This window comes from Streptomyces sp. HUAS TT11 (assembly GCF_051553595.1).
Lineage (GTDB): Bacteria > Actinomycetota > Actinomycetes > Streptomycetales > Streptomycetaceae > Streptomyces.
Window position 1 is genome coordinate 3,480,235 of sequence record NZ_CP196184.1, and the last position, 56,239, is coordinate 3,536,473.

The 56,239-nt window shown below is 70.6% G+C and carries 51 protein-coding genes (2 of these 51 running past the window's edge); 19 read left to right on the forward strand and 32 right to left on the reverse strand.

The features are described from left to right. Positions 1-1,004, forward strand: the 3' portion of a protein-coding gene (locus tag ACSHXN_RS15520) for an Mrp/NBP35 family ATP-binding protein (protein WP_355134316.1). It extends 130 nt beyond the left edge of the window; the window shows 1,004 of its 1,134 coding nt (coding positions 131-1,134); its start codon lies off the left edge, out of view; the stop codon is at positions 1,002-1,004. Between the two features lie 90 nt (positions 1,005-1,094). Here ACSHXN_RS15520 and ACSHXN_RS15525 read toward each other — a convergent pair whose 3' ends face one another. From ACSHXN_RS15525 to sigE, 5 genes are all read right to left on the reverse strand, one after another. Continuing rightward, positions 1,095-1,751: a hypothetical protein gene (locus ACSHXN_RS15525; protein WP_355134318.1), complete on the reverse strand. Its 657-nt coding sequence runs from the start codon at positions 1,749-1,751 to the stop codon at positions 1,095-1,097. Between the two features lie 242 nt (positions 1,752-1,993). Next, a complete protein-coding gene (locus ACSHXN_RS15530; RefSeq protein ID WP_355134320.1) occupies positions 1,994-2,443 on the reverse strand; it encodes a sec-independent translocase in 450 nt (149 codons plus the stop codon). Between the two features lie 199 nt (positions 2,444-2,642). Beyond that, on the reverse strand, positions 2,643-4,454 hold the full coding sequence (locus ACSHXN_RS15535; protein WP_438303257.1) for a trypsin-like peptidase domain-containing protein: 1,812 nt from the start codon (positions 4,452-4,454) through the stop codon (positions 2,643-2,645). Between the two features lie 139 nt (positions 4,455-4,593). Beyond that, positions 4,594-5,586: a zf-HC2 domain-containing protein gene (locus ACSHXN_RS15540; RefSeq protein ID WP_355134324.1), complete on the reverse strand. Its 993-nt coding sequence runs from the start codon at positions 5,584-5,586 to the stop codon at positions 4,594-4,596. Next, on the reverse strand, positions 5,583-6,281 hold the full coding sequence (gene sigE, locus ACSHXN_RS15545; protein WP_059128364.1) for an RNA polymerase sigma factor SigE: 699 nt from the start codon (positions 6,279-6,281) through the stop codon (positions 5,583-5,585). The genes ACSHXN_RS15540 and sigE overlap by 4 nt, the downstream gene beginning before the upstream one ends. A 240-nt stretch (positions 6,282-6,521) precedes the next feature. On the opposite strand from sigE, the gene ACSHXN_RS15550 reads away from it, so the two are divergent. Continuing rightward, the gene (locus ACSHXN_RS15550) at positions 6,522-7,205 is read left to right on the forward strand and encodes an O-methyltransferase (protein WP_079050381.1); all 684 of its coding nucleotides are present in this window, start codon (positions 6,522-6,524) and stop codon (positions 7,203-7,205) included. A gap of 153 nt (positions 7,206-7,358) precedes the next feature. Here the strand turns inward: ACSHXN_RS15550 and ACSHXN_RS15555 are convergent, their stop codons facing one another. Next, the gene (locus tag ACSHXN_RS15555) at positions 7,359-7,526 is read right to left on the reverse strand and encodes a DUF3117 domain-containing protein (protein ID WP_003966491.1); all 168 of its coding nucleotides are present in this window, start codon (positions 7,524-7,526) and stop codon (positions 7,359-7,361) included. 372 nt (positions 7,527-7,898) lie between these two features. Here ACSHXN_RS15555 and ACSHXN_RS15560 point away from each other — a divergent pair, with 372 nt between their 5' ends. Then, complete coding sequence (locus tag ACSHXN_RS15560) at positions 7,899-8,702, forward strand: enoyl-CoA hydratase/isomerase family protein (RefSeq protein WP_438306467.1); 804 nt, start codon at positions 7,899-7,901, stop codon at positions 8,700-8,702. 23 nt (positions 8,703-8,725) lie between these two features. Here ACSHXN_RS15560 and ACSHXN_RS15565 read toward each other — a convergent pair whose 3' ends face one another. Together ACSHXN_RS15565 and ACSHXN_RS15570 are read right to left on the reverse strand one after the other, a co-directional pair. Beyond that, positions 8,726-9,307 carry a DNA-3-methyladenine glycosylase I gene (locus tag ACSHXN_RS15565; protein WP_355134326.1) on the reverse strand — a complete coding sequence of 194 codons (582 nt, stop codon included), beginning with the start codon at positions 9,305-9,307 and terminating at the stop codon, positions 8,726-8,728. Further along, the gene (locus ACSHXN_RS15570; protein WP_355134328.1) at positions 9,304-9,651 is read right to left on the reverse strand and encodes a DivIVA domain-containing protein; all 348 of its coding nucleotides are present in this window, start codon (positions 9,649-9,651) and stop codon (positions 9,304-9,306) included. Before ACSHXN_RS15570 ends, ACSHXN_RS15565 begins: the two co-directional genes overlap by 4 nt. Before the next feature lie 151 nt (positions 9,652-9,802). On the opposite strand from ACSHXN_RS15570, the gene folP reads away from it, so the two are divergent. Beyond that, on the forward strand, positions 9,803-10,663 hold the full coding sequence (gene folP, locus ACSHXN_RS15575) for a dihydropteroate synthase (protein ID WP_355134330.1): 861 nt from the start codon (positions 9,803-9,805) through the stop codon (positions 10,661-10,663). A gap of 113 nt (positions 10,664-10,776) precedes the next feature. Here the strand turns inward: folP and ACSHXN_RS15580 are convergent, their stop codons facing one another. Together ACSHXN_RS15580 and dapE are read right to left on the reverse strand one after the other, a co-directional pair. After that, a complete protein-coding gene (locus ACSHXN_RS15580; RefSeq protein ID WP_355796603.1) occupies positions 10,777-11,535 on the reverse strand; it encodes a TIGR00730 family Rossman fold protein in 759 nt (252 codons plus the stop codon). Between the two features lie 114 nt (positions 11,536-11,649). Beyond that, positions 11,650-12,729 carry a succinyl-diaminopimelate desuccinylase gene (dapE, locus tag ACSHXN_RS15585; RefSeq protein WP_356106723.1) on the reverse strand — a complete coding sequence of 360 codons (1,080 nt, stop codon included), beginning with the start codon at positions 12,727-12,729 and terminating at the stop codon, positions 11,650-11,652. A 95-nt stretch (positions 12,730-12,824) separates the two neighbouring features. On the opposite strand from dapE, the gene ACSHXN_RS15590 reads away from it, so the two are divergent. Both ACSHXN_RS15590 and ACSHXN_RS15595 read left to right on the forward strand, forming a co-directional pair. Beyond that, the gene (locus ACSHXN_RS15590) at positions 12,825-13,781 is read left to right on the forward strand and encodes a heavy metal transporter (protein WP_438303258.1); all 957 of its coding nucleotides are present in this window, start codon (positions 12,825-12,827) and stop codon (positions 13,779-13,781) included. 324 nt (positions 13,782-14,105) lie between these two features. Next, on the forward strand, positions 14,106-14,555 hold the full coding sequence (locus ACSHXN_RS15595) for an ATP-binding protein (RefSeq protein ID WP_355134338.1): 450 nt from the start codon (positions 14,106-14,108) through the stop codon (positions 14,553-14,555). Between the two features lie 76 nt (positions 14,556-14,631). Here ACSHXN_RS15595 and ACSHXN_RS15600 read toward each other — a convergent pair whose 3' ends face one another. Both ACSHXN_RS15600 and fdxA read right to left on the reverse strand, forming a co-directional pair. Beyond that, a complete protein-coding gene (locus tag ACSHXN_RS15600; protein WP_356106716.1) occupies positions 14,632-15,723 on the reverse strand; it encodes a bifunctional succinyldiaminopimelate transaminase/glutamate-prephenate aminotransferase in 1,092 nt (363 codons plus the stop codon). A gap of 217 nt (positions 15,724-15,940) precedes the next feature. Next, positions 15,941-16,261 (reverse strand): ferredoxin, encoded by a 321-nt coding sequence (gene fdxA / locus ACSHXN_RS15605; protein WP_043443616.1) that lies wholly within the window; start codon positions 16,259-16,261, stop codon positions 15,941-15,943. A 139-nt stretch (positions 16,262-16,400) separates the two neighbouring features. Between fdxA and ACSHXN_RS15610 the strand changes: the two genes are divergently transcribed. Further along, positions 16,401-17,501: a GNAT family N-acetyltransferase gene (locus ACSHXN_RS15610; protein ID WP_356297530.1), complete on the forward strand. Its 1,101-nt coding sequence runs from the start codon at positions 16,401-16,403 to the stop codon at positions 17,499-17,501. 17 nt (positions 17,502-17,518) lie between these two features. Then, positions 17,519-18,370 (forward strand): transglutaminase-like domain-containing protein, encoded by an 852-nt coding sequence (locus ACSHXN_RS15615; RefSeq protein ID WP_355134342.1) that lies wholly within the window; start codon positions 17,519-17,521, stop codon positions 18,368-18,370. Positions 18,371-18,452: 82 nt separating this feature from the next. On the opposite strand, the gene ACSHXN_RS15620 is transcribed toward ACSHXN_RS15615, so the two are convergent. The 8 genes from ACSHXN_RS15620 to ACSHXN_RS15655 all read right to left on the reverse strand — a co-directional run bounded on the left by ACSHXN_RS15620 (position 18,453) and on the right by ACSHXN_RS15655 (position 26,023). Beyond that, a complete protein-coding gene (locus tag ACSHXN_RS15620) occupies positions 18,453-19,067 on the reverse strand; it encodes a response regulator transcription factor (protein ID WP_355134344.1) in 615 nt (204 codons plus the stop codon). Next, the gene (locus ACSHXN_RS15625) at positions 19,064-20,257 is read right to left on the reverse strand and encodes a sensor histidine kinase (RefSeq protein ID WP_355134412.1); all 1,194 of its coding nucleotides are present in this window, start codon (positions 20,255-20,257) and stop codon (positions 19,064-19,066) included. Before ACSHXN_RS15625 ends, ACSHXN_RS15620 begins: the two co-directional genes overlap by 4 nt. Before the next feature lie 5 nt (positions 20,258-20,262). Beyond that, a complete protein-coding gene (locus ACSHXN_RS15630) occupies positions 20,263-21,006 on the reverse strand; it encodes an ABC transporter permease (RefSeq protein WP_355134346.1) in 744 nt (247 codons plus the stop codon). Further along, positions 21,003-21,926, reverse strand: coding sequence for an ABC transporter ATP-binding protein (locus ACSHXN_RS15635; RefSeq protein ID WP_355134348.1), 924 nt, complete (start codon positions 21,924-21,926; stop codon positions 21,003-21,005). Before ACSHXN_RS15635 ends, ACSHXN_RS15630 begins: the two co-directional genes overlap by 4 nt. A 134-nt stretch (positions 21,927-22,060) precedes the next feature. Next, complete coding sequence (locus ACSHXN_RS15640) at positions 22,061-24,199, reverse strand: hypothetical protein (RefSeq protein WP_438303259.1); 2,139 nt, start codon at positions 24,197-24,199, stop codon at positions 22,061-22,063. Positions 24,200-24,424: 225 nt separating this feature from the next. Then, positions 24,425-24,841 (reverse strand): DUF6113 family protein, encoded by a 417-nt coding sequence (locus tag ACSHXN_RS15645; protein ID WP_356107061.1) that lies wholly within the window; start codon positions 24,839-24,841, stop codon positions 24,425-24,427. Continuing rightward, positions 24,841-25,764, reverse strand: a complete 924-nt coding sequence (gene mshB, locus ACSHXN_RS15650) for an N-acetyl-1-D-myo-inositol-2-amino-2-deoxy-alpha-D-glucopyranoside deacetylase (protein WP_355134352.1) — start codon at positions 25,762-25,764, stop codon at positions 24,841-24,843. Before mshB ends, ACSHXN_RS15645 begins: the two co-directional genes overlap by 1 nt. A 64-nt stretch (positions 25,765-25,828) precedes the next feature. After that, positions 25,829-26,023, reverse strand: a complete 195-nt coding sequence (locus ACSHXN_RS15655; RefSeq protein WP_059128380.1) for a hypothetical protein — start codon at positions 26,021-26,023, stop codon at positions 25,829-25,831. Positions 26,024-26,226: 203 nt separating this feature from the next. On the opposite strand from ACSHXN_RS15655, the gene ACSHXN_RS15660 reads away from it, so the two are divergent. Then, a complete protein-coding gene (locus ACSHXN_RS15660) occupies positions 26,227-28,383 on the forward strand; it encodes a prolyl oligopeptidase family serine peptidase (protein ID WP_355134354.1) in 2,157 nt (718 codons plus the stop codon). 217 nt (positions 28,384-28,600) lie between these two features. On the opposite strand, the gene ACSHXN_RS15665 is transcribed toward ACSHXN_RS15660, so the two are convergent. Genes ACSHXN_RS15665 through ACSHXN_RS15685 form a run of 5 tightly spaced genes read right to left on the reverse strand, consistent with a single transcriptional unit; the run spans position 28,601 to position 34,215 of the window. Continuing rightward, positions 28,601-29,677 (reverse strand): ABC transporter ATP-binding protein, encoded by a 1,077-nt coding sequence (locus tag ACSHXN_RS15665; RefSeq protein ID WP_355134356.1) that lies wholly within the window; start codon positions 29,675-29,677, stop codon positions 28,601-28,603. Beyond that, positions 29,664-30,656 carry an ABC transporter ATP-binding protein gene (locus ACSHXN_RS15670; protein ID WP_355134358.1) on the reverse strand — a complete coding sequence of 331 codons (993 nt, stop codon included), beginning with the start codon at positions 30,654-30,656 and terminating at the stop codon, positions 29,664-29,666. The genes ACSHXN_RS15665 and ACSHXN_RS15670 overlap by 14 nt, the downstream gene beginning before the upstream one ends. A gap of 5 nt (positions 30,657-30,661) precedes the next feature. Beyond that, on the reverse strand, positions 30,662-31,642 hold the full coding sequence (locus ACSHXN_RS15675; protein WP_355134360.1) for an ABC transporter permease: 981 nt from the start codon (positions 31,640-31,642) through the stop codon (positions 30,662-30,664). Further along, positions 31,635-32,558 (reverse strand): ABC transporter permease, encoded by a 924-nt coding sequence (locus tag ACSHXN_RS15680; RefSeq protein ID WP_355134362.1) that lies wholly within the window; start codon positions 32,556-32,558, stop codon positions 31,635-31,637. Before ACSHXN_RS15680 ends, ACSHXN_RS15675 begins: the two co-directional genes overlap by 8 nt. Before the next feature lie 34 nt (positions 32,559-32,592). Beyond that, positions 32,593-34,215 (reverse strand): peptide ABC transporter substrate-binding protein, encoded by a 1,623-nt coding sequence (locus ACSHXN_RS15685; protein ID WP_355134364.1) that lies wholly within the window; start codon positions 34,213-34,215, stop codon positions 32,593-32,595. 433 nt (positions 34,216-34,648) lie between these two features. Between ACSHXN_RS15685 and ACSHXN_RS15690 the strand changes: the two genes are divergently transcribed. The 6 genes from ACSHXN_RS15690 (at position 34,649) to ACSHXN_RS15715 (ending at position 41,564) form a co-directional block, all read left to right on the forward strand. Then, positions 34,649-35,392, forward strand: coding sequence for a class I SAM-dependent methyltransferase (locus ACSHXN_RS15690; RefSeq protein WP_355134366.1), 744 nt, complete (start codon positions 34,649-34,651; stop codon positions 35,390-35,392). Between the two features lie 322 nt (positions 35,393-35,714). Next, positions 35,715-37,571: an ABC transporter substrate-binding protein gene (locus ACSHXN_RS15695; protein WP_355134368.1), complete on the forward strand. Its 1,857-nt coding sequence runs from the start codon at positions 35,715-35,717 to the stop codon at positions 37,569-37,571. 30 nt (positions 37,572-37,601) lie between these two features. Then, complete coding sequence (locus tag ACSHXN_RS15700) at positions 37,602-38,675, forward strand: ABC transporter permease (RefSeq protein ID WP_355134370.1); 1,074 nt, start codon at positions 37,602-37,604, stop codon at positions 38,673-38,675. Further along, positions 38,672-39,586 carry an ABC transporter permease gene (locus tag ACSHXN_RS15705; protein WP_356106696.1) on the forward strand — a complete coding sequence of 305 codons (915 nt, stop codon included), beginning with the start codon at positions 38,672-38,674 and terminating at the stop codon, positions 39,584-39,586. The genes ACSHXN_RS15700 and ACSHXN_RS15705 overlap by 4 nt, the downstream gene beginning before the upstream one ends. Beyond that, a complete protein-coding gene (locus ACSHXN_RS15710; protein WP_355134374.1) occupies positions 39,583-40,581 on the forward strand; it encodes an ABC transporter ATP-binding protein in 999 nt (332 codons plus the stop codon). Before ACSHXN_RS15705 ends, ACSHXN_RS15710 begins: the two co-directional genes overlap by 4 nt. Next, on the forward strand, positions 40,578-41,564 hold the full coding sequence (locus ACSHXN_RS15715; RefSeq protein ID WP_356296522.1) for an ABC transporter ATP-binding protein: 987 nt from the start codon (positions 40,578-40,580) through the stop codon (positions 41,562-41,564). The genes ACSHXN_RS15710 and ACSHXN_RS15715 overlap by 4 nt, the downstream gene beginning before the upstream one ends. Positions 41,565-41,675: 111 nt before the next feature. Here the strand turns inward: ACSHXN_RS15715 and ACSHXN_RS15720 are convergent, their stop codons facing one another. The 7 genes from ACSHXN_RS15720 to ACSHXN_RS15750 form a co-directional block, all read right to left on the reverse strand. After that, on the reverse strand, positions 41,676-42,827 hold the full coding sequence (locus tag ACSHXN_RS15720; RefSeq protein ID WP_355134378.1) for an ABC transporter ATP-binding protein: 1,152 nt from the start codon (positions 42,825-42,827) through the stop codon (positions 41,676-41,678). After that, positions 42,820-43,878, reverse strand: a complete 1,059-nt coding sequence (locus tag ACSHXN_RS15725) for an ABC transporter ATP-binding protein (RefSeq protein WP_355134380.1) — start codon at positions 43,876-43,878, stop codon at positions 42,820-42,822. Before ACSHXN_RS15725 ends, ACSHXN_RS15720 begins: the two co-directional genes overlap by 8 nt. A gap of 11 nt (positions 43,879-43,889) precedes the next feature. Beyond that, entirely contained in the window at positions 43,890-44,834 is a 945-nt protein-coding gene (locus tag ACSHXN_RS15730) for an ABC transporter permease (RefSeq protein WP_355134382.1), read from the reverse strand. Further along, positions 44,827-45,759 carry an ABC transporter permease gene (locus ACSHXN_RS15735; protein WP_355134384.1) on the reverse strand — a complete coding sequence of 311 codons (933 nt, stop codon included), beginning with the start codon at positions 45,757-45,759 and terminating at the stop codon, positions 44,827-44,829. The genes ACSHXN_RS15730 and ACSHXN_RS15735 overlap by 8 nt, the downstream gene beginning before the upstream one ends. 144 nt (positions 45,760-45,903) lie before the next feature. Continuing rightward, positions 45,904-47,529, reverse strand: coding sequence for a peptide ABC transporter substrate-binding protein (locus ACSHXN_RS15740; protein WP_355134386.1), 1,626 nt, complete (start codon positions 47,527-47,529; stop codon positions 45,904-45,906). 603 nt (positions 47,530-48,132) lie between these two features. Continuing rightward, positions 48,133-50,040: a translational GTPase TypA gene (gene typA, locus ACSHXN_RS15745; RefSeq protein ID WP_355134388.1), complete on the reverse strand. Its 1,908-nt coding sequence runs from the start codon at positions 50,038-50,040 to the stop codon at positions 48,133-48,135. A gap of 170 nt (positions 50,041-50,210) precedes the next feature. Next, positions 50,211-52,244 (reverse strand): ABC transporter family substrate-binding protein, encoded by a 2,034-nt coding sequence (locus ACSHXN_RS15750; RefSeq protein ID WP_355134390.1) that lies wholly within the window; start codon positions 52,242-52,244, stop codon positions 50,211-50,213. Positions 52,245-52,634: 390 nt separating this feature from the next. Between ACSHXN_RS15750 and ACSHXN_RS15755 the strand changes: the two genes are divergently transcribed. From ACSHXN_RS15755 to ACSHXN_RS15770, 4 genes are all read left to right on the forward strand, one after another. Further along, positions 52,635-52,925, forward strand: a complete 291-nt coding sequence (locus ACSHXN_RS15755; RefSeq protein WP_355134392.1) for a hypothetical protein — start codon at positions 52,635-52,637, stop codon at positions 52,923-52,925. Positions 52,926-52,989: 64 nt separating this feature from the next. Beyond that, positions 52,990-53,823, forward strand: a complete 834-nt coding sequence (locus ACSHXN_RS15760; protein ID WP_355134394.1) for a hypothetical protein — start codon at positions 52,990-52,992, stop codon at positions 53,821-53,823. Continuing rightward, positions 53,823-55,772: a fumarate reductase/succinate dehydrogenase flavoprotein subunit gene (locus ACSHXN_RS15765; RefSeq protein WP_438303260.1), complete on the forward strand. Its 1,950-nt coding sequence runs from the start codon at positions 53,823-53,825 to the stop codon at positions 55,770-55,772. The genes ACSHXN_RS15760 and ACSHXN_RS15765 overlap by 1 nt, the downstream gene beginning before the upstream one ends. Beyond that, on the forward strand, positions 55,769-56,239 hold the 5' portion of the coding sequence (locus ACSHXN_RS15770) for a succinate dehydrogenase/fumarate reductase iron-sulfur subunit (protein ID WP_355134398.1). The gene runs 300 nt beyond the window's last position; the window shows 471 of its 771 coding nt (coding positions 1-471); the start codon lies at positions 55,769-55,771; the stop codon falls past the right edge of the window. The genes ACSHXN_RS15765 and ACSHXN_RS15770 overlap by 4 nt, the downstream gene beginning before the upstream one ends.

The following is a 56,239-nucleotide window of genomic DNA, read 5'->3' on the forward strand; positions in this document are numbered from 1 at the left end:
TCTACCTGACGGTTTCCGGCTGCCCCATGCGCGACACGATCACGCAGCGCGTCACGGACGCGGTCTCCCGTGTGGAGGGCGTCACCCGGGTGGACGTCACGCTCGACGTGATGAGCGACGAGCAGCGCCGCGAATTGGCGACCGCGTTGCGCGGCGGCCAGGCCGAGCGGGAGATCCCCTTCGCCAAGCCGGGCTCGCTCACCCGTGTGTACGCGGTGGCGTCCGGCAAGGGCGGTGTCGGCAAGTCCTCGGTGACGGTGAACCTGGCTGCCGCGATGGCGGCCGACGGCCTGAAGGTCGGCGTTGTGGACGCCGACATCTACGGCCACAGCGTGCCGCGCATGCTGGGCGCCGACGGCCGTCCGACCCAGGTCGAGAACATGATCATGCCGCCGCAGGCGAACGGCGTGAAGGTCATCTCGATCGGGATGTTCACCCCCGGCAACGCGCCGGTCGTCTGGCGCGGCCCCATGCTGCACCGGGCGCTCCAGCAGTTCCTCGCGGACGTCTTCTGGGGTGACCTGGACGTGCTGCTGCTCGACCTCCCGCCGGGCACCGGCGACATCGCGATCTCGGTGGCGCAGCTGGTCCCGAACGCGGAGATCCTGGTGGTCACCACCCCGCAGCAGGCGGCGGCCGAGGTGGCGGAGCGGGCGGGCTCCATCGCCGTCCAAACCCATCAGAAGATCGTCGGTGTGGTCGAGAACATGGCAGGCCTGCCCTGCCCGCACTGCGGCGAGATGGTGGACGTCTTCGGCACGGGCGGCGGCCAGGTGGTCGCCGACGGCCTCACCCGCACCACGGGTGCCACGGTCCCGGTGCTCGGCTCCATCCCCATCGACGTCCGTCTCCGCGAGGGCGGCGACGACGGCAGGCCGGTGGTGCTGACCGATCCGGACTCGCCGGCCGGCTCGGCCCTGCTCGCGATCGCTGGCAAGCTGGGCGGGCGTCAGCGGGGCCTCGCGGGCATGTCGCTGGGGATCACCCCGAGGAACAAGTTCTAGGGCCGATCGGCCGATCGGGTCGTTCCACGCGCCGTACACCGATGGGGGCGCCGTCCGAGCGGGACGGCGCCCCCATCGGCGTCGTCCCGGCTATGCGTAGGCGGCGATGTCCTTGACCACGGAGAAGCCGAGACCGTACGCGCTCATCCCCTTGCCGTAGGCGCCCACGTGCACCCCGGCCTGCGTCGAACCGGCCAGCACCCAGCCGAACTCGGACTCTCGGTAGTGGAAGGACGTCGGGACGCCGTCCACGGGCAGCGACAGGGTGGACCACGCGGGGCCGGACAGGTCGTCGGCGAGGGCCCATGCCGTCTCGGTCTGCTGGTCGAGCCAGTCGTCCCGCAGGCCGTGGTCCATCTGCCCGGGCCAGGTGACCGACAGCAGCCCCACTCCCGCGAGCCAGGCCGCGGAGGAGACCGACGTGGCCTCCAGCAGGCCGGTGCCGTCCGGGCTGTGCCGTACCGGGTTGGCGGCCACGGTGACCACGACCGCGAACCGCTCCTTGTCCTCGGTGGCCTCGTTGCGTACGGAGGGCTCTTCGCCGTGTCCGATCGATCCGTGCTCCACGACGCCGTCGGCCCCGGTGCCCACCTGCATCAGCCAGCGCGGGCCCGTGAACGCCTCGTCGAGGCCGTACCAGGGGAAGGACGCCCGGAGATACCCGTCGACCGCACGCCGGGCGAAGGGAAGCTGATGTCCGCCCTCCGCGGCCGGCGGCTGAGTGCCCACCCGACTCGTCGTCTCCATCTGCCCGGACGCCTCCTCGTTCTCGTCGGACCCGAGCGGCCCGCCCCCCACGGGCGTCCTGGCTCCGAAATCGGTCCGCACAACAACTGGGCAGCATAGCCACACCAGTCCGAACAGCAGGAAAACGCCCGGCACGTACGGCCTTTTGAGCGTCGTGATATCACCGCACGCCCACCGATCGCCGTATGACCTGTGTCACATCACGACGGGTGCCACGCCCCGTCGCGGCGGGCGCGAACGGCTCAGGTGGCGTCCGCGTCGAAGGGCGGGCGCTCGTCGGGGTCGGTCTTCTCCGGCTTCTTCGTCATGTCGACGGAACCCGAAGAGGACGACGAGGACGACGAGGACGACGAGGACGGGGACTCCGACTCCCGGCCGTGGACCGCGTCCGTGACCTCGGCCATCTCCTTCTTGAGGTCGAAGCCGTTGCGGATCTCCTTCAGCCCCAGTTCGTCGTTCTCCAGCTGCTTGCGGATGAACGTCTTGGGGTTGAGGTCCTCGAACTCGAAGTCCTTGAACTCGGGGCCCAGCTCGTTCCGGATATCGTCCTTGGCGTTCTCGGAGAACTCCCGGATCTTGCGAATGGTCCGCGTGACGTCCTGGATCATCTTCGGGAGCTTGTCCGGACCGAAGACGAGCACGGCGAGGACAACGAGCGTCAGCAGCTCGAGCGGTCCTATGTCATTGAACACCTGAAGCTCCTTGCGATGTCCTCGGTCCTCGGCACTCGGTGGTCTGTGCGGGTCTTCCGTGGTCCGGGCCGGATCCACGGTACCCGGCGTTCCCGTCGTACCGGTACCGTCCCGGCACCCGGACCGCGTGTACACGACGGGTTTTCCGGGATGTTTGCCTTAAGGGTCGGGTTTCGGACGCGTCTTCGTGAGGTTCGTGTCAATTGCCGCCCGCGGAGCCGAGGACGAGCGAGATCGTCCGTTTCCTGCCGTCGCGGACGACGGTGAGTGTCAGCCGGTCGCCGGGGCGGTGGGCGCGGGTCTTGACGATGAGTTCCTCGCCGGAGTGGATGCGCACGCCGTCCACCCCGGTGATGACGTCGCCGGGTTCGATACCGGCCTTGTCCCCGGCACCTCCCTTGGTGACGGCGGGGCCGTGGTTCGCGCCCCCACTGCCTACACGCGCGCCGTCCCCCGCGTAGTTCATGTCGAGCGTGACACCGATGACGGGGTGGGTGGCCCGCCCGGTGTTGATCAGCTCCTCGGCGACACGCTTGGCCTGGTTGACCGGGATGGCGAAGCCGAGCCCGATGGAGCCGGCCTGACCGCCGCTCTGTGCGGAGCCGTTGCCCGCCGACTGGATGGCGGAGTTGATGCCGACGACCCGGCCCCTGGTGTCGAGGAGCGGTCCACCGGAGTTGCCGGGGTTGATGGGGGCGTCGGTCTGCAGTGCGTCGACGTACGACACATCGCTCCCGTCGCCCTTCTCGCCGCCGGCGGTGATGGGCCGCTCCTTGGCGCTGATGATCCCGGAGGTGACGGTGCCCGCGAGGTCGAAGGGCGCCCCGATGGCGACGACCGGATCACCGACCTGGACGTTGTCGGAGTTGCCGAGGGGCATGGGCCTCAGTCCGCGCACGCCTTTGACCTCGACGACGGCGAGGTCGTAGCCGGCGTCCCGGCCGACGACGGTCGCTGGGGCCGTCTCGCCCCCGTTGAACGTCACGCTTATCCGGCCGCCCGTGCCGGCGGGTTCGACGACGTGGTTGTTGGTGAGGATGTGTCCGCGCCCGTCGAGGACGAACCCGGTGCCGGTGCCCTCGGCGTCGGTGCCCTTGACGTGCAGGGTCACGACGCCGGGCAGCGCCTGCGCGGCGATCCCGGCGACGCTGTCCGCGGCACGCCCCGTGGGCTCGGGACCGGCCTGCGGCAACCGGATGTCCCCCGCACCGCCGTCACGCTCGAGCGCGGCACCGACAACACCGCCGGCCACGCCGGCCACGAGTGCGATCAGCACGGCGCCGAGCGCCAGCGTGCGCCGGCGCCGCCCGCGCCGCTGCTCGTCGCCGGGGGCCGGGATGCCGTTCAGCTGGAAGGGCGACCGGGACGCCCAGGGGTCGTAGTTCTGCCAGGCCGTTGGGTAGGGGGCAGGGTTCGCCGGGAGGGCGGCGCCGGAGGCGGTCCCGGCCGGGACCGGCGCGGGCGCGTCGGGCATCGGTTCCGCGCCCTGGGGCGCGTCCGCCGGGGGCATCGCCCCCGGCGCCACGGTCTCCGCCGGGCGCGCAGGGTGCTGGACCGGCGGGGCGGGCGCCCAGGGGCCCGGTTCGCCGTAGGGCGGGGTGCCGTAGGGGTCACGGGCGTGCAGGGGCTCGGGGCGGTCGGGGGAGGCCGCTTCGGGAGCGGACCGCCCCGCGGCACCGGCGCTCCCGGCGTCGGCGCTCGTGGAGCCGGGGGACCCGGGCCGCGTCCCGGGGAGAGCGTCCCCGTCCTCGGGCGGTGCGGGGGCGGCGGGGCGTTGCAGCTCGAAGTCCCCGTCGGGGCGGGCGCCGGCACCCACCCGCGCAGCGAGGGGACGGCTCAGTTCGTAGTCACCGTCGTCGCTCTTGTCCGTCGGCCGGTCGGCGCCCGCCGGGGCCGCCGCTTCCGCGGACGGCTCGCGCCCGGCCACGTCTGGGGCCGCCGCGGCGCCGTCGGGCGCCTCGGGCAGCCGTGCCTCGGAATCCCCTGGGGGGACCGGCTTCCCCTCGTCCATGCTCTCCCCACACCCGGGCCGCGGCACTGCGGCACCGGCGGTCGCGGCTCGATCGTCGATTCCGCGCCCGGAAGATCGGCTGAGCGCGGCTCACTCCGGATTCAACCAGGTTCCCGGGCGAGCCGCGCAGATGCCGCGTTCAGCGGGCGATGCGCGAGGTGGGTGTGGGGGACGAGGAGGCGGACGAGGTCGGCACCGGGGTGGACTGCGACCCCGGGGCCATGATCGCGGGGGCGGTCGACCACGAGGTCAGCGTGGCCGGTGCGGTCGCGGTCAGCGGACGTATGAGCGGGGACATCGCGGCGGCCGCGGCGACCACGGGGGCGGTCAGGGCACGGATCTCCGAGGCGTCCTGGATTCCCGGCGTGGAGACTCCGGGCAGCAACGGGGCCGAGGCCTCCGTGGATGCGGGCGTCCGGTCGAGCGTGCGCTGACCGAGCAGCGGGGCACCGGAGCGCCGGCGCTGGGTCTCGGGCGCCGTGGCCCCGCCCGTGCCCGGCGAACGCATCGGGGTCACATTGCTTCCGCTGCCGGAGCCCCCGCGTGCCTCCACGCCCGAGTCGGTCGTGATGCCCGTGGAGACCCCGCCGAGTGCGATGGCGGCCAGCGAGACGGCGCCGGCGGCGACGAACGCGAACCGCAGCCCGCGGGAGGCGGACCGCTCGGCGTCGGGGCGGCCCACCTGATGGATGCGGAAGCCGCCCTCTGCGGACAGGGCGCTGTCGTCGGAGGGGGAGAGCGCCGCGGCGGCGTGCGGTCCGGCGGGGACGTAGGCGAAGGGTTCCGGCGTCACTCCGAAGACGCCCGGGGCCGTGGGCAGCCCGGTGGCGGTCGGGAGCCGTCGTCCGAATCCTCCCCCGCCGAGCGGCGTACCACCGCCGTCGACGTCACCCCCCGCGGGCAGGCCCTGCAGGCGGGCCAGGAAGCTCTCGGACGGAGGCGGGGGCGCCGCTTCGGCGAAGACGTTCTTCAGCCGGCGCTGCGCGTCCGCCTCGGCCTTGCACTTCGCGCAGGTGGCCAGGTGGGCCAGCACACGCTCACGCGTGTCATGACCGAGCTCCCCGTCGATGAGGGCGGAGAGACGGTCCCCCAGGTGCTGTTCTGCCGGTGTCGGGCGTCGGGATCCACTCACGCGCTCGCGCCCCCTCCCCCCAGCGCGGGAACGCGGGGCACGAAGGAACGGCGCTCGGCGCGGGCCTCGGGCGAGCGGTGCGCCAGGGCCTTGCGCAGCTGCGAGCGGCCGCGGTGGATACGGGAGCGGACCGTGCCGAGCTTGACGCCCAGGGTCGCGGCGATCTCCTCGTACGACAGTCCTTCGATGTCGCACAGGACGACGGCCGCGCGGAACTCCGGGGCGAGCGTGTCCAGCGCCTGCTGGACGTCCGCGTCGAAGTGCGCGTCGTGGAAGACCTGCTGCGGGGTGGGCTCACGGCTGGCCAGCCGCTCGGCGGCGTCCTCGCCCAGCGCGTCGAAGCGGATGCGCTGCTTGCGGCGGACCATGTCCAGGAAGAGATTCGTCGTGATGCGGTGCAGCCAGCCCTCGAAGGTGCCGGGCGTATACGTCGACAGGGAGCGGAAGACCCGGACGAAGACCTCCTGCGTGAGGTCCTCGGCGTCGTGCTGGTTTCCGGTCAGGCGGTACGCCAGCCGGTAGACCCGGCCGCTGTGCGTGCTGACGATCTCCTCCCAGGTGGGCGGAGTCCACGCCTGCGAGTCCGCGTCGGTGGCGAAGGTCGCGGTCTGCGCGGTGTCGGAAGCGTGGTCGTTGTCAGCGATGTCGGTCACGGATTTCGGCTCACCCGACGACCTGAGGAGGCGCCGTAGCACCCCTCCCCGATCCACGGGCGCAGCCGCACCTCCCCTGTCGGCTCTGGTGGTGTCCAGTGGAGCCCCTACCATAGCCACCTCGTCCGTTAGCTCCGGATAAGCGGTTTTGCGAGAGATTGATGTGAGCTGATGCGGCTGCGTGATCACTTGCCTGGCGTCCGGTTCCATCCGTTTGCCCCCGTCTTTCCCCCGTCGCTCTTCCCACCCTTGTAAACGCCTGGTCCCATCTGCGGGTTCCCGGTGGCAACGGATACAGTCACGCCCAGGCAATCACGGGGACAGGAGAGGGTCATTACCGGCAACCGGCAGACGAGCTGGGCGTTCGCCGACGCCTATGTCGCCGAGGACGACGCGCTGCACTGGGCCCGCGAGCGGGCCCGTGAAGCGGGGTTGCGCTCGGTGTCGCCCGGCACGGGCGCCGCGCTGCGGGTGCTCGCCGCCACCGTGGACGCGAAGGCGGTGGCGGAGATCGGGACCGGCTGCGGAGTCTCCGGGATCCATCTGCTGCACGGCATGCGGCCGGACGGGGTGCTGACCACGGTGGACCCGGAGCCGGAGCACCAGCAGTTCGCGCGCCAGGCCTTCCGCGCCTGCGGTTTCGCCAGCAACCGCGCCCGGATCATTCCGGGGCGCGCGCTGGACGTGCTGCCCCGGCTCGCGGACGCCGGCTACGACCTCGTCTTCTGCGACGGCGACCGGCTCGAGGTCCTGGACTATCTCGCCGAATCGTTGCGTCTGCTGCGCCCGGGCGGGCTCGTCGTCTTCGAGGGCGTTTTCGCCAACGGGCGCACGGTGGGCTCCGGGCCCCAGCCCACCGAGGTCCTGCGCCTGCGGGAACTGCTGCGTGCGGTGCGCGAGAGTGCGGACCTGGTGCCCTCACTGCTGCCGGTGGGCGACGGGCTGCTCTGCGCGGTCAAGCGCTGAGCGCACGGACCGCGGAAGGCGTCCGGGGCGCCGGCCGGCCCGGCGAACGGGCCCTGTCCCCTGGAAGGACGGGGATACCACCTCTTGAAAACAGCGGCCCCGGCACCGCGTACGGTGCCGGGGCGGCTGAAAACCGGGGTCGCTGGCGCGTCGTCAGCCGACAACCTTCTTGAGGGCGTCGCCGAGCGCGTCGGCCTCGTCGGGGGTCAACTCGACGACGAGCCGACCGCCGCCTTCGAGCGGAACGCGCATGACGATGCCCCGCCCCTCCTTGGTCACCTCGAGCGGGCCGTCGCCCGTCCGCGGCTTCATGGCCGCCATGCTCGTTCCCCTTCCTGAAACCAGCTCATCGTCAGCCGACGGCCCACCGAAGGGCGGGCGGCCCTTCACAGGACACGCGACACCGGCATCGAACACATTGCTTCCAGGCCATTATCCCGCATCGCAGGACCCGATGACCAACATCAGTCGGCATCGCTTGGGCAACACGCGCGAGCAAAACCACTCAATTCGGCGATGTGGCTGTAATACTTCGCTCCCGCACGGACATCTGCGTCCCGGACCCGCACCGGAATTCTTTGACGCAGGTCACACGACCGTTCCATTCCCCGAGCGATGATCTCCGCCATGCTGTCCTTCGACGCAGGGCGTACCGACCGGTACGACGGAGCCGCGACACCGGAGGGGACCACCATGGCCGACACCGTGCTCTACGAGGTGAGCGACGGACTCGCGACGATCACGCTGAACCGCCCCGAGGCGATGAACGCCCTGAACATCGCGACCAAGGTCGCCCTCAGGGACGCGGCGCGGGAGGCGGCGGCCGACGACGCCGTGCGCGCGATCCTGCTCACCGCCGCCGGGGACCGCGCCTTCTGCGTGGGGCAGGACCTGAAGGAGCACATCGGACTGCTCCAGGCCCAGGACTCCGGCTCCGACGGCGGGGTGATGAGCACCGTGCGGGAGCACTACAACCCCATCGTGCGGGCGCTGGCCGGAGCGCCGAAGCCGGTGGTCGCCGCCGTGAACGGGGTGGCGGCCGGGGCCGGCTTCGGATTCGCCCTCGCCGCGGACTACCGGATCGTCGCGGACACGGCGGCCTTCAACACCTCGTTCGCCGGGGTCGCACTCACCGCGGATTCCGGGATCTCGTGGACCCTGCCGCGGGTCGTCGGCCCCTCCCGCGCCGCGGACCTGCTGCTCTTCCCGCGCAGCGTCAGCGCCCAGCAGGCCTACGAGTGGGGCATCGCGAACCGGCTGGTGCCCGCGGCCGAGCTGCGTGCGGAGGCCGAGCAAGTGGCCCGTTCGCTGGCCGAGGGACCGACGCTCGCCTATGCCGCTCTGAAGGAGTCCCTCTCCTTCGGCCTCGCCCACTCCCTCGACGAGACCCTCGAGAAGGAGGACGAGTTGCAGAGCCGCGCGGGAGCCTCGCAGGACCACACCATCGCGGTGCGGGCGTTCGTCGGCAAGGAGAAGCCGAAGTACGTGGGCCGCTGAGGACGTCCGCACGCCGCCCGGGGTCAGCTGCTCCGGGCGGCGCAGTCGGCCAGGTGGTCGTCCACCAGCCCGCAGGCCTGCATCAGCGCGTACGCCGTGGTCGGGCCGACGAAGCGGATGCCGCGCCCCTTCAGCGCCTTGGACAGAGCGGTCGACTCGGCGGTGACCGCCGGTACGTCGGAGAGCGTCTTCGGTGCGGGGCGTGAGGCCCGGTCCGGCGCGAACGACCAGATCAGCTCGTCGAGCTCGCCGGGTGCCCAGCCGGCCAGCACCCGCGCGTTGGCGAGCGTCGCCGAGATCTTGGCGCGATTGCGGATGATGCCCGGGTCGGTCAGCAGGCGCTCCTGGTCGGCCTCCGTGAAGGCGGCCACCTTGGCGATCCGGAAATCCGCGAAGGCGGCGCGGAACCCCTCGCGGCGGCGCAGGATCGTGATCCACGACAGACCGGACTGGAAGGCCTCCAGGCTCAGCCGCTCGTACAGCGCGTCGTCACCGCGGACCGGGCGTCCCCACTCCTCGTCGTGGTACGCCACGTAGTCCTCGGTGGACAGGGCCCAGGGGCAGCGCAGTACACCGTCGGGCCCCGGGACGGCCGCGCCGCTCATCGCTGCTCCCCGTCGGCCGGCTTGTCCATGGTGACGCCGTGCCCGCGGGGACCGGCGAGCGCGGCCTCCAGATCGGCGATGCGGGAGTCCCGCTCGGCGATCTCGGCGCCGAGGCGGCCGAGCGCGTCGTCCACGTCCGCCATGCGGTAGCCGCGGACGGCCAGCGGGAAGCGCAGGGCCTCCACGTCCGCGCGGCCGACCGGGCGGTCGGGCGGCAGCGGGTCGTCGTAGCGCTCGGGCGCCGCCTCCGGCAGGGGTGCGCTCTCGCCGCCGCCCACCACGGCCAGAGTCACCGCGGCGACCACGACGGCGAGCGCGACGACCAGGAACAAGAACATGTACATCGGTGAGGTCCCCACGCTCGGTGCCGGCGCGCTGCGCGCCGACGCGGAATTGCCGACGTCGAATCCGTCTGGGTCAGATCGTGCCATGCGGCACCGACGATTAAGGTCGCAGGCGGCGAAGGAACGGGACGCACGGAAGAGGTCACAGGGGATGCTCAGGCTGGGCAGGCGGGAATTCGGCGAGCACGAGCCGGTGATCATGGCGATCGTGAACCGGACCCCGGACTCCTTCTACGACCAGGGGGCCACGTTCCGCGACGAGCCCGCCCTCGCGCGTGTGGAGCAGGCGGTGGCGGACGGCGCCGCGATCATCGACATCGGCGGGGTCAAGGCGGGACCGGGCGAAGAGGTCACGGCTCAGGAGGAGGCACGGCGGACGGTCGGCTTCGTCGCGGAGGTACGGCGGCGCTTCCCCGACGTCGTGATCAGCGTGGACACCTGGCGGCACGAGGTCGGCGAGGCGGTGTGCGAGGCGGGTGCGGACCTGCTCAACGACGCGTGGGGCGGGGTCGACCCGCGGCTCGCCGAGGTCGCGGCGCGGTACCGGGTGGGGCTGGTGTGCACCCACGCGGGGGGCGCGCAGCCGCGGACCCGTCCGCACCGGGTGGCCTACGACGACGTGATGGCCGACATCCTCCGGGTGACCCTGGGGCTGGCCGAGCGGGCGGTCGCCCTCGGTGTGCCGCGTGAGTCGGTGCTGATCGATCCGGGCCACGACTTCGGGAAGAACACCCGGCACAGCCTGGAGGCGACGCGGCGGCTGGAGGAGATGACCGCCACCGGGTGGCCCGTGCTGGTGTCGCTGTCCAACAAGGACTTCGTGGGCGAGACGCTGGACAGGCCGGTCAAGGAGCGCGTGCTGGGGACCCTGGCGACCACGGCGGTCTCGGCGTGGCTGGGGGCGCAGGTGTACCGGGTGCACGAGGTGGCCGAGACACGGCAGGTCCTGGACATGGTGGCGTCCATCGCGGGCCACCGCCCGCCCGCCGTCGCCCGCCGCGGGCTGGCGTAGCCGGCCGGGCGGGCGCCCGGACCGGGTCCGGACGCGGAAGGCCTCCGGCAGGGCCCGGGGTGCGCGCGGACGCGGCGCACCCCGGGGTGCCGGCCGGACGTCCGGTGGGCCGGCTAGCGCGCGGCCTCCTTGGAGACGAGCGCCACCGCCTCGTCCACGTCGTCCGTCAGGTGGAACAGCAGGAGGTCCTTCTCCGCCGCCTTCCCCTGGGCCACCAGGGTGTGCTTGAGCCAGTCCACCAGGCCGCCCCAGTACGACGTGCCGTACAGCACGATCGGGAAGCGGGTCACCTTCTGGGTCTGGACCAGGGTCAGGGCTTCGAAGAGCTCGTCCAGCGTGCCGAGGCCGCCCGGCAGGACCACGAATCCCTGCGCGTACTTCACGAACATCATCTTGCGCACGAAGAAGTAGCGGAAGTTCAGCCCGATGTCGACGTACGGGTTCAGCCCCTGCTCGAAGGGGAGCTCGATGCCGAGGCCGACAGAGATCCCCTTGGCCTCGCAGGCGCCCCTGTTCGCCGCCTCCATCGCCCCGGGGCCACCGCCGGTGATCACCGCCCAGCCGGCCTCCACGAGGCCGCGCCCGAGTCGCACACCCGCCTCGTACTCGGGCGAGTCCACCGATGTCCGCGCCGAGCCGAACACGCTGATCGCGGGCGGGAGTTCGGCCAGCGTGCCGAATCCCTCGATGAACTCCGACTGGATGCGAAGGACACGCCACGGATCCGTGTGGACCCAGTCCGAGGGTCCCCCCGCGTCCAGCAGCCGCTGGTCGGTGGTGCTCCTCGTCACCTGGCCGCGCCTGCGCAGCACCGGTCCGAGCCGCTGCTCGTCCGGCGGTACCTTCTTGCCCTCGGGGTTGCCGGTAGGCATGTGCGCTCCCTCCGCTCGGGCGTCGTTCCACCCCAGCGTAGATCCACGCGGGTTAAGGACGGGGTACGCCCGCATGACCGCCATGAAGCGACGTTCCCCACAACCGGCGGCAGGTCAGGACGTCAGCCAGGCCCTCAGGCGCTCCTCCCCGGCGAGGATCTCGGCCGTGTCGACGCGCTCGTCCCGCCTGTGCGCCAAATGCGGGTTCCCGGGTCCGTAGTTGACCGCCGGAACGCCGAGCCCGCTGAAGCGCGACACGTCCGTCCACCCGTATTTGGGCTGCGGGGTGCCGCCGACCGCCTCGATGAACGCCGCCGCGGCGGGGTGCGACAGCCCGGGCAGGGCGCCGCCGCTGTGGTCGACGACCGTGAACTCCTCCACCCCGCAGTCCGCGAACACGTCCCGGACGTGCGCGATCGCCTCCTCCTCGGTGCGGTCCGGGGCGTAGCGGAAGTTGACCGTGACCACGCACTCGTCGGGGATCACGTTTCCGGCGACCCCGCCCGAGATACGGACCGCGTTCAGGCCCTCCCGGTACTCCAGGCCGTCGATCACCGGGTGGCGCGGTTCGTAGGCGGCCAGTCGGGCGAGGACGGGGGACGCCGCGTGGATCGCGTTGGAGCCCATCCAGCTGCGCGCCGAGTGGGCCCGCTCGCCCCTGGTCCTCAACTCGACCCGGAGCGTGCCCTGGCAGCCGCCCTCGACCTGGCCGTCAGACGGCTCGAGAAGCACCGCGAAGTCGCCCTCCAGCCAGTCGGGACGGGCGTCCGCCACATGCCCGAGACCGTTCAGGTGCGCCTCGACCTCCTCGTTGTCGTAGAAGACGAAGGTGAGGTCGCGGTTGGGTGCGGGGACGGTCGCGGCGATACGGAGCTGGACCGCGACGCCCGACTTCATGTCGCAGGTGCCGCAGCCCCACAGCACGCCGTCCGCGTCGAGGCGGGAGGGCACGTTGTCGGCGATGGGGACCGTGTCGATGTGGCCCGCCAGAATGACGCGTTCCTGCCGTCCGAGACGGGTCCGGGCCACGACGTTGTTGCCGTGCCGATCGACCGTCAGATGGGGCAGATCGCGCAGGGCGGCCTCGATCGCGTCCGCGAGGGACTTCTCCTTGCCGCTCTCGGAGGGGAAGTCGACGAGCCGCGCGGTCAGCCGCGCCGCGTCCAGCGTGAGGTCAAGAGGGGTGTCCGCCATGCCGTCGACCCTAGCGCGCCCGGCCGCACACACCCGCACCACGAGTTGTCCACAACCCCGGCATACCCATGGGTCTGCTCCAGTACCTTGTACGGGTGCCAGAGCCGTCCCCCAAGCCCAAACGCCGCGGCCGCCTCCTCCGATCCGGGGCGGCCGTCGTGGTCCTGCTCGCCGTGGCGGGCTACCTCACCGTCCAGTACCTCACCGGCTCGGCCGCGCCGAAATGCCGGGTCGTATCGGCCAAGGGCGGCCAGGCGCCGTACGAGTTCACCCCCGAGCAGGCGGTCAACGCGGCGACGATCACCGCCGTGGGCACCACACGGGGGATGTCGGAGCGCGCCGTGACCATCGCCCTGGCGACCGCGATCCAGGAGTCCGGACTGCGCAACATCGAGCACGGCGACCGGGACTCGCTCGGCCTGTTCCAGCAGCGCCCCTCGCAGGGCTGGGGCACCAGCAGGCAGATCATGGACCCCACGTACGCGGCAGGCGTGTTCTACGACCATCTGGCCAAGGTCCCCGACTACTCCCGGCTGCCGCTGACCGTGGCCGCGCAGCGCGTGCAGCGCAGCGGCTATCCGGAGGCGTACGCCAAGCACGAGCCCGACGCCGTACTGCTCGCCGCCGCACTGACCGGGCACGCGGCCGCCACACTGACCTGCCAGGGACGCCCCACGCCGACGCCGGCCGGCGGCCCCGACGCCGTACGGGCCGCGCTCGTCAGGGACTTCGGGCGCGACGTGCTGCAGACGGCCGGCGCGGAGGTGGGCAAGGGGAAGTCGACGTCCTCCCCCATGGCCGCGGTCACGTCCGCCGCCGACGCCGTGACGGTCCCGGTGCCCCGGAAGTCCACGGCCTCGGGCACCGTCCGTGAGCGCGGCTGGGAGCTGGCGCACTGGGCCGTCGCCAACTCCTCGGCACTGCACATCGCGCACGTCTCCTACGCGGGCCGCGAGTGGTCGCGCGGGGGCTTCGCGGAGGAGTGGCGTGCGGTCGGCGGCTCCGGCGCGAAGGCGTCGGAATCGGAAGTCCGTATCGTCACCGGCGAATAACCCGGGCAGCAGTACGGCACCTCACCCTTCCGGGTGCCGCGCGGCGCGCCTCGTCGACGAGGCGCGCCGATTTTCGCGCGGCCGTCGCGCTATCCGCCGAAACCCTTGGGGGCAAAGGGCTGTAAGGATTCGGCGGCCTTTCCGGCGGGACGCCGTTTGCCCGATTTCCTCCCCACCCGATAATGCGACACATTACCAACTCTTTACATCCGGGCACCGCAACCTTCGAGGGCTTCGAGCGGTAGTCACTGCGTCCGATCCCGGAACGATCAACCTCTGGGTGGTGACGGACATTTCACCGTTCTCTCCCGTCAAAGGAGCATCATGTCCCTCCCCCTGACCCGCCGGATCGCCCGTGTCGCGCTGCTCATCGCAGCGGGAGCGGCGCCCGTGGTCGGTGCGGCCGGCTCCGCCTGCGCGGCGACGACCGACCTGCCGGCCAACCCGGAGCTCGCCGGGCTGACCGCCCTGGACAACGCACAGCTGGGCACCGGCGTCGACGGCGCGGCCCAGAAGGTCGACGGTGCGGCCCAGAAGGTCACCGGGCTCGCGGGCGACGCCGGCAGCCGGACGGTCAAGGCCGGCGGCCGGACGGTCAAGAAGGTGGCGCCGACCGCGAACACCACCGGCGGGAACGTCGTCAGGAAGGCCGCACCGGTCGCGCAGAAGGTGGCGGCGGACGCCACGGGCCAGGCCGGTGGTCTGCTCGGCGGGACCGCGAGGACCGGGCTGCCGGGACAGCTGCCGGTGCAGGGCCTGCCGCTGGGCGGCTGAGCGGAGCACGCCGTACACCGGCAGGGGGTCCGGGGTGGCGGCGCCCCGGGCCCCCTCCGGACAGGCGGCCGCCGGTCTAGAGCCGCTCCACCGCCGCCGCGACGCGTTCGTCCGTGGCCGTCAGGGCCACCCGGACGAATCGCTCGCCCGCGGGACCGTAGAAGTCACCGGGAGCGACCAGGATGCCCAGGTCGGCGAGGTGCGAGACCGTCTGCCAGCACGACTCGTCGCGGGTCGCCCACAGATACAGGCTCGCCTCGCTGTGCTCGATGCGGAAACCGTGCTTCAGCAGGGCCTCGCGCAGCATCGTCCGGCGGGCGGCGTAGCGCTCGCGCTGCTCACGCACGTGCGCGTCGTCGCCCAGCGCGGCGACCACGGCCGCCTGCGTCGGTGCCGACGTCATCATGCCGCCGTGCTTGCGGATCTCCAGAAGGGGGCCGAGGACCGCCGGATCGCCCGCCAGGAACGCCGCCCGGTAGCCCGCGAGGTTCGACCGCTTGGACAGCGAGTGCACCGCGACGATCCCGTCGTACGAACCGCCGCACACGTCCGGGTGCAGGACGGAGACCGGGTCGGCCTCCCAGCCCAGTTCGAGGTAGCACTCGTCGGAGACGACCAGCACGCCGTGCTCCCGGGCCCAGGACACGATCCGGGCCAGTTCCTCCTCGGCCAGCACCCTGCCCGTCGGGTTCGACGGCGAGTTGAGCCACAGCAGCCTCAGGCTCCCCGGGTCCAGCTCGGTCGGGTCGTCGTAGGCCACGTGGTCCGCGCGGGCCAGGCGCGCTCCGACCTCGTACGTCGGATAGGCCAGGCGCGGGTACGCGACCGTGTCGCCCGGGCCCAGACCCAGCTGGGTCGGGAGCCAGGCGACGAGTTCCTTGGAGCCGACGACGGGCAGCACATGGCGGTGGGTGACGTTCCGGGCGCCCAGGCGGCGCTCCACCCAGCCCGTGATCGCGTCGCGCAGCTCGGGCGTGCCCCAGACGGTCGGATAGCCCGGGGAGTCCGCGGCCGCCACGAGCGCCTTCTGGATCAGCTCGGGAACCGGGTCGACCGGAGTGCCGACGGACAGGTCGACGATCCCGCCAGGGTGCGCGGCGGCCGTCTTCTTGTAGGGCTCCAGCTTGTCCCAGGGGAAGGTCGGAAGCCGGTCGGATACTGCTGACACGGGGATCGGGCTCACTTTCTGCTACGACGGGCGCCCTTTTTCGAGGCTGTGGGCGCCGAACGCCTCGGTCCCGTGCGGCGCGGCGGGCACCGTGAGGGACCGAGGCGGCGTCGGCTCATCCGGCTTCGGGGCGCGTCGGCCGGTGCCGGGGCCCGCCCGTGCTCAGCCCGTCGGGCCTGTGTGCACACGGACGCCCGGCACCGGTGCGCCCCGTCGCTTACTGGTTCATCGGGGGCAGCGCCGCGATGAAGGGGTGGTCGCGCTCGATCAGCCCCAGCTTGCTGGCGCCACCGGGCGAGCCGAGCTCGTCGAAGAACTCGACGTTCGCCTTGTAGTAGTCCTTCCACTCCTCGGGAGTGTCATCCTCGTAGAAGATGGCCTCGACCGGGCAGACCGGCTCGCAGGCTCCACAGTCGACGCATTCGTCCGGGTGGATGTACAAGGACCGCTGGCCCTCGTAGATGCAGTCGACCGGGCACTCCTCGATGCACGCCTTGTCCTTGACGTCGACACAAGGCTCTGCGATGACGTAGGTCACGCTGTCGTTCCTCCTCGGTAGGGCGTGGCGGGCCTCTTCAGGCTCCGCCGCCTGGCGCGCGGGAGCGCGGCGTCGTCGATGCCCGCACCTAGTATCTCCGTTCCTGGGCATGATCCGAACAGGAGGGGTGAACAGACCTGTGGAAATCTCTGCGGGCGGACGGCTCGAGGTCCGAATCACCGCTGCTGACGTGGGAAAACGCGTCTCAGTACGGCGGTGGAGCGAACATGCCGCCGAGGGTGAGAGGTTCACCGATACGGTCGGTGTTCTCACATCATGGGACGACGGGGTGCTCATGATCACGCGGCGGGACGGACAGAGCGTCAGGATCGCCGAATCATCACTGGTCGCGGGCAAGGTCGTACCCGCCGCGCCCCCGGCCGCCCGACCCCGCGCGGACGCGTCGCGACGGACCGCGGCCGCCTCGGCGCGCCGCAGGGGGCCCGTGGCCTTCTACGAGGAGCTGGCGCGGGTCTCCGCCCGGGCGTGGCAGCCGGTGGAGCGGGAGCGGATCGGCGACTGGGAGCTGCGTGCCGCGTCCGGATTCACCCGCCGGGCCAATTCGGTGCTGCCGCTCGGCGATCCCGGGATACCGCTGGACGAGGCGCTGGCGGCCGTACGGCGCTGGTACGCGGCGCGCGGCCTGCCGGCCCGGATACAGCTCGCGACCGGGGCGCAGGGCACCCAGGAACCGTTGCGCGCGGAGCTGGAGGCTCGCGGCTGGACGCGGGAGGTCACCGCGGAGCTGTGGACCGGTGCGCTGGCACCCCTGGCGGACCGCGATGCGCCCGCAGTCGTGCTGTCGCGCACCGCGGACGAGCTGTGGCTCGCCCGCTACCAGCGCAGGGGGCTGGACGAGGTGGCCCTGGAGGTGCTGGGCAGGGGGCCCTCGGTGTGGTTCGCGGCGGTGCCCGCCGCCGAAGGCACCCCGCCGGCGGCGATCGGGCGGTGTGTGGTGGACGGACGGTGGGCCGGTTTCGCGGCGGTGGAGGTCGACCCGGAGCAGCGCCGGCGTGGCCTCGCCACGGCCGTGATGGCCGCACTGGCCCGGCAGGCCCTCCAGGAGGGCGCCTCGGCGGCCTGGCTCCAGGTGGAGGCCGGCAACGAGGGCGCACGGGCGCTCTACACGGGACTCGGCTTCGAGGCGCATCATGCGTATCACCACTACCGGGAGCCGGAGGGCTCCCGCGGACCGGACGCCGGCGGCCGGGTGGTCACGGGCCCGGGACCGGTGGTGTGAGAGGTTTCGGGACCGCCATGCACGCCCCCTACCCCCCGGAGCCGGAACGGGCCGCCGAGGTGCGGCGCCGTTTCGGCGAGGAGGCCCGCTCCGCGCGGCCCGATCTCGCGGCCCTGTGCCTGCTCGTGTCTGCGGCGGCGGACGGAACACTGGACGAGCCCGGGACGGACGCCGCACAGATCGAGCTCGACCGGCTGGCCGGACAGCTGCCGTTCGCACCGGGCGGGCCACGGTCCTGGGCGAGCGCCCTCGCCGGACTGCTCGGCGAGCGGTACGGGTTCCACGGCGCCCCCGCCGACTACGAGCGGCTGCAGTCGTCACTGCTGCACGAGGTGCTGCGCCGGCGGCGCGGGCTGCCGATCCTGCTGTCGGTGGTGTGGATCGAGGTGGCGCGGCGGGCGGGCGCACCGGTGTACGGGGTCGCACTGCCCGGCCACTTCGTCGTCGGGTTCGGCCCGGTGGCGGACCAGGTCCTGGCCGACCCCTTCGACGGGGGCCGTGTGCTGTCGGACGACGATGCCGGGATGCTGGTCGCCGGGGCCACGGGAGCGCCGCTGGAACCGTCGATGCTCACGCCCGCGGATCCGCTCCAGGTCGTGCTGCGGGTGCTCAACAACGTACGCGCATGGGCCGCAGCCCGGCCCGAGCGGTCGGATGTCGCCCTGTGGGCCGTCGAGTTGTCGTTGCTGCTGCCGTCCCACCCGGCGCGGCTGCGCTACGAGCGCGCTCAACTGCTCGTGCAGCGGGGGGATTTCCTGCAAGGGGCCGCGGAGCTCGACGCGTATGCCGACGTGCTGTCCGCCGTCGACGAGCCGGCCGCCGACCGGATGCGGGGGCAGGCCCAGGCGGCCCGGGCGATGCTCAACTGAGGACTCGGCCGGACACCGCGGTGGTGGTGCCGTGACACGCGTGCGGCCGAGTGGGGTACGGCGGCGGAGCCCCGTTCGGGCGCTACAGCCATCCTTTCTCGCGCGCGATCCGGACCGCCTCCGCCCGGTTGCGCACCGCGAGTTTCTGGATCGCCGTCGACAGGTAGTTGCGGACCGTGCCCTGGGACAGGTGCAGGGCCGCGGCCAGTTCCGCGTTGGTGGCGCCGCCCGCCGCCGCACGCAGCACCTCGCGCTCGCGGTCGGTCAGCGGATTGGCGCCGTCGGCGAGGGCGGCCGCCGCCAGTGTCGGGTCGATGACCCGCTCACCGGCGAGCACCTTCCGCACCGCCTCGGCGAGTTGGGCCGCGGGCGCGTCCTTCACCAGGAAGGCGTCGGCGCCCGCCTCCATCGCGGAGCGCAGATAGCCGGGCCGCCCGAAGGTGGTGAGGACGACCACCTTCAGGGCCGGGAACTCACGCCGGAGTTCGGCCGCCGCCTCGATGCCGGTGGCACCGGGCATCTCGATGTCGAGCAGCGCCACATCCACCCCGTGGGCGCGCGCCGCCGTCAGCACCTCGTCGCCGCGGGCGACCTGGGCGACGACCTCGATGTCCTCCTCCAGCCCCAGCAGCGCTGCCAGCGCCTCCCGGACCATCGACTGGTCCTCGGCGAGCAGGACCTTGATCGTGCGGCTCATGCCCCGGATCCTACGTCCGCCGCGCTGTCGGCCGGCACACGGGCGACCAGCCGGAATCCGTGCCTGACGCGGCCCGCCTCCAGCGTCCCGCCGACCTTCTCCAGCCGCTCGGTCAGACCCGTCAGCCCGTTTCCGGGACCCTTGCCCGAGCCGCCCGAGCCGTTGTCCTCCACGGAGAGCTCCAGCACCGGGCCGTCCAGGGTCTGCCGTCGGAGCACCTCCACCGTGCAGCGCTCCGCGCCGCTGTGCCGTACGACGTTGGTGACCGCCTCGCGCAGCGCCCAGGCCAGGGCGGACCCGTTGTCCTCCGGGACGCCGGCGAGGTCGGGTTCCGTCGGGATCTGCGCCGTGACCCCGGCGGCCGTCAGGGCGACCTGGGCCCCCGCGAGTTCGGCTGCCAGGCGGCGGCGCCGGTACCCGGTGACCGCCTCACGCACGTCGACGAGGGCCTGGCGGCTGACCTGTTCGATGTCGGCCACCTGCTGGGCCGCTTTGTCCGGATGGCCCGGGAGCATGCGCCCGGCGAGCTCGCTCTTCAGCGTGATCAGCGAGAGCGAGTGGCCGAGCAGGTCGTGCAGATCACGGGCCAGCCGCAACCGTTCCTCATTGGCGGCGAGCTGGGCGACGGTGGCCCGGGCCTTGCGCAACTCGATCGTCGTCCGGATCAGTTGGCCGACGCCTGTCATCGCGTACCCGATGAGCAGCACCAGGACGACCAGGCTCCACAGGTCGTTCTCGCCCAGACGCAGTGCGATGAGGAGCATCGCGGCGGCCGTGACGGGAATCGTCCAGTAGGCCGTCCGCAGCGGCAGGGTCGCCCCGCAGGCGACGGAGACGTAGACGAAGAGACCGAGCCACGACGAGCCGAGGGAGAGGGACAGCACGGCGGCCAGAACGGCGAGGACGACGATGAGGGCACCGGCGTACGGACGGGAGCTCGGACGGCCCATGTTCCGGAAGACGAGCATGAGATAGACCCCGACGAAGGCCACGAGGCCCAGCCAGCCGGCAACGGTGCCAGGGGTGGCGTGGTTCCCGGCGGCGAGGTCGTGGACCGGCGAGCTGAGGAAGACCAGCCACACGCCGATCCACAGCGACTTGCGCAGCAGCTCGGGACGGTTGCGGGGCGACTGCCCGACACGCAGCAGCCGCTCCGCCCGGGCTTCACGGGTCCGCCGGTCCTCTGTCATCGCGCTCACGCCTTCAGCGTGTCCTTCCGGTACAGCCAGGCCGCCCCTCCTGCGAAGAGCACGAAGAACGCGACGAGGACGGCTATGTCCTCGGCGTGCGGGGCCCGGCTCTGTTCGATGGCCTGTCCGAGGGCAGCGTACGCATGGGTGGGCAGCCATTTCGCGATGTCCTGCAGCCAGCCCGGGAAGACCGCCGACGGCCACCACAGGCCGCCGAGGATCGACAGACCGAAGTAGGTGATCATGGTGATCGGGCGGACGGCGTCACCGCTGGCGAGGTAGCCGATGGCCACACCGAGCGCGGCGAAGACCAGGCTGCCGGCCCAGATGGCCCCGGTGAGGGCGAGCCACTGCCAGGCGTCCAGGCGGACGTCCTTCAGGGCGGCCGCGACCACGAAGACGACGACGATGGACGGCAGGCTGACCACGGCCGCGCTGGCGGTCTTGGCGAGGACGTAGCCGCGCCCGGGCAGGGTGGTCAGCCGCAGCTGCCGCACCCAGCCGTTCTCGCGCTCCTTGGCGATGCGCTCGCTGTTGCCCATCAGCACGGCGGTCAGGGCACCGAAGGACGCCATGGAGACCATCATGTACGTCGATACGGTCAGATCGCTCCCGGTGACCTTGGTGGTCGGGCTGCCGGAGGTGCTCGAGATCAGCAGGAACAGGGCCGAGGGGTAGATCACCGAGAAGAACAGGAACTTGCGGTTGCGCAGTGCGCGGGCGAGTTCCAGCTTGATGAGGCTGTTCATGACTGCCGGGCCTCCTCGGCCTCCGTGATGGCGACGAAGGCCTGCTCGAGCCCGAGCCCGGCGACTTCGAGGTTGCGGGGGTAGACACCGAGGCCGTACAGCGCGTGGACGGTGGCGTCGGCGTCGGTGGACTGGATGCGGACCGTCTGCCCGGAGACGTCTATCGAGGTCAGGAAGGGCAGCGCGCGCAGCGGCGCCTCGTCGATCGTGCCCTCCAGATCGAAGGAGACCCGGCGGGCACCCGCCTTCGCCTTGATCTCGGCAGCGGTGCCGTCGGCGAGGAGCCGCCCGCGGTGCAGGACCAGGACCCGGTCGGCGATCGCATCGGCCTCTTCGAGGTAGTGCGTGGCGAACAGCACCGTGCGCCCCTGGTCCGCCTGCTCGCGCATGGTGGCCCAGAATGCCTGGCGGGCCGCGACGTCCATGCCGGTGGTCGGCTCGTCGAGGACGATCAGATCGCTGTCGCCCGCGGTGGCCAGGGCGAAGCGGACACGCTGCGCCTGGCCTCCGGAGAGCTTGTTCACCTTGCGGTCGGCGATCTGTGTGATGCCCGCGCGGGCGAGCACGTCGGTGGGCTTGTACGGCTTCGGGTGCAGATCGCAGGCGAGCCTGACCAGCTCGGCGACCGTGACCTCGTCCATCAGGCCGCCGCTCTGCAGCATGGCGCCCACACGCCCCGCGACGATGGCCTCGCGCGGGCCGGTCCCGAAGACCCGGACGGTGCCGTCGTCGGCGTGCTTGAGGCCAAGCAGCAGGTCGAGGGTGGTCGACTTGCCTGCCCCGTTGGGCCCGAGGAGGGCCACCGTCTCGCCCGGGTGCAGCTCGAGTGACAGCCCGTCGACGGCCCGGACGTCCCCGTAGGCCTTGGTCACCCGGTCGAACCCGACCACCGGTCCGGTGGTCGTACGTGTCGTCGTCATGGCCCCATCGTGGCGGTGCGGGGGCCCCGCGGGGCAGTGCCGGGTGTCGTCACTCCGGCATGACAGATGTCATGCCGCACACGACGGCGAAAGGGCGCCCGGTCAGGACCGGGCGCCCTTCTGTGCCGCTTCGGTCAGCTCGGGTTCGTCTCGATCGTGGCGATCCGGGCCGCCGGGGTCTTCGCCAGCAGCGCCGGCCGGAGCGCCCCGATCACGTCCTCCACCGTGACCGCCGTCTTCTTGCCGGTGCCACGGTTGATGAGCACGCCGTCGAAGGTGTTGCCGTACAGCTCCTGCAGCGACGCCCTGTCATAGGTGTCGACGAGCTTGCCGTTGACGGCCTTCGCACCGAGGAACTTCCACAGGGAGTTCTGGGGACTGAAGGAGATGGTGTGCACCGCGTCCGTGCGCACCGTCACATTGCCGGACATCGCGGGCTCGGCGAACGCCTTCATCATCCGGTCGACCTCGGCGTTCGAGACCGTCGGCTTGCGGGTGGTCGTGGGGACCTTCACGGGCGCGGCACTGTTGGTCTCCACCTGGGTGCGGTACGCCTGCTCGACGGCCGCGGCCGAGGCGCCGACGTCGATGCCCTTGCCCTCCTTGCCGTACACGGCGACCGCCTTGCCGGACTCGAACTTGATCCCGCCCTCGGTCATCGAACCGCTGCCGCCGGCCACGCCCTCGAGGGCGGCCTGCAGCTTCTCCTCGTCGACCGGCATCACCGGATCGATCACGCGCTCCTGTCCGAAGAGGGAGCCGATCACCGACATCGGGTTGTAGTCGCTCCCCGCGGCGGCGGCGACGGTGGCCTTGCTGTCGAGCTGGAGGCCCGCCTGGTCCGGCTTGAGGGCGGTCGTCCTGCCGTCCACCGACAGCTGGAGCGGCTTGGCCGTGCGGCTCCCGAGCCCGGCGTCGAGCTTCTGGATCGCCTCGTCGCGCGTGCCGCCGCCGATGTCGATGCCGAGCACCGTGGTGCCCTTGGGCACGTCGGAGTGGTTCATCAGCAGCCCGGCGCCGTAGGCCACACCGGCCACGACGACCAGCGCGCCGACCAGGAGCACCGTCTTGCTGCGCCCCTTCTTCCTGGCCGGCCTGGAGCCCGCGGACGTCTGCCCCTTGGCCGGGTCGGGCAGCTTCGGCGGCGTGTGCGGCGCCGGCGCCTCGGGCTGGGTGCCCGCGAACGGGCCGTTCTGGGCGCCCGGCGGGACGACCGGGATACCGCTGGTGACGGTGTGCCCGGAGATGTGGTCGCCGGGGCCGCCGAAGCCCTGGCCGCCCGGGTCGGGCGCGGGCCTTTGCGGGGTGAGGATCGCCGTGTCGTCGCTCAGGCCGCCGGAGCGTCCCTGCCCCGCGCCGGCACCGTGGGCGCCCGGCCGACCGGGACCGAAGGGCCCGCCGGGCGTCATCGGACCCGGCCTGCCGGGGACCGTGCCGGGGCCGCCGACGGGCGGTACGACGGGTCCGGCGCCCGTGACCGGGCCGCCGGTGGGTCCCGACGGATGCGGCGAGCCCGGCTCCGAGAAGTAGGGCAGACCGTCACGGCCGGGGTCGGTGCCGTCGTCGGGGCGGATGACCGGCATCGACGCGGTGGTGGCGGCCACCGCCTCGGAGACGTCGAAGGAGCCGGTGCCACCGCCGTGCCCCGGCGCGACGGGTCCGGCGCCCGTGGCGCCCGGAAGCCCCTTGCCGTTGGTGCCGCCCGGGCGTGCGCCGAGCGGACCCGTGCCGCCCGTGTTCGCTCCCGGGCGTGCGCCGGGGGCTCCCGGCCCGCCCGGCGCGGGCCGGGCCGCGTCCGGGTTCTGTATACCGCCGCCGGCGGGCATGCCGGCGCCATCGGTCGACCCGGCGCCCTGGGGGCCCTTGGCCGCCGAGGGCTTGCGGGGCGCGAACCAGTCGCTGGCCTTCTCCTCGGCCGGGGCCGGGGCCGGTGCCGGGGCCGGTGCCGGGGGCTGGGCGGGGGTGTCGTTGCCGGGCGGGCCCACGGGGCTCGCCGGCGCGGTGTCGGCGCTCGGCTCGTCCGCGGTGTCGCCGCCCGCGACGGGCGTGCGCACGACGACCGGCGGGATCGGCCGCGACCCGGGGATGTTGATCCGGATCCGGGTCGTCAGTGTGGTCTCGGTCTTGCGTTCTTCCGGCTGCGTGGCCGGACGGCCCGGGGCGAGACCGTCCTCGGAAGCCATGGGGGTCCCGTACGGCGGCGTCCCGGACGGGTACGCGGCTCCGCCGCGCCCGTTGGGTCCGGCGGACGAACTGTCAGTTTCACGACTCAAGGCAGGTTCTCCCGGTTGGCTCCACCGCCTGTTTCGACCTCAACAGGTGGGATCCCCCTGCTCGGGCGAAGCCGAGGGCTCGGGGAAGGCGCGGCGGCGCGCACCACCATACTGGCCGCGCGTCGCCCGCATACCGCGCCCGCTGGGGAAACCCGCACGGGACCCCCACGCGCACCCACCGTTTTCCCGGGGGACATCCCGCGCCCCGGACGACGAACCGGTACGTCACTTGCCAAGTCGGGCGCCCGGTCCGCCCGTTTGCCGCCCCTGGGCCAGGGTGGCGCAGATCACAGCGACGGCCATTCCGCCGAGCAGGAAGAGATACGATCCGATGCCTGCACCGAACAGGAAGTCCCCCTCGGGACGGCTGGCGGTGAGCAGGATGACGGCGACCACCCAGCCCGCGGCGGGCGCGACGGCCCCCGCACGCGTTCCGATGGCCTTCCCGCCGCCGACGAAGACTCCGGCCGCGCCCACGAGCGCGAGCAGCAGCCCGCCGGGGAACCATCCGGACTGCACGAGCGCGCCCGCCACTCCGGACAGCGCACCGAGCAGGAACAGGCCCAGGCAGGCGGCGGTCCGGCCGATCGAGGGCGGCCTCAGCGGCTGGGCGAGCGCACTCGTCTGTTTGCCGTCGGACATCATGCGGTCACTCCCTGGAACAGGTCCGTCTCGCGGGCCCCGGCACTTCCCCGGCTCCCGGCCGATGGAAGCACCGTTTCATGCCGCCGGCCGCGCGCCAACTCGTAGTACTCGGTCGTGAACAAGGGCTGTGCGAGGGCGTTGGAGAGGGCGAACCACGGCTCGGCGACCTCGATCTGGGTGGCGTGCGCCCGCATCGCCGCGGCCTTCGCGGCCGCGAAGGCCGCGCCGTCGATCTCCGTGGTGACCATCGTGTCGTCGACCACGCCGGGGATGTCCTCGACGGCCCCCGCCGCGGCGAAGGGCGTCTTGCCGAGTGCCTCGCCGAGCCGGGCGAAGGCGGCCTCCGCGATCGGCCGGGGCACACGGTTCCAGTAGATCCTGGCGATGTCCCAGGGGGCGCCGAGGTCCGGCCGGAAGCCGGGGTCGGCGGCCAGTTCCGCGGCGCGCATGGCGACCCGGTGGGCCTGGATGTGGTCCGGGTGGCCGTAGCCGCCGTTCGGGTCGTAGGTGACGAGGACCTGGGGCCGCACCTCCCGGACGACCGCCACCAGGTGACCGGCCGCCTCGTCGGGGTCGGCGGCCCAGAAGGCGGCGGGCCGGTGGTTCTGCGGGGCGCCCATCATCCCGGAGTCGCGGTAGCGGCCGGGACCGCCGAGGAAGCGGTGGTCGGTGACGCCGAGCTCGGCCATGGCGGCGGCCAGTTCGCCGGCGCGGTGCGGGCCCAGCGCATCGTCCCGGTCGGGCGCGAGCCGCGCGAGCGAGGGCGGGATGACCTCACCCTCCTCACCGAGGGTGCAGGTCACCAGCGTCACCCGGGCGCCCTCGGCCGCATACCTGGCCATGGTCGCGCCGTTGTTGATCGACTCGTCGTCCGGGTGCGCGTGCACCAGCAGCAGACGCCGGTCGGGCAGATCCGTCATGGCCTCAACCCTACGAGGCGGCCGGCCGCGCACGTGCCCCGGCCGAGGTCAGCGGGTCAGCGGGTCAGAACTTGATGCTCCCGATCATCCCTGCGATGTTCGTCGTCAACTCGCTGATCGTCGGGGCGACGGTCGAGGAGGCGAGGTAGAACCCGAGCAGCATGCACACGATCGCGTGCCCTGCTTTCAGCCCCGACTTCTTGATCAGAAGGAAGACGACGATCGCCAGCAGCACCACCGCCGAAATCGAGAGTGCCACGGCGGCTCACCTCCAAAGATCCACAAGGGCGCGGGAGTCGGACTGTCGGGGCAGTGAACCGTACGGACAAATCCACGCAGACAAATCCGCCTGGATGCCAGCGGGTTCATACCCACTATGCGGTAGTGATCATAACTATCCGTACGTGCGCATCGATCGGCGCACGGCCGCACAAGGGGGCGCATGGCCAATATGGTCGGGGCATGACGACCGAGCCTGCTTCCTTCCCCCGACGGCACGCGCGGACCCAGCGGTTCACGCTCGGCGCGCCGCGTGCTTTCACCGTCGCACCCGACGGTTCCCGCGTCGTGTTCCTGCGCTCCGCGTCCGGCACGGACCGCACGCACCAGCTGTGGGTCCTCGACCTCGCGAGCGGCACGGAACGCCCGGCAGCCGATCCCGGCGCGCTCCTCAGGGGCGCCGAGGAGGAGTTGCCGCCAGAGGAGCGAGCCCGCCGGGAGCGCAGCCGCGAGGGTGGTGCCGGCGTCGTCGACTACGCCACCGACAACGCCGTCGAGTTGGCGTCTTTCGCCTTGTCAGGGCGGCTTTTCACGGCGGAACTCCGGGCCGGCACGGCCCGCGAACTGTCCGTGCCCGGACCGGTGGTCGACCCGCGTCCGGCACCCGACGGGAGGCACGTCGCATACGTCGCCCGGGGCGCCCTGCGCGTCGTCGGCGCCGAGGGCGAGGGCGACCGGGCGCTGGCCGAGCCGGAGTCGGAGTCGGTCACCTACGGACTGGCCGAGTTCATCGCGGCCGAGGAGATGGGGCGTTCACGGGGCTTTTGGTGGTCGCCCGCGTCCGATCGGCTGCTCGTCGCGCGCGCGGACGACACACCGGTGCGCCGGTGGTGGATCTCCGATCCGGCCCATCCGGAGCGGGAGCCGCAACGGGTCGCGTATCCGGCTGCGGGCACCGACAACGCCGACGTGCGCCTGTTCGTCGTGGGCCTCGACGGAGCACGCACGGAGGTCGTCTGGGACCGGGCGGGCTACCCGTATCTGGCGCGAGTGCACTGGTCAGCGGCCGGTGCACCGCTGATCCTGGTGCAGGCGCGGGACCAGCACAGCCAGGTGTTCCTGGCGGTCGACCCGGACACCGGGGCGACCCGGATGGTGCACGCGGATGAAGATCCACATTGGCTGGAACTGTTCCCCGGCGTCCCGTGCTGGAGCCCCTCGGGACAGCTGGTGCGCATCGCCGACGAAGGCGGCGCCCGGGTGCTGACGGTCGGCGAACGACCGCTCACGGGAGGCCAGTTGCATGTTCGGGCCGTGCTCGACGTGACCGCCGACGACGTGCTGGTGGCTGCGTCGGCCGGCGAGGCGGCGGCCGATCCGGAGATCGGCGAGATCCATGTGTACCGGGTCAACGAGCTCGGCATGGAACGCGTCTCGCAGGAGCCCGGTGTGCACACGGCGGTGCGGTCGGGCGGCGTGACCGTGCTCGTCTCCTCGATGCTCGACCGTGCGGGCGCCCAGGCGCAGGTGCTGCACGACGGCAAGAGGGCGGCGATCCTGACGTCGCATGCGGAACATCCCGGTCTGTCCCCGCGCGTGACGCTCACGCAGGGGGGCGCACGCCGAATCCCATGCGCCGTGCTTATGCCTACGGACTACTCCGGTGACACCCCCCTCCCGGTCCTCCTGGACCCGTACGGGGGCCCGCACGGGCAGCGCGTCGTCGCCGCACACAATCCGCACCTCACCTCGCAGTGGTTCGCCGACCAGGGCTTCGCGGTGATCGTGGCGGACGGGCGGGGCACCCCGGGCCACTCCCCCGCCTGGGAGAAGTCGGTGCACGAAGAGCTGGCGGCGACCGTGCTCGAGGACCAGGTCGACGCGCTGCACGCCCTCGCCGGCGACTTCCCCCTCGATCTGAACCGGGTCGCGATCCGCGGCTGGTCCTTCGGCGGCTATCTGGCGGCGCTCGCGGCCCTGCGCCGACCCGATGTGTTCCACGCGGCGGTGGTCGGCGCGCCGGTCACCGATCTGCGGCTGTACGACACCCACTACCAGGAGCGCTATCTGGGACACCCGGCGCGGCAGCCCGAGGTCTACCGCCGCAACTCCCTGATCGACGACGCGGGACTGGTGGACGCCGCGGAGCCGGTGCGCCCGATGATGATCATCCATGGTCTGGCGGACGACAACGTGGTGGTGGCCCACTCCCTGCGACTGTCCTCCGCCCTGCTGGCCGCGGGCCGCCCGCACGAGGTGCTGCCGCTGTCCGGGGTGACCCACATGACCCCGCAGGAGACGGTCGCCGAGAACCTGCTGCTGCTCCAACTGGACTTCCTGCGCCGCGCACTGGGACTCGTGCCGGACGACGGGAACGCCCGGGAGCACGGGGACCGCTGACCGGACATCGCGACGCGAAACCACCGGCGCCAGTTCAGCGGCGCCGGCCCGGCGCGCAGGGACCGGCCGCCGCAGAACGGGCCGGGGTGACATGTACACCCCGGCCCGTTGACGGCACCCGCACGGCCGTACGTCGTTCACTGTCCTGTGTCCGTATATCGGAACGACGTCGATGAAGTTGCCTGCTTGTTAACGACTTTTGTGCGCATTTGCCCACTTATGCTGGCTCCACGTGTGCCTCGTTCCCGGATGGCTCCGGTCCCTCGGGCGGTACCACCCGCTTCTCCTCCGCGAAGTGGCACGCCGAGTCGTGTGCGGCCGGCCCCGGCGTCACCCGGAACGCCTCGGGGACCGCGAGCGCCGGCACCTCCAGCGTGCAGCGCTCCCGGGCCTTCCAGCAGCGGGTGCGGAAGCGGCAGCCTGAGGGGATGTCCGTCGGGGACGGCACGTCACCGCTCAGGATGATCCGCTCCCGGTGCTCCCGTGCCCCGGGGTCGGGCACCGGGACGGCGGACAGCAGGGCCTGTGTGTAGGGGTGCGTCGGATGGTCGTAGATCTCCGCGTCGCTGCCGGTCTCCACGATCCGCCCGAGATACATCACCCCGACCCGGTCGGAGATGTGCCGCACGATCGACAGGTCGTGCGCGATGAAGACGTACGACAGCCCGAACTCGGCCTGGAGCGTCGCCAGCAGGTTGATCACCTGCGCCTGTACGGACACGTCGAGCGCGGAGACCGGCTCGTCGGCGACGATGATCTCCGGACGCAGCGCCAGCCCTCGCGCGATGCCGATGCGCTGGCGCTGGCCGCCGGAGAACTGGTGCGGGTAGCGGTTGATGTACTCGGGATTGAGCCCCACCACGTCGAGCAGTTCCCGCACCCGCCGACGCCGGTCCCCCTTGGGTGCGGCCTCGGGGTGGATCTCGTACGGCTCCCCGATGATGTCCCCCACGGTCATCCGGGGGTTGAGGGAGGTGTACGGGTCCTGGAAGACCATCTGGATGTTGCGCCGCACGGCCTTCAGGGCCCGCCCGGACAGCCTGGTGATCTCCTCGCCCCTGTACCGGATCGAACCGGCGGTCGGCGGCTCCAGGTTGACCAGCAGCCTCGCGAGCGTCGACTTCCCGCAGCCGGACTCGCCGACGATGCCCAGGGTCTCTCCCCCGCCGAGAGCGAAGTCGACCCCGTCGACCGCCTTGACGGCCCCCACCTGCTTCTTGAACAGGATTCCGCGGGTGAGCGGGTAGTGCTTCAGCAGCCCGCTCACCTCGAGGATCGGCTCAGGACCGGTCATGCAGGCACTCCCTCCAGAAGTGGCAGGCGCTGACCCGCTCGCCCCCGTGGTCGCCGGCCACCTCGTAGAGCGGCGGCACATCGGTGCGGCACACGTCCTGGGCCATGGGGCAGCGGGGGTTGAAGGCGCAGCCGGGCGGGACGGCCATCAGGTTCGGCGGCAGGCCCTTGATCGCGTAGAGCTGTCCGCCCTTCTGGTCGAGCCTCGGGATGGAGTCGAGCAGTCCCCGGGTATAGGGGTGGGCCGGGGCCTTGTAGATGTCGTGCACGGGAGCCGACTCCACGATCCGGCCCGCGTACATGACGGCGATCCGGTCGGCGACGTCCGCGACGACACCGAGGTCGTGGGTGATGAGGATCAGACCCATGCGGTACTCGCGCTGCAACTCGGCGAGCAGATCCATGACCTGGGCCTGAACGGTGACGTCCAGGGCGGTGGTGGGCTCGTCGGCGATGATCAGCGCGGGCTCCAGCGCCAGCGCCATGGCGATCATGATGCGCTGGCGCATACCGCCGGAGAACTGGTGGGGGTAGTCGCGCACACGCTGCGCGGCGGCCGGGATCCGCACCCGGTCCATCAGCTCCACGGCCCTGGCCCGGGCGTCCTTCGCCGACATCCCCCGGTGCACGACGAACATCTCGCCGAGCTGGGCGCCCACGGTGAGCACGGGGTTGAGGGCGGACAGCGCATCCTGGAAGATCATGGCCATCCGGGCGCCGCGGATCCTGCGCCGCTCGTCCTCCCTCAGGGTGAGCAGATCCTGCCCCTGGAAGAGGACCTCGCCGCCGGTGATCCGGCCCGGCGGGGAGTCGAGGATGCCCATGACGGCCTGTGCGGTGACGGACTTCCCAGAGCCTGACTCGCCGAGCACGGCCAGCGTCTCGCCGGCGTCCACGGCGTAGCTGACGCCGTTGACCGCCTTGGCGATCCCGTCCCTGGTCCGGAACTCCACGTGCAGATCGCGCACTTCGAGCAGCACGACGCTCACCTCAGCTTCGGGTCGAGGGCGTCGCGCACGGCGTCGCCGAGCATGATGAAGGCGAGCACGGTGACGGCGAGGGCCCCGGACGGCCACAGCAGCGCGTGCGGGGCGTTGCGGATGTAGGGCGAGGCGGCGGAGATGTCGATCCCCCACGACACGCTCGGCGGTTTCAGTCCGACGCCCAGGTACGACAAGGTCGCCTCGAGCGCGATGTAGGTGCCGAGCGCGATGGTCGCCACGACGATCACGGGCGCGACCGCGTTGGGCGCGATGTGGCGCAGGAGGATGCGGGAGTTGGAGGCGCCGAGGGCGCGCGCCGCCTGGACGTAGTCGTTCTGCTTGGCGGTGATGACCGAACCGCGGGCGATGCGGGAGATCTGCGGCCAGCCGAGCAGCACCATGAACCCGACGACCGGCCAGACCGTGTTGCTGGTCACCACGGAGAGGAGGACCAGACCGCCGAGGACGACCGGGATGGCGAAGAAGACGTCGGTGGTCCGGGACAGGATCGCGTCCCATGCGCCGCCGAAGAAGCCGGCGAGCCCGCCCAGGACGGAGCCCAGCAGCGCCACGCCGAGCGTGGCGCAGACCCCGACGGTGACCGACGCGCGGGCGCCGTACACGGTGCGGGTGTAGACGTCGCACCCCTGCCCGTCGAAGCCGAACGGGTGCCCGGACCGGGCGCCCTCCTGGGAGCGGGCGAGTTCGCACTGGAGCGGGTTGCCCGAGGTGACCAGGGACGGCCGGATCGAGATGACGAAGAGAAAGAGGATCACCAGGGCCGAGGCGATGAAGACCGGATTGCGGCGCAGGTCGCGCCAGGCGTCGGACCACAGGCTGCGCGGCTTGGCCGCCGGGCCTGTGCCCCGGGGACCTCCCGGTGTCTTCTCCAAGGTGGTCGCCTCGCTCGTGGCGAGGTCCATCCCGCCGCCCATACCGGTCCCGGCGATGGCTCCCTCGGGCTCGTGGGACTGTTCAGGCATAGCGGATCCTCGGGTCGAGTACGGCGTACAGGAGGTCGACGAGCAGATTGGCGATCAGGAAGACGAGCACGAGGACGGTCACGAAGCCGACCACCGTCTGTGTGTTCTGCCGGAGGATCCCCTGGTAGAGCTGGTAGCCCACCCCGTGGATGTTGAAGATCCGCTCGGTGACGATGGCGCCGCCCATGAGGGCGCCGATGTCGGTTCCGATGAAGGTGACGACGGGGATGAGCGAGTTGCGCAGCAGATGCCGGGTGATCACCCGATGGCGCGGCAGCCCCTTGGCCACGGCCGTACGGACGTAGTCGGAGCGCTTGTTCTCGGCGATGGAGGTCCGGGTCAGCCGGGTGACGTAGGCGAGGGAGACGGACGCCAGCACCAGACCGGGCACGATCAGCTCGCCGAAGGCGGCCTGCGGGGAGACGGAGGGCCGGATCCAGCCCCATGTGACGCCCAGCAGCAACTGGAGCAGCAGACCGGTGACGAACGTCGGCACCGAGATCACGACGAGCGTCAGCAGCAGCACCGTCGTGTCGACGGGCCGCCCGCGGCGCAGCCCGGTGACCACCCCGAGCACGATCCCGACGACGATCTCGAAGAGGATCGCCACGACGGTGAGCCGGATGGTGACGGGGAAGGCGGTCGCCATGAGCTCGGTGACCCGCTGCCCGTTGAAGGCCGTGCCGAAGTCACCGGTGAACACGTTCCCCATGTAGGTCGCGTATTGCTGCCACACGGGTCTGTCGAGACCGAACTCGTGCCGCAGCCGGGCCGCCGTGGCGGGGTCGCACTGGCGCTCGCCGCACAGGCCCGCGATGGGGTCTCCCATCACGTTCACCATCAGGAAGATCAGCAGTGTGGCGCCGACGAAGACCGGAATCATCTGCAGCAGACGCCGGACGACGTACCGTCCCATGGGGGCCTCCGGAGGTAGCGGGCAGCCGCGTGGCTCAGCCGACCTTGATCTCGTTGTAGACGGGCACGCTGAACGGGTTGAGCGCCACATGGGACAGGCGCGGCGAATAGCCCGCGCTGCCGTTCTGGTACCAGAGCGGGATGGCGGCCATGTTGTCCCGTACGACCCCCTCGGCCTGCTGGAACAGCTTCACGGCCGCGGCCCGGTCGCCCTCCGCGTTCGCCCGGTCGACGAGCTTGTCGAAGTCCTTGTTCGACCACGCGCCGTCGTTGGAGGAGGCGTTGGTGTAGTACAGCGGCTGCAGGAAGTTCTGGATCAGCGGGTAGTCCATCTGCCAGCCCGCCCGGAACGGCCCCGGCATCCTGTGCCGGCCGATCTGGTTGCGGAAGTCGGCGAAGGTACCGACCGGGTTGCCGACACAGGCCTTGTCGTTGCCGAGGGCGTTGTTGATGGAGTTGCACACGGCGTCCACCCACTCCTTGTGCGAGCCGCTGTCCGCGTTGTAGGTGATCTTGACTTGGCCCCCGGGCAGCCCGCCGCCCTCCCGGACCAGCTTCCTGGCCCGGACCGGGTCGTACCGGCAGGCGTCACCGCACAGTCCGTCCTGGAAGCCGCCTTCCGCACCGAGCACCGGGGAGGTCCAGTCGGTGGCGGGTGTGCGGGTCTTCTGGAAGATCGTGTCCGTGATCTGGTCCCGGTTGATCGCCATGGACAGCCCCGTACGGACCTTCGCCGTCCGGGGCTTGTTCCACCGGGGGTCGTAGTACGGGAAGGCGAGGGTCTGGATGATGCCGGCCGGGGCGTTGATGTACCGGCCGTCCAGATCGTTTCTGATGAACTTCAGCTGCGGGGCGGGCACGTCGTCGACGAGGTCGAGGTTCCCGGCCAGCAGGTCCGTGTAGGCGGTGTTGCTGTCGGTGTAGACCTGCAGGTCCACCCCGTTGTTCTGCGCCTTGTCGCGGCCGGGGTATCCGTTCCACTTCCTGAGCGACATCATGAAGCCCCTGGTGTAGGACTTGATCAGATACGGGCCGTTGCCGACCGGTCTCTTCACCCAGGCCGCATGGTCGTCGAAGAACGCCCTGGGCAGCGGGGCGAAGGCCGCGTAGCCCAGAGTGTCCGGGAATGTGGAGAACTTCTGGTTGAGTCTGACCGTGAAGGTGCGCGGGCCGGTCACCTTGAGTCCGGAGAGGGTGCCGGCCGTGGGGGTGCCGGTCTCCGGGTGCACCTTGTCGTACCCCTCGATGTATCCGAAGAAATAGGCGTTCTTCTGGTTGTTCTTCAGATCGGCGCCGTAGTTCCAGGCATCCACGAAGGACCTGGCCGTGACGGGCTCCCCGTTGCTGAACGTCCAGCCGTCCTTGACGGTGATGGTGAAGTTCTGCGAGTCCGAGGTCGCGATCCGTTCCGCGAGCATGTTCTCGGCCGCCCCGGTCCTCGGGTTGTAGCGCATCAGCCCGCGGAAGAGCATGTCGAGGACCTTGCCGCCCTGGACCTCGTTGGTGTTGGCGGGCTCCAGCGGGTTCTGCGGATCCCCCCAGGAGGCGCTGAACACCCCGGGGCCACCGGCGCCGCTCCCGCCGCCCCCGCAGCCGGCCGCCGGGAGGACCGCAACGGCCGCACACGCCGCCCACAGCGCGTGCCTGGTTCCACGCATGGGGTGCCTCCTCGGAGTGGGCCGTACCTCCAGCGCCGCAGCGCTGCCCGTCATCGGTCCATATCAGCATTCAGCCGACATATCACTCCTGCACGCCACCCCTGAGGACCGGACGTCATCCGGATGGCAGGCACGCCCCGGTGGACACCTGGGCGACCCCGACGTGTCGGTGTCACCGCACCCCGGCCCGCCGTGCCAGTCCCCCCGGGGACCGCGCCGGCGAGCGCGGCACATCGGTGCCGAACCGCCGGTTGCCCGGGAGACGTACCCGCGGGCCGCGCCAGGGCTCGCCGTCCGCCACCCCGTCCGCCGGGCCCGGGGAACCGGAAGCATGTGTGCGCCTGGTTGACACCGCGAACGAACAAGTGCCCACGCTCGATAAAGATCGCGTACAGTACGCCCGAACCCGGGCCGTACCTGAGAAGCTGTCAGAATGGCCGACCGCGCGTTCTCCGATGCCGCCCTCGCCGGACTGTACGACGCCCTCCATCCGTGGGGCCCAAGTCATGACTTCTACCTGGGACTTGTGATGTCCGCGCGGCGCGTTCTGGACGTCGGCTGCGGGACCGGCACCCTGCTCGCGCGGGCCCGGGAGAACGGGCACGACGGACAGCTGTGCGGGCTCGATCCCGCCGCCGCGATGCTCGTCCAGGCACGCCGGCGGGTCTCCGAAGTCGACTGGGTGCTCGGCGACTTCCGCTCGCACCGGTGGCGGAACGCCTTCGATCTGGTGGTGATGACCGGACACGCCTTCCAGGAGCTCGTCGCCGACGGGGAGTTGGAGAGTTGCCTCGACGGGGTGCGCGAAGCCCTCACCCCTGACGGGCGGTTCGCCTTCGAGACCCGCAACCCCGGGGCCCGCGCCTGGGAGTCGTGGACCTCGGACCACGTCCAGGAGGCGGCGTTCGGCGACAGGGGTGTCGTACGCGTCCGGCACGACGTGGAGACACCGGTGCGCGGAGACCGGGTGACGTACACCTCGACCTTCGACGGCAGCGCGTGGAGAGGCCCGCGGGTCAGCCGGGGCACGCTGCGCTTCCTCGAGCAGGGCACCCTGTCCCGATTCCTGAGCGGGGCCGGGCTCATCGTGCTCGAGCAGTACGGGGACTGGGAGCGGGGTCCCCTCACCCCGACCAGTCCCGAGATCATCACCGTCGCACGGCCCGGCGGTCGGTAGCACTCCGCCGGACTGCCCTCCGAGGCCGGGTCCGCGGCTCGGCCGATCCGCGCGCCCGCTGTCCCGGCAACTGCGCCGGGCGGTCCGCACGATCGTTTCGCCAGGCTCCCACCAGGGGAGCATCACAGGTATAAACCAATGACTCCCGGCGGGCCGTCAACACGGCATTTCCGCAGGCCACGCGCTATTCACGTGCCGTTGACGCGCGCAGACCGCCCCTGATAGACACGGCTTCACTCTGCCGCCTCCACCCCCCGATCCGACCCGATCGGACCAGTCCAACGAGCTGTACCCGTGCACCACATGACGCGAGGTCACGACCATGAGCACGCACAACGAGCACGGCACCGGGCGCCGACGCCCTGACAGATCACCCCGTACCTATCGGTTCCTGGCCGCCGCCCTGACACTCTCGGCCGCCGTCGCGACATCGCTCGCCCCCGCCCCCCAGCAGGCCGTGGCGAAGGACAAGACGGTCCTGACCGTGGCGGTCGCCCAGAGCGTCGACTCACTCAGTCCGTTCCTCGCGAGCCGTCTGGTCAGTACCAGCATCCACCGGCTGACGTACGAGTACCTGACCAACTACGACCCCAAGGACGCCCACGTCATCCCCGGTCTGGCCACCAAGTGGGAGTCGTCGCCGGACAAGTTGACCTGGACGTACACCATCCGGTCCAACTCCAAGTGGTCGGACGGGAAGCAGGTCACCGCCGAGGACGCGGCCTGGACGTTCAACAAGATGATGTCCGACGAGGGCGCCGCCACCGCCAACGGAAGCTTCGTCACCAACTTCGAGAAGGTGACGGCGCCCAGCGCCACCAAGCTGGTCGTCGAGCTGAAGAAGCCGCAGGCCACGATGACCGCGCTCGACGTGCCGATCGTGCCCAAGCACGTCTGGGAGAGCGTCAAGGACTTCTCGAAGTTCAACAACGACAAGAGCTTTCCCATCGTCGGCGACGGGCCGTTCGTGCTCACCGACTACAAGCCCGACAGCTATGTGCGTCTGAAGCCCAACAAGAGCTTCTGGCGCGGGGCACCCAAGTTCGACGAGCTCGTCTTCCGGTACTACAAGGACCAGGACGCGGCGGTGGCCGCCCTGCGCAAGGGCGAGGTCTCCTTCGTCGCCGGTTCGCCCTCGTTGACGCCCGCCCAGGCGGCCTCCCTCAAGGGTGACAAGAACATCCACGTCAACGAGGGTCCGGGCCGCCGCTTCTACGCCATCGCCACCAATCCGGGCGCACAGGCGAAGGACGGCAGCAAGTTCGGTGACGGCGACCCGTCCCTGCTGGACGAGCGGGTACGCCATGCGCTGTTCATGGCGGTCGACCGCAAGGCCGTGATCGACAAGGTGTTCCAGGGCCATGCCGTCGAGGGCAAGGGCTACATCCCGCCGCGCTTCTCGACGTACTTCTGGCAGCCGACGGCCGGCCAGGAGCTCGCCTACGATCCCGCCGAGGCGGGCAGGCTCCTCGATCAGGCGGGCTACAAGAAGAACGCCGACGGCAAGCGCGTCGGCAAGAACGGCAAGCCGCTGAACTACCGCGTCCTGTGCCATGCCACCGACCCCAACGACAAGGCGGTCGGCAAGTACCTCCAGGAATGGTGGGGCAAGCTCGGCATCGGCGTCACGCTCAACTGCCTGGACAACGTGACCGATCCCTGGCTCGCGGGCACCTACGACCTCGCGTTCGACGGCTGGTCGGTCAATCCCGACCCCGACTTCGTGCTCTCCATCCACACCTGTGGTGCGCTCCCGGCGACTCCCAAGGACACCGGCGCCACCGACAACTTCATCTGCGACAAGAAGTACGACGACCTCTACGCCCGGCAGCTCGCGGAGTACGACCCGGCCAAACGGGCGGACCTCGTGAAGCAGCTGGAGTCGCGGCTGTACGACCTGGGGTACATGAACGTCATGGCCTACCCGAACGCGGTCGAGGCCTACCGCACGGACCAGATCAAGTCGATCACGACCATGCCGTCCGCGGCAGGCAACATCTACGGCCAGGACGGCTACTGGAGCTGGTGGTCAGCCGTTCCGGCGAACTCCGGTGACTCCTCGGGCGATTCCACGTCCTCGGGCGTCATCATCGGAATCGTCGCGGGCGTCGTCGTCCTCGTCGGCCTCGCGGTGGTCTTTGCGATGCGCCGCCGGGTCACCGCCGAAGACCGCGAATAGTCCGGCCGGCCACCGACCGAGTGAGTGCTCATGACCGCTGAAGCGACACCCGCGCTGGTCGAGGGGCCCGCCGCAGACCCGGGAGACACCGGGTCCGCGGCGGGCCGCGGGCCACGCGCGCGTACCACCACCGCGTATCTGCGTTATGTGGCGGGCAAGCTGACCGGCGCCGCCGTCTCCCTGCTCGCCGTCCTCGTCACCAGCTTCTTCCTCTTCCGGCTGATCCCCGGCGACCCGGTGAAGTTCATGACCGGAGGACGCCCGGTCTCGGCCCAGCAGATCGCCGCCTACCGCCGGGAGTTCGGGCTCGACCTGCCGCTGTGGCAGCAGTTCACGGACTACTGCGGCAAGGCGCTGACCGGCGATCTCGGGACCTCGTACCAGTTCCGGGCGCCCGTCCTCGACAAGATCACCGAAGCCCTGCCCAACACCCTGCTGCTCACCGGAACGGCCTTCGTCCTGTACACGGCACTCGGTGTGTACCTCGGCACCCGCTCGGCGTGGCGGCACGGCGGACCGGGCGACCGTCTCCACACCGGTCTGGCCCTGACCCTCTACTCGATCCCGTCGTTCTGGCTGGGACTGCTCCTGATCATCGTGCTGTCGGTCGGGGTGGGCCCTGTCCCGGGGCTGTTCCCGACCGGTGGCATGGAATCGGGCGGCGAGGAGGGCTTCGCCTACGTCCTGGACGTCGCCCACCACCTCGTCCTGCCGGTCGTCACCCTGGTGGCGGTGGAGTACGGGCAGACGCTGCTCGTCACCCGCTCGGCGCTGCTCGACGAAATGGGCAGCGACTATCTGACGACCGCGCGCGCCAAGGGCCTCAGGGACGATCTCGTACGGCGCCGGCACGCCGTCCCGAACGCGCTGCTGCCCACCGTGACACTGGTCTTCGTCAATCTGGGCCGAACCGTCGCCGGCGTCATCCTGGTGGAGACCGTCTTCTCCTGGCCGGGTCTCGGCGGGCTGTTCTACCAGGCGCTGAGCGTGCCCGACCTGCCGCTCGTGCAGGGCCTGTTCTTCGTCTTCGCGGCCGCGGTGATCGTGATGAACACCCTCGCCGACCTGCTCTATCCGCTGCTCGACCCCAGGGTGGGCCGATGACCGCCGAAACCGCCACGACCTCCGCCCCCCGCGCCCTCGCCCGGCAGCGGCGCCGCGCCGCTGCCGCCCGCTTCTGGCGGGAGTACCGCACCCATCGCGCGGGCCTCTTCGGGCTCGCCGCACTCGTGCTGTTCGCGTTGGTCGCCCTGACCGCGCCGCTGACGGTCGGCTCCGACGTGCAGAGCGTGACGGACGCACCCGGTGAGCCGCTGGAGAGTCCGAGCCTCCATTTCCCCCTCGGCACGGACCAGTTCGGGCGCAACCTGCTCGGTCTGGTCGTCTGGGGGTCGCGCGTCTCACTGCTCGTCGGGCTGCTCGCGGCCGTTCTGTCGGTGGCCATCGGGGCGCTCATCGGTGTCACCGCCGGGCACTTCCGCGGCTGGTACGCCACCGTGATCATGCGGATCACGGACTGGTTCCTGGTGATGCCGACACTGGTGCTCGCCATCGCGCTCGCCACCGTGATGTCGCGCTCGCTGGGCACGATCATCCTGGCGATCGGGGTCACGACGTGGCCCACGACCGCGAGACTGGTGCGGGCGCAGACGCTGGCGGTGGAGTCACGGCCGTACATCGAGCGCGCGAAGGCGCTGGGCGGCGGCCACTGGCACATCATGTCGCGCCATGTGGCGCCCAACGTCATGCCGCTGGTGCTCGCCCAGACGACGCTGATCATCTCGACCGCGATCCTCGCCGAGGCGACACTCGCGTTCCTCGGACTCGGTGACCCCACGATCGTCTCGTGGGGCGGGCTGCTGCAGGACGCGAGGGAGGCGGGGGCGGTCAGCTCGGGCGACTGGTGGTATCTCGTGCCGCCGGGCATCGCCATCGCGATCGTCGCCCTGGCGTTCACGCTGTGCGGGCGTGCGGTCGAGTCCGTCCTCAACCCCAGGCTGGGGGTGTCCCGTTGAGTCTGCTCGATGTCAGGAACCTCGAGGTGACCTACCCGGGCGGCGCGGCCGCCGTACGGGGCGTCGACCTCTCCCTCGCCGCGGGCGAGAAGCTCGGTGTCGCGGGCGAGTCGGGTTGCGGCAAGTCCACGCTGGCGCTCGCGCTGCTGCGGCTGCTGCCGCCGGGGACGCGGACCGGCGGCGAGATCCTGCTCGACGGCGAGGACGTGCTCACGATGAAGTGGGGCCGGCTGCGCGCGGTGCGCTGGGCCGGCGCCTCCATCGTGTTCCAGGGTGCGATGCACTCACTGAACGCCGTCCATCGCATCGGCGACCAGATCGCCGAGCCCATCCTGCTGCACCGCAAGGCGACCGCTGCGGGCGCGAAGAGGAAGACCGGCGAGCTCCTGGAGCACGTGGGCCTGCCCGCAGCGCGTGCGAACGCCTACCCGCACGAGCTCTCCGGCGGTCAGCGGCAGCGCGTGATGATCGCCATGGCGCTGGCCTGCGACCCGCGCCTGATCGTCGCCGACGAGCCGACCACCGCGCTGGACGTGATGATCCAGGCCCAGATCCTCCGTCTGATCGAGCGTCTGGTCAGCGATCAGGACCTGGGCCTCATCATGATCAGCCACGATCTCGCGGTACTCGCCGACACCTGCGACCGCCTGGCCGTGATGTACGCGGGCCGGGTGGTCGAGGAGGGGCCCGCACGGCAGGTCTACGACGACGCCCGCCACCCCTACGGCAGGGCGCTGTCGGAGGCGTTCCCGAGGATCGGCGACCCGGCGTCGCGGTTCGCGCCCCGCGGGCTGCCGGGCGATCCGCCGGACCCGGCGGCGCTGTCGCCCGGATGCGCCTTCCATCCCCGCTGTCCGGTCGTGCTGGACGTCTGCGCCACTCAGGACCAGGCCCTGCGGGAGGCGGGAGAGCGGCGGCGGGCGGCCTGCGTACACGTGGCGCCGGGCGTCGCGGTGACCGAGGAGGAAGCAGACGTGAGGAGCAGCACCTCATGACGACCGCCCCACTGATCAGTGTCGAGGGCCTGCACGTCACCTTTCCCGGCCGGCACGGCACGCCGCCCGCCCGGGCGGTGGACGGCGTGGACCTGCACATCCGGCCCGGCGAGATCGTGGCGCTGGTCGGCGAGTCGGGGTGCGGCAAGACGACGCTGGCCCGTTCTCTGCTCGGCCTCGTCCCCCCGACCGCGGGACGCGTCACGTTCGACGGAACCCCGCTCGACTACTCCTCCCGTGCCCTGAAGGCGTACCGGAAGCGGGTCCAGCTGGTGCTCCAGGACCCGAGCGGCTCGCTGAACCCTCGGCACACGGTCTATGACGCGGTGGCCGAGGGGCTGCGCATCCACGGTCACGGCGGTGACGAGCGGGCCGCCGTCACCGAGGCGCTGAACCGGGCCGGGCTCCGGCCGCCCGAGCGGTTCTTCCTGCGCTACCCGCACGAGCTCTCCGGCGGCCAGCGTCAGCGGGTCGTCATCGCGGGCGCGATGGTCCTCGAGCCCGAACTCATCGTCGCCGACGAGCCGGTGGCCTCGCTGGACGCCTCGGTGCGCGGTGAGATCCTCGCGCTGCTGCTGCGGCTGCGGGCCGAACTGGGCCTGTCCGCGCTGGTCGTGACCCACGACCTGGGTCTCGCCTGGAACATCGCCGACCGGGTCGCGGTCATGTACCTGGGCCGCATCGTGGAGACGGGCGACGTGGAGCAGGTGCTCACAGCCCCCCGTCACCCCTACACCCAGGCTCTGCTGTCGGTGCTCCCGGAGGCACCGGGCGCCCCGGTGGTCCTGACCGGCGAGCCCCCGGACCCGGCCCGCATCCCGTCCGGCTGCCGCTTCCACGCCCGCTGCCAGATTCTGGCGGGCGGGGAGGCGGAGGCGGCCGGCGTCGCGGACGCGTGCCGCACCACGGATCTGGAGGTGCTGGACGGCGGGGCGGGGGCCCAGGTCGCCTGCCACTGGGCGCGGGCGGGCGTGACCGCGTAGACACGCCCCGCCGGCGTTTCGCCGGGGCCCGACGATGTCGTACGGGCCCCGGAACGCCGGTTCCCGGCACACCTCGGACGAGGTGTGCCGGGAACCGTGGTCGACCAGGGATCAGGCGGCGTGGACGACGTCCTTCTCCTCGGCGAAGTGACAGGCCGACTCGTGGGCCGCCGGCGAGTCCGCTGCTCCCTTGAAACGCTCGGGAATCGCCAGGAGCGGAGCCTCCGAGGCGCACCTCTCCTGAGCCTTCCAGCAGCGGGTGCGGAAGCTGCAACCGGACGGCGGGTTGGCCGGCGACGGCACGTCACCGGTGAGGATGATCCGGTCGCGGTCCTCGCGGGCCTCCGGGTCCGGCACGGGAACCGCCGAGAGCAGCGCCTGTGTGTAGGGGTGCGTCGGGTGCTCGTAGATCTGCTCGTCCGAGCCGATCTCGGCGATCTTGCCGAGGTACATCACGCCCACACGGTCCGAGATGTGCCGGACGATCGACAGGTCGTGCGCGATGAAGATGTAGGAGAGGTTGAACTCGTCCTGCAGTCGCTCCATCAGGTTGATGACCTGAGCCTGGACGGACACGTCCAGTGCGGAGACCGGCTCGTCGCAGATGATGATCTCCGGGTTGAGCGCGAGGCCGCGGGCGATGCCGATGCGCTGGCGCTGACCGCCGGAGAACTGGTGCGGGTAGCGGTTGATGTACTCGGGGTTGAGGCCGACGACGTCCAGGAGTTCCTGGACCCTGCGCCGCCGGTCACCCTTCGGCGCCACCTCGGGGTGGATGTCGAAGGGCTCGCCGATGATGTCGCCCACCGTCATACGGGGGTTGAGCGAGGTGTACGGGTCCTGGAACACCATCTGGATGTTCCGGCGCACGGCCTTCAGGGCGCGTCCGGACAGCTTGGTGATGTCCTGGCCCTTGTAGAAGATCTCGCCCGCCGTGGCCCGCTCCAGGTTCATCAGGAGCTTGGCCACCGTGGACTTGCCGCAGCCGGACTCGCCCACGATGCCCAGGGTCTCGCCCTGGTGCAGGTCGAAGGACACACCGTCGACCGCCTTGACGGCACCGATCTGCCGCTTGAACAGGATCCCCTGGGTGAGCGGGAAGTGCTTCTTCAGGTTGCGCACCTGCAGGATCGGCTCGCCGCGCTCGACGGGGGCCTCGATCGCGTGGACCGCTTCCTCCTCGGTCCGCGCGTCGACGACGTCCACCTCGGAGACGTTCGGCGTGGCGTCCTGCGGCTCGTCGGTCTTGCTGAGCTCAGCCATGGATCGTCTCCTTCCAGAAGTGGCATGCCGAGGCGCGGCCCACCAGCTCGGTGCCGTCCTGCTCGGTGACCGGCAGCAGGTCGGGGACCTGGGTACGGCACACGTCCTGGGCCTTGGGGCAGCGCGGGTTGAAGGCGCAGCCGCTCGGGACGTGCAGCAGGTTGGGCGGCAGACCCTTGATCGCGTACAGCTCCTGGCCCTTCTGGTCCAGGCGCGGGATCGAGTCCAGCAGACCCCGCGTGTACGGGTGCGCGGGACGCTTGTACAGCTCGTGGACCGGGGCACGCTCCACGATCCGGCCCGCGTACATCACCGCGATCTTGTCGGCGACGTCGGCGACGACGCCGAGGTCGTGGGTGATCAGGATCAGGCCCATGTTGTACTCGCGCTGGAGTTCCGCGAGCAGGTCCATGACCTGCGCCTGGACCGTCACGTCGAGAGCCGTGGTGGGCTCGTCGGCGATGATCAGGTCCGGCTCCAGGGCCAGAGCCATCGCGATCATGATGCGCTGACGCATACCGCCCGAGAACTGGTGCGGGTAGTCGTTCACGCGGGCGGCCGCGGCCGGGATCTTCACCCGGTCCATCAGCTCGATCGCCTTGGCCTTGGCTTCCTTCTTGGACAGGCCCTGGTGGACCCGGAACATCTCGCCGAGCTGGTACCCGACGCTCAGCACCGGGTTCAGCGAGCTGAGCGCGTCCTGGAAGATCATGGCGATCCGCTGTCCGCGGATCTTGCGGCGGTCCTCACCGGACATGGTCAGCATGTCCTGGCCGCGGAAGCGGATCTCCCCCTGGGGGATCTTCGCCGGCGGCATGTCGAGGATGCCCATGATCGCCTGGGCGGTGACGGACTTGCCGGAGCCCGACTCACCGAGCACCGCGAGCGTCTCACCGGCGTTCACGCTGTAGTTGACGCCGTTGACGGCCTTGACCACGCCCTCACGGGTGTGGAACTCGACGTGCAGGTCACGCACTTCGAGCAGTGGGGTGCCGTCCGTCCCGCCGTCGCGCGGCGAGGGAACGGGAACGACTTCTTCGATGGTGGTCACGTACGCCTCCCTCAGCGCATCTTCGGGTCGAGGGCGTTGCGGACCGCCTCACCGAGCATGATGAACGCCAGCACAGTGATGATGAGCATGATTGACGGATAGAGCATGATCCACTGCGCCACGCGGATCTGGTTGCCGCCGTCCGAGATGTCGTTGCCCCACGAAACGCCGTTCAGGCCGAGGCCCAGGTACGACAGGGTCGCCTCGGCGGAGATGTAGATGCCGAGCGAGATGGTGGCGACGACGATCACCGGAGCCAGCGTGTTCGGCAGGATGTGCCGGAACATGATGCGCGGGGTGCTCGCGCCCAGCGCCTGGGCGGCGTGCACATAGTCGGCCTGCTTGGTGGTGATCACCGCACCGCGCATCACACGGGCGATCTGCGTCCAGCCGAAGAAGCTCAGCGCGCCGATGACGACCCAGGTCGTGCGGTCCTGGAAGGAGTTGAGCACGACCATGGTGCCGAGCAGGAACGGGATACCGAAGAACACGTCGGTCAGTCGCGACAGGACCGAGTCGACGATGCCGCCGAAGTAACCGGCGATCATGCCGACCAGGCCGCCCACGAGCGTCACCGCGATGGTGGTGCCGAAGCCGACGGCGATCGAGGCCCGGGTGCCGTAGATGACTCGGGCGAAGACGCTGCGGCCCTGCTGGTCGTAGCCCAGCCAGTCCGGCGAGCCGATGTTGCCCAGCCTGGGCTTCTGCAGGAAGTGCTTGGCCAGGTCGCCCGAGGTCGGGTCGACTCCGGTGAACCACCCCGGGAAGAAGGTGATCAGCAGGAGTATGACGATCAGCACCGACGAGACGATGAAGATCCAGCTCCGGCGCAGGTCCCCCCAGGCGTCGCCCCACAGGCTGCGGGTCTTCTCCGGCTTGGGCTCGGGCAGGTCCAGCGCCGCCTGGGGACCGGACGCCACAGCGTTCTTGAGGTCGGTCTTGGTCACGTCAGGCATAGCGAATCCTCGGGTCAAGGACCGCGTAGAGCAGGTCGACCAGCAGGTTGGCGAGGAGGTACACGATGACGAGGATGGTCACCAGGCCGACGAGCGTGGTGCCCTCGCGGCGCACGATCGACTGGGCGATGGTGCCACCCACACCCTGGATGTTGAACAGCCCCTCGGTGACGACGGCGCCGCCCATCAGCGCGCCGATGTCGGTACCCAGGTAGGTGATCACCGGGATCAGCGAGTTGCGCATGAGGTGGACACCCACCACACGGCGCTTCGGCAGACCCTTGGCGATGGCCGTGCGGATGTAGTCGGCGCGAAGGTTCTCGGCGATCGACGTACGGGTGAGCCGGGTCACATACGCCAGTGACGCGGTCGCCAGCACAATGGCCGGCATCAACAACTCATTGATGTTCGTCGAGTCATTGACGTTCGGTGGCAACCAGTTCAGGTTGAACGCGAAGACGACCTTGAGGATGTAGCCGAGGACGAACACCGGCACCGAGATCAGCAGCAGGGTGACCAGCAGGATCGCGTTGTCCGCGACGCGTCCGGCGCGCAGGCCGGCCGTGATGCCGAGGGCGATGCCCAGGACGAACTCGATCACGAACGCCAGCGCACCGAGCCGCAGGGTGACGGGGAACGCGTCACCGAGCACGTCCGTGACGGGCCTGCCACTGGCGATCTGCGTGCCGAAGTCGCCGTGCAGGATCATGTTCTTCATGTAGTGCCAGTACTGGACCAGGATCGGCTGGTCCAGACCGTACTGATGCCTCAGTTGCGCAATCACCTGCGGGCTGCCGCCCTTGTCACCGAACAGCCCTCGTACGGGGTCACCGGGCAGCGCGTAGACCATGAGGAAGATCAGCAAGGTTGTCCCGATGAACACCGGGATCATCTGGAGCAGTCGTCGTGCGACGTAGCGCCCCATCGTGCCTCCATGTCAGTCACGGCGGCAGCCGTCGGGCCCTTTCCCCGCGCACCGTAGGACGATGCGTGCGGAAAGGGCCCCCCGGCCACTGCCGTCCCCCGGGGCGCGGTGCCACCGCGCCCCGGGACAAACGGTCGATTGCGGTTACTTCTTGACCTGAACGCCGGTCAGGATCGGGTCGCCGTCCTGGGCGTACGCGACGCCGGTGACCTTGTCCGAGTAGCCCGCGTTGACCTTGTAGTACCAGAGCGGAATGCTCGGCATGTAGTCGGGCAGCTGCTTCTCGATCTCCTGGTACTTCTTCTCCGACTCGTCGAGCGAGCTCGCGCTGTCGGCAGCGGCGATCTCGTCGTCGATCTTCTTGTTGGAGAAGCCACCCTGGTTGCCGTCCGACTTGGTGCCGAACAGGTCGCGGATGAAGTTGGAGTTGAACGGGTAGTCCAGCACCCAGCCCGAGCGGTACAGCGACTTGACCTGGTGCGCGTCACGCGCGTTCAGGTCGGCCTGGAAGTCGGCCTTGGAGTCGCCGGTGCACTTGACGCCGGTGGCCTTGGTGATGGAGTTGCAGACCGCCTCCACCCACTCCTTGTGGCCGCCGTCGGCGTTGTACTGGATGGAGATGGCGTTGCCCGGGACGCCGCCGCCGGCCTGGATGAGCTCCTTGGCCTTGGCGGGGTTGTACGTGGTGACGTCACCGGCCGCGTTCGGCTGGTAGCCGAGGACGCCCTTGGCGACCCAGCCGGTGGCGGGCTCACGGGTGCCCTGGAGCACGGTCTTCGTGATGGTGTCGCGGTCGATCGCCATCGACAGGCCCTGGAGGACCTTCGGGTCGATGTCCTTCCACTGCTTGGTGTAGAAGGCGACGGCGATGGTCTGGATCGCCGAGTACGCCTTGTCCACCGCGCGGTCGCCGAGGTCCGTCTTGTAGACGGGCAGGTCCTTCGGCGCGATCTGGCGCAGGACGTCGACGTTGCCGGACTTCAGGTCCTCGTACGCCGTCTCGAGGCTGGTGTAGTTCTTGAAGAGCACACCGCCGTTCTTCGCGGCGTTCGGGCCCTTGTAGTCGGCGAACTTGGCAACTTCGATCTGCTTCTTGTGCTGCCAGCTGACGAACTTGTAGGGGCCGTTGCCGATCGGGTGCTCGCCCGCGGCCTTCGGGTCCTTGTAGAAGGACTCCGGCAGCGGGTCGAAGACCTCGTAGCCGAGCTTGTAGACGAAGTACGGGATCGGCTTCGACAGCGTGATCGTGAAGGTGCTGTCGTCGACGACCTTCAGACCGGACAGCTTGTCGGCCTTCGGCGCACCCTTGGCCGGGGCGACGTCGTCGTAGCCCTGGATGTCGGAGAACCAGAAGCTGTTGGTCTGCTTGTTCGCCGGGTTGGCCGCCCAGTTCCACGCCTTGACGTAGGAGTCGGCCGTCACCGGGGTGCCGTCGTGGAACTTCCAGCCCGACTTCAGCTTGACGGTGAAGGTCTTGTTGTCCTTGGAGTCGATGGACTCCGCGTTGACGTTGACGATCTTGCCGCTCTCGTCGTAGTCGACGAGACCCGAGAAGAGCGACTTGATGACGATGCTGCCGTTGGACTCCATCGTGTTGGCCGGCTGCAGAGGGTTCTGCGGCTCGCCCACCTCGACCGAGAACTTGCCGTTCGGATCGATCGCGGCCTTGCTGTCGCTGCCCTTGTCTCCGCCGCCACCACCACAGGCGGTCACGCCCAGCGCCACAACCGCGGCTATCGCGACCCATTTGGCGCTCTTCGCACCGCGCATGGGTTCCTCCTCATGAGTCCAATGGTTCACCACATGGAGAGGCATATGACACGCCACCGCCATCGGCTTTGTGGATAGTCAAGTGCCCCGCGCTCGTGAGTCGGCGCCGCCAGCAGCGCATGACCCATTGATCCGAGCTCTACGCGCCTAACTATCTGGCAGAAATCGTGGCCGAACCACATTCCTAAGGTCTCGGTTCGATCACACCTGGCGTGTACTTCTTCCAAAATCCGGACAAAGCGTTACCCGAAAGATCCATGCGAAACGGACTTGTTACACATCTACCGGTGTGAGGTGTCCGCATTCCGGACAGTCGGGGCCCATAATCCGGTTGCTTTTAGAATGAGTGTCCGGGAGGGGCGTCGAAGCGTGCCCCGACCCCGGCACGCAGAGTGCACACGCCGTCCCGTTCCGCTGGACGGACCCGTGTCGAGTTCGTCACTCCGGCAGCCCGAGCGGCGCCGACCGGGCGCATGTCGCCAAGCAGAGTAGACGCATCGAGCCCTTCACACAGGTGCCTCACCGGAATGCAGGGTTTTCCCTATCCCCTGCCCGAAAACGACGGCCGGGCCCCACGAGGGACCCGGCCGTTCGGGGAACTCGTCAGCCGTGCTTGGCGCGGCTGGCGGCCCGGGCGCGGTCACGCTGGTCGAGGACGACCTTGCGGATGCGGACGGACTCCGGAGTCACCTCGACGCACTCGTCGTCGCGGCAGAACTCCAGGGACTGCTCCAGCGACAGCTTGCGCGGCGGCACGATCGACTCGGCGATGTCCGACGTGGCCGACCGGATGTTGGTGAGCTTCTTCTCCTTGGTGATGTTGACGTCCATGTCGTCGGAGCGGGAGTTCTCGCCGACGATCATGCCCTCGTACACCTCGGTGCCGGGCTCGATGAAGAGCGTGCCGCGCTCCTGGAGGTTGGTCATCGCGAAGGCGGTGACGCTGCCGGAGCGGTCGGCGACCAGCGAGCCGTTGTTACGGGTCTGGAGGGGACCGAACCAGGGCTCGTGGCCCTCGTGGATGGAGTGGGCGATACCCGTGCCGCGCGTGCCGGTCAGGAACTCCGTACGGAAGCCGATCAGACCGCGTGAGGGCACCACGAACTCCATGCGCACCCAGCCGGAGCCGTGGTTGGACATGTTGTCCATACGGCCCTTGCGGACGCCCATGAGCTGCGTGACCGCGCCCATGTGCTCCTCGGGCACGTCGATCGTCAGACGCTCGACGGGCTCGTGGACCTTGCCGTCGACGTCCTTGGTGACGACCTGCGGCTTGCCGACGGTCAGCTCGTAGCCCTCCCGGCGCATGGTCTCCACCAGGATGGCGAGCGCCAGCTCACCGCGGCCCTGCACCTCCCAGGCGTCCGGACGCTCGGTGTCCAGGACCCGCAGCGAGACGTTACCGATCAGCTCGCGGTCGAGGCGGTCCTTGACCTGGCGCGCGGTGACCTTGCGGTCCTTGACCGTGGCCTTGACGTTGGCGCCCTTGCCGGTGCCGCCCCGGCCGACGAGCGGCGAGGTGTTGGTACCGATGACCATCGAGATCGCGGGCTCGTCGACCGTGATCAGCGGCAGCGCGACGGGGTTCTCCGGGTCGGCGAGGGTCTCGCCGATCATGATGTCGGGGATACCGGCGACGGCGCAGATGTCACCGGGGCCGGCCTTCTCCGCGGGCTTGCGGGTGAGGGCCTCGGTCATCATCAGCTCGCTGATGCGGACGTTGCTGACCGAACCGTCGCGCTTGATCCAGGCGACGGTCTGGCCCTTGCGCAGCTCGCCCTGCTCCACGCGGAGCAGCGCGATACGGCCGAGGAAGTTGTCGGCGTCGAGGTTGGTGACGTGGGCCTGGAGCGGCGCGTCCTCCTCGTACGTCGGGGCCGGGATGTGGTCGAGGATCGTGGAGAAGAACGGCTCCAGGCTGTCGCTGTCGGCCGGGACCGTGCCGTTCTCCGGCTTGGTCAGGGACGCGATACCGTCACGGCCGCAGGCGTAGACGATCGGGAACTCGATCTGGTCCTCGTCCGCGTCCACGTCCAGGAACAGGTCGTACGTCTCGTTGACGACCTCGTCGATACGGGCGTCGGGGCGGTCCGTCTTGTTGATGCACAGGATGACGGGCAGCCGGGCCTGGAGCGCCTTGCGCAGCACGAAGCGGGTCTGCGGCAGCGGGCCCTCGGAGGCGTCCACGAGCAGGACGACTCCGTCCACCATCGACAGACCGCGCTCGACCTCGCCGCCGAAGTCGGCGTGGCCGGGGGTGTCGATGATGTTGATCGTGATCGGGTCCCCGCCGTCCTTGGGGTGGTAACTCACCGCCGTGTTCTTGGCGAGGATCGTGATGCCCTTCTCACGCTCCAGGTCGTTCGAGTCCATGACGCGGTCGTCGACCTGCTCGAGCTGGTGAGCGGCGAAGGCACCGGCCTGCTTCAGCATGCCGTCGACGATGGTCGTCTTGCCGTGGTCTACGTGGGCGACGATGGCGACGTTGCGGATGTCGTGGCGCGTGGCCATGATGTGGCGTACTCCCGGGTGTGAGGACGGCCTGCGCGATCGTTAGCGCCGGCCTGCCGGGCTGAACAGCGCCTCGGCCATGTCCCATGGTAAAGGGAGGCCGCCGTCCGGGCTTGCCGGGTACAGGTCAGGCCCTGCGACCAGGCACGCTGCACCACCCGCCCCCATGGTCACGACGAGGGGCTCGCCGACGGCTTCGCCCCCTTCTTCAGGAAGCCCATGTCCTCGTAGATCGGGGTCTGGAAACCGAACGCACCGGCGTTGGCCAGGTTCGCGCGGGTCGCCATGAGCTGGGGGCGCTGGTAGAGGGGAATCGACCCGGCGACGGCCCAGATGCGGGCGTCCGCCTTGCGCACCAGGCTCCGCTCGTCCGACTCGTCCAGCGTGACCATCGCCTCGTTGAAGAGCTGGTCCACCTGGTCGGTGCCCACCCTCGTGTAGTTCTGCTCGATGGTCAGCGAGCCGTCCGCCGCGGGTACCGGCTTGGCGTAGATCGGCCGGGCGTCGGTCGCGGGGAACGCGGACGCGGGCCACGAGTACAGCGCCATGTCGTAGTCCCCGGACGCGATGTGGTCCTTGAAGTAGCTGTCGTCCGGGACCTTGGTGATCGTCACACGGATGCCGACCTTCTCCAGCATGCTCGCGATACGGTCGCCGACCGTCCGCAGGCTCTGGGAGCCGGCCCCGGACGGCAGCACGAACCGCAGCTCCAGCGCCTTGCCGTCCTTGGCGAACGTCTTGACCGGGCCACCTGCCGGTGCGGCCGTGCCTTCGGGCGCGTACGCCCCCGGCATTCCGCCCTGCTTCTTCGGGTGGTCCCCGGGGTCCTTGCCCGGGTACCCCTTGCCGTCGTCCTCGGCGGTCCCGGCCGGACGGTCCGCGTTCTTGTTCTGGCTCGCCCCGGCGGTCTTGGTGGGCGCCGCCGAGCCGGCCGTCTTCGTGGGCTCGGCCGAGGTCTGCGGCTTCTTGGCCTCGGTTCCCGCCGTCTTCTTCTCCTTGACGGGCCCGCCGGACACCCAGCCCGCCTCGCTCAGCAGCGCCTTCGCCTGCTTGGTGTCCTGGTCCCCCAGGGCTCCGCTGTTGTCGGCGTACGCGTCCTGCCCCGCGAGGGCGAGGTGGCTGCCGACCGGCACGGCGGGCAGCCCGAGCGGTTTGAGGACCAGTCCGGCCAGCTCGGTGCGGTCGATGGCGCGGGCCACGGCCCGGCGCACGCGCTCGTCGGAGAGCGGCCCCCGGGATCCGTTCAGGGCGAGCTGGGTGTAAGCGGGCTCGAGGGACTTGCGCACCACATAGCGCTGGTCGTCCGCGGCGGAGCCCTGCGCGGAGCTGCCGGCGGCCTTGATCCGGCCGGCCTCCTCCGGGTCGACGTCGGCGATGTCGACCTTGCCGGCGGCGACCGCGTCGGCCCGCTTGTCGCGCGGGACGGCCACGAGCACGATCCCGGACAGCTTGGCGGGGTTGCCCCACCACCGCGGATTGCGGCTGAGGGTGATCTCGCCCGCCTTCTGGTCGACCTTCTGGAGGGCGAACGGGCCGGCGGTGACCTTCAGCGTCCTCCTCGCCCCGTCGTTGAAGCCGCCCGGGGTGCCCATGACGTCCTTCGGGTACAGCGGCGAGAACAGGGACTTCCAGTCGGCGTAGGCCTTGCTGAAGGTGACCTTGACCTCGAGGTTGTTCGCACCCCGCTCGACCTTCTCGATGCGGTCGTAGCCCGCGTTGCGGGCGGTCCAGTAGGCGCTGTCCTTCCCCGAGAGGGCACGCCACTGGGCGGCGAAGTCATCGGCGCCGATCTCCCGGCCGTCGCTCCAGACGGCCTGCTGCTTGAGGCGGTAGACGACCACCTGCTTGGGCTCGGTGGACACCACCTTGGCGGACTCCAGGAAGTCCGGGTTGAGCTGGGCGCGGCCGTTCGCGTCGAGGCGGAACATCGAGGGCAGCACGGCCCCGGCGACACGGGCGGTCGCGGGGCCGGCGTCCGCCTGGAAGCTGTTGAGCGTGGCGGGTACCGAGTCGACGGCCCAGCGCAGCACTCCGCCGTCCGAGACCAGCGAGCGGGAAGCCGGGGCGATGTCCTGCGCGGCGACCGGCTTGCTCTTCTCCTCGTCCGAGCTGCACCCGGCGAGCACGGACACCGCGAGGGCCCCCGCGGTGAGGAATGCGGCCGAGCGCAGCACCGCGCGCGGTCCGACGACGTCGTGGGACATCACGTCCACCTCCGGGAGCCGCTCGCCCGATGAGCGGGGTTATGATCCGGTTTGGGGTATTTGGATCTGATCAGATGTTATGGGCCCACTGAAGAGGACGGAGTTGAGGACCGTGCGGCGACACGACGACGTGGGCCGGGAAGGTCACCCGACTGGCTCACACACTCACGGCGGCCGGATCCCCGGACCCGGGCCGCGCGCCTTCCCCGGAGGGCCGCACCCCTTCCGGCCCCCGCCGGGCCGGCCATTCGAATTTGCACTCGTACACGGCGACACGCCGGTGCCAATCACTGCACGTCCCTTCACACCGGCCGGTGTGACGCGCAACACTCGCAGGCGCACGCGCGTTGCCACCCTGGTCCCGAGGACCCGTGGAAGCGAGGTCACGTCATGTCCGTGCACGACGAACTGACATCTGTCCAGCGCTGCCTCGACGAGCTCTGCCGGTCGGTGGGGCGGCTGGAGCAGCAGATCGGCGGTGGTGGGCTCGACATACGCCGTGTCCGCTCCGACGTCGACCATCTGCGCGAGAGCGTGGCACTGCTGCGCGAGACGGCCTCCACCGCTGCCTCGACCCGGCGGCCCGATCTCGTCACCATCCCCGACACCCCGTACGACAGCACGCTGTGGACGGACTCCGACGACGAGGGTCTCGGCGCCCGTGACCGGCACGCCCCCTGAGCCGGTGCGGAACCCGGTCCCGACGGAGTAGGCGAGCCGAGCCCCCGACAGAGGAGAAGGTGCGTTGGCCACTGATACGGAACCCCCCGGCACGGAAGACCATCCACTCGGCGGCGTGCGCACCGGGACGCGCGCCGCGATCACCGCCCCGCATCTGCGCACCGACCGCTGGTGGCTGGCACCGGCCGCCACCGCGGCCGGGCTGCTGGCCTTCGTCGTGTACTCGACCTGGCGCGCCTTCGCCGATGCGGACTACTACGCGGCGCCGTACGTCTCGCCGTTCTACTCCCCGTGTCTGGCGGAGCGGTGCCGGACCATGCACGCGGGCCCCAACGCCGACCTCTTCGGCAGCTGGTGGGGCATCTCGCCGGCGATCATCATCCTGATCTTCCCGCTCGGCTTCCGGCTGACCTGCTACTACTACCGCAAGGCCTACTACCGCGGCTTCTGGCTGTCGCCGCCGGCCTGCGCGGTGGCGGAACCGCATCGCACATACAGCGGTGAGACCCGCTTCCCGCTGATCCTGCAGAACATCCACCGGTACTTCTTCTACGCGGCACTCCTCGTGGCGGGTGTGCTCACGTACGACACCGTGCTCGCCTTCCGCGACGAGCACTACCGCTGGGGCCACATGGGGCTCGGCACCCTGGTCTTCCTGGTGAACATCGTGCTGATCTGGGCCTACACCCTGTCCTGCCACTCCTGCCGGCACATCGTCGGCGGCAAGCTCAAGCACTTCTCCAAGCATCCGGTGCGCTACGGGGCCTGGCAGTTCGTCAGCCGGCTGAACGCCCGGCACATGCTCCTCGCGTGGGCGTCCCTGGTCAGCGTGGCGCTCGCCGACTTCTACGTGTACCTGGTGGCGTCCGGCGCCTTCGACGATCCGAGGTTCTTCTGATGTCCGTGGTCGACCGGCAGGAGTGGGACGTGATCGTGGTCGGCGCGGGCGGCGCCGGCCTCAGGGCCGCCATCGAGGCCCGGGAGCGGGGTGCCCGTACGGCCGTGATCTGCAAGTCGCTGTTCGGCAAGGCGCACACGGTGATGGCGGAGGGCGGCATCGCGGCGTCGATGGGCAACGCCAACCCGCACGACAACTGGCAGGTGCACTTCCGCGACACCATGCGCGGCGGGAAGTTCCTCAACCAGTGGCGGATGGCCGAACTGCACGCGCGGGAGGCACCCGACCGGGTCTGGGAGCTGGAGACCTGGGGCGCCCTCTTCGACCGCACGAAGGACGGGCGCATCTCGCAGCGCAACTTCGGTGGCCACGAGTACCCGCGTCTCGCGCACGTCGGCGACCGCACGGGCCTGGAGCTCATCCGCACCCTCCAGCAGAAGATCGTGGCGCTCCAGCAGGAGGACGAGAAGGAGACCGGGGACTACGAGTCCCGGCTGAAGGTCTTCCAGGAGTCCACGGTCACCAGGATCCTCAAGGACGGGGACCGGGTGTCGGGCGTCTTCGCGTACGAGCGCGAGTCGGGCCGCTTCTTCGTCCTGGAGGCGCCCGCCGTCGTCATCGCGACGGGCGGCATCGGCAAGTCCTTCAAGGTGACGTCGAACTCGTGGGAGTACACCGGGGACGGGCACGCGCTGGCGCTGCTCGCCGGGGCCCCGCTGCTGAACATGGAGTTCGTGCAGTTCCATCCCACGGGCATGGTCTGGCCGCCCTCGGTGAAGGGGATCCTCGTCACCGAGTCGGTGCGCGGCGACGGCGGAGTCCTGAGGAACTCCGAGGGCAAACGGTTCATGTTCGACTACATCCCCGACGTCTTCAAGGAGAAGTACGCGGAGACGGAGGAGGAGGGCGACCGCTGGTACGAGGACCCGGACAACAACCGGCGTCCACCCGAGCTGCTCCCCCGTGACGAGGTCGCACGCGCCATCAACGCCGAGGTGAAGGCGGGGCGCGGCTCCCCGCACGGCGGAGTCTTCCTCGACGTCTCGACCCGCATGCCCGCCGAGGTCATCCGGCGCCGGCTGCCGTCCATGCACCACCAGTTCAAGGAGCTGGCCGACGTCGACATCACCGCCGAGGCGATGGAGGTCGGCCCGACCTGCCACTACGTGATGGGCGGCGTCGCCGTCGACTCGGACACGGCGGCGGCCCGCGGGGTCCCGGGCCTGTACGCCGCCGGAGAGGTGGCCGGCGGCATGCACGGCTCCAACCGGCTGGGCGGCAACTCGCTCTCCGACCTCCTGGTCTTCGGGCGGCGCGCGGGCCTGCACGCGGCCCGGTACGCGACAGGGCTGGCGGCGCGTCCCACGGTGGACGACGTCCAGGTGGACACGGCGGCGGCGGAGGCCCTGCGCCCGTTCTCGGCCGAGGGACCGGTGCCCGGCGAGGACGCCGAGGAGCGGAGCCGCCCGCCGGAGAACCCGTACACCCTCCACCAGGAGCTCCAGCAGACCATGAACGACCTGGTGGGCATCATCCGCCGCGAGTCGGAGATGCAGCAGGCGTTGAAGAAGCTGGCGGAGTTGCGGGTGCGGGCGCGCAGGGCGGGCGTCGAGGGGCACCGGCAGTTCAATCCGGGCTGGCACCTCGCCCTGGACCTGCGGAACATGCTGCTGGTCAGCGAGTGCGTGGCGCGGGCCGCTCTGGAGCGCACCGAATCGCGCGGCGGCCACACGCGTGAGGACTACCCGGCGATGGAGCGCGCCTGGCGCCGCCTCAATCTGCTGTGCGCCCTCACCGACCCCACCGGCGGGCTGGCGGCGACCGACCCGGTCCGCGGCCAGATCACCCTCGCCTCGGAGACCACCGAACCCATCCGCCCCGATCTGCTCGCCCTCTTCGAGAAGGAGGAGCTGGTCAAGTACCTCGCCGAAGAGGAGCTGTACGAGTGAGCAGCTACAAGGCCCGTTTCAAGGTGTGGCGGGGCGATGTGCAGGGCGGCGGCCTGGAGGACTTCAAGGTCGAGGTCAACGACGGCGAGGTGGTGCTGGACATCATCCACCGCCTCCAGGCCACCGAGGCACCGGACCTCGCCGTGCGCTGGAACTGCAAGGCCGGCAAGTGCGGTTCGTGTTCGGCGGAGATCAACGGACGGCCGCGGCTGATGTGCATGACGCGGATGTCGGTGTTCGACCGGGACGAGACGATCACGGTGACGCCGCTGCGGGCCTTCCCGGTGATCCGCGACCTGGTGACGGACGTGGGCTTCAACTACCGCAAGGCGCGCGAGATCCCGTCCTTCGTGCCGCCCGCCGACCTCGGTCCGGGCGAGTACCGCATGATGCAGGAGGACGTGGAGCGCTCCCAGGAGTTCCGCAAGTGCATCGAGTGCTTCCTGTGCCAGGACACCTGCCATGTG

What these genes read in the sequence shown, in the direction of transcription:
- ACSHXN_RS15525 (WP_355134318.1), bottom strand. Translation starts at nt 1,751, where the DNA reads ATGGAGACGACGAGTCGGGTGGGCACTCAGCCGCCGGCCGCGGAGGGC.
- ACSHXN_RS15535 (WP_438303257.1), bottom strand. Translation starts at nt 4,454, where the DNA reads ATGGACGAGGGGAAGCCGGTCCCCCCAGGGGATTCCGAGGCACGGCTG.
- ACSHXN_RS15555 (WP_003966491.1), bottom strand. Translation starts at nt 7,526, where the DNA reads ATGGCGGCCATGAAGCCGCGGACGGGCGACGGCCCGCTCGAGGTGACC.
- ACSHXN_RS15560 (WP_438306467.1), top strand. Translation starts at nt 7,899, where the DNA reads ATGGCCGACACCGTGCTCTACGAGGTGAGCGACGGACTCGCGACGATC.
- ACSHXN_RS15565 (WP_355134326.1), bottom strand. Translation starts at nt 9,307, where the DNA reads ATGAGCGGCGCGGCCGTCCCGGGGCCCGACGGTGTACTGCGCTGCCCC.
- ACSHXN_RS15570 (WP_355134328.1), bottom strand. Translation starts at nt 9,651, where the DNA reads ATGTACATGTTCTTGTTCCTGGTCGTCGCGCTCGCCGTCGTGGTCGCC.
- folP (WP_355134330.1), top strand. Translation starts at nt 9,803, where the DNA reads ATGCTCAGGCTGGGCAGGCGGGAATTCGGCGAGCACGAGCCGGTGATC.
- ACSHXN_RS15580 (WP_355796603.1), bottom strand. Translation starts at nt 11,535, where the DNA reads ATGCCTACCGGCAACCCCGAGGGCAAGAAGGTACCGCCGGACGAGCAG.
- dapE (WP_356106723.1), bottom strand. Translation starts at nt 12,729, where the DNA reads ATGGCGGACACCCCTCTTGACCTCACGCTGGACGCGGCGCGGCTGACC.
- ACSHXN_RS15595 (WP_355134338.1), top strand. Translation starts at nt 14,106, where the DNA reads ATGTCCCTCCCCCTGACCCGCCGGATCGCCCGTGTCGCGCTGCTCATC.
- ACSHXN_RS15615 (WP_355134342.1), top strand. Translation starts at nt 17,519, where the DNA reads ATGCACGCCCCCTACCCCCCGGAGCCGGAACGGGCCGCCGAGGTGCGG.
- ACSHXN_RS15620 (WP_355134344.1), bottom strand. Translation starts at nt 19,067, where the DNA reads ATGAGCCGCACGATCAAGGTCCTGCTCGCCGAGGACCAGTCGATGGTC.
- ACSHXN_RS15625 (WP_355134412.1), bottom strand. Translation starts at nt 20,257, where the DNA reads ATGACAGAGGACCGGCGGACCCGTGAAGCCCGGGCGGAGCGGCTGCTG.
- ACSHXN_RS15630 (WP_355134346.1), bottom strand. Translation starts at nt 21,006, where the DNA reads ATGAACAGCCTCATCAAGCTGGAACTCGCCCGCGCACTGCGCAACCGC.
- ACSHXN_RS15635 (WP_355134348.1), bottom strand. Translation starts at nt 21,926, where the DNA reads ATGACGACGACACGTACGACCACCGGACCGGTGGTCGGGTTCGACCGG.
- ACSHXN_RS15645 (WP_356107061.1), bottom strand. Translation starts at nt 24,841, where the DNA reads ATGTCCGACGGCAAACAGACGAGTGCGCTCGCCCAGCCGCTGAGGCCG.
- mshB (WP_355134352.1), bottom strand. Translation starts at nt 25,764, where the DNA reads ATGACGGATCTGCCCGACCGGCGTCTGCTGCTGGTGCACGCGCACCCG.
- ACSHXN_RS15660 (WP_355134354.1), top strand. Translation starts at nt 26,227, where the DNA reads ATGACGACCGAGCCTGCTTCCTTCCCCCGACGGCACGCGCGGACCCAG.
- ACSHXN_RS15665 (WP_355134356.1), bottom strand. Translation starts at nt 29,677, where the DNA reads ATGACCGGTCCTGAGCCGATCCTCGAGGTGAGCGGGCTGCTGAAGCAC.
- ACSHXN_RS15675 (WP_355134360.1), bottom strand. Translation starts at nt 31,642, where the DNA reads ATGCCTGAACAGTCCCACGAGCCCGAGGGAGCCATCGCCGGGACCGGT.
- ACSHXN_RS15680 (WP_355134362.1), bottom strand. Translation starts at nt 32,558, where the DNA reads ATGGGACGGTACGTCGTCCGGCGTCTGCTGCAGATGATTCCGGTCTTC.
- ACSHXN_RS15685 (WP_355134364.1), bottom strand. Translation starts at nt 34,215, where the DNA reads ATGCGTGGAACCAGGCACGCGCTGTGGGCGGCGTGTGCGGCCGTTGCG.
- ACSHXN_RS15690 (WP_355134366.1), top strand. Translation starts at nt 34,649, where the DNA reads ATGGCCGACCGCGCGTTCTCCGATGCCGCCCTCGCCGGACTGTACGAC.
- ACSHXN_RS15695 (WP_355134368.1), top strand. Translation starts at nt 35,715, where the DNA reads ATGAGCACGCACAACGAGCACGGCACCGGGCGCCGACGCCCTGACAGA.
- ACSHXN_RS15700 (WP_355134370.1), top strand. Translation starts at nt 37,602, where the DNA reads ATGACCGCTGAAGCGACACCCGCGCTGGTCGAGGGGCCCGCCGCAGAC.
- ACSHXN_RS15705 (WP_356106696.1), top strand. Translation starts at nt 38,672, where the DNA reads ATGACCGCCGAAACCGCCACGACCTCCGCCCCCCGCGCCCTCGCCCGG.
- ACSHXN_RS15715 (WP_356296522.1), top strand. Translation starts at nt 40,578, where the DNA reads ATGACGACCGCCCCACTGATCAGTGTCGAGGGCCTGCACGTCACCTTT.
- ACSHXN_RS15720 (WP_355134378.1), bottom strand. Translation starts at nt 42,827, where the DNA reads ATGGCTGAGCTCAGCAAGACCGACGAGCCGCAGGACGCCACGCCGAAC.
- ACSHXN_RS15730 (WP_355134382.1), bottom strand. Translation starts at nt 44,834, where the DNA reads ATGCCTGACGTGACCAAGACCGACCTCAAGAACGCTGTGGCGTCCGGT.
- ACSHXN_RS15735 (WP_355134384.1), bottom strand. Translation starts at nt 45,759, where the DNA reads ATGGGGCGCTACGTCGCACGACGACTGCTCCAGATGATCCCGGTGTTC.
- ACSHXN_RS15740 (WP_355134386.1), bottom strand. Translation starts at nt 47,529, where the DNA reads ATGCGCGGTGCGAAGAGCGCCAAATGGGTCGCGATAGCCGCGGTTGTG.
- typA (WP_355134388.1), bottom strand. Translation starts at nt 50,040, where the DNA reads ATGGCCACGCGCCACGACATCCGCAACGTCGCCATCGTCGCCCACGTA.
- ACSHXN_RS15750 (WP_355134390.1), bottom strand. Translation starts at nt 52,244, where the DNA reads ATGTCCCACGACGTCGTCGGACCGCGCGCGGTGCTGCGCTCGGCCGCA.
- ACSHXN_RS15755 (WP_355134392.1), top strand. Translation starts at nt 52,635, where the DNA reads ATGTCCGTGCACGACGAACTGACATCTGTCCAGCGCTGCCTCGACGAG.
- ACSHXN_RS15765 (WP_438303260.1), top strand. Translation starts at nt 53,823, where the DNA reads ATGTCCGTGGTCGACCGGCAGGAGTGGGACGTGATCGTGGTCGGCGCG.